General features: G+C 73.0%; 46 protein-coding genes, 1 pseudogene and 1 riboswitch (1 of these 48 only partly in view). Of the genes and pseudogenes, 21 read left to right on the top strand and 26 right to left on the bottom strand.

Features of this window, described 5'->3' with window-relative positions; all coding sequences use genetic code 11:
• Both ACFZDK_RS20010 and prcB read left to right on the top strand, forming a co-directional pair.
• On the top strand, positions 1-485 hold the 3' portion of the coding sequence (locus ACFZDK_RS20010) for a lysylphosphatidylglycerol synthase domain-containing protein (protein ID WP_390974092.1). It extends 463 nt beyond the left edge of the window; 485 of the gene's 948 nt are visible here — the last part of the coding sequence; the start codon falls outside the window, past its left edge; it ends in the stop codon at positions 483-485.
• Between the two features lie 88 nt (positions 486-573).
• Positions 574-1,434: a proteasome subunit beta gene (gene prcB, locus ACFZDK_RS20005; protein WP_390974091.1), complete on the top strand. Its 861-nt coding sequence runs from the start codon at positions 574-576 to the stop codon at positions 1,432-1,434.
• A 1-nt stretch (position 1,435) separates the two neighbouring features.
• Here the strand turns inward: prcB and ACFZDK_RS20000 are convergent, their stop codons facing one another.
• On the bottom strand, positions 1,436-2,119 hold the full coding sequence (locus tag ACFZDK_RS20000) for a phosphatase PAP2 family protein (RefSeq protein WP_390974089.1): 684 nt from the start codon (positions 2,117-2,119) through the stop codon (positions 1,436-1,438).
• 263 nt (positions 2,120-2,382) lie between these two features.
• Between ACFZDK_RS20000 and efeU the strand changes: the two genes are divergently transcribed.
• From efeU to ACFZDK_RS19980, 4 genes are all read left to right on the top strand, one after another.
• A complete protein-coding gene (gene efeU, locus ACFZDK_RS19995) occupies positions 2,383-4,719 on the top strand; it encodes an iron uptake transporter permease EfeU (RefSeq protein ID WP_390974088.1) in 2,337 nt (778 codons plus the stop codon).
• A gap of 47 nt (positions 4,720-4,766) precedes the next feature.
• Positions 4,767-6,038, top strand: coding sequence for an iron uptake transporter deferrochelatase/peroxidase subunit (gene efeB / locus ACFZDK_RS19990; protein WP_390974260.1), 1,272 nt, complete (start codon positions 4,767-4,769; stop codon positions 6,036-6,038).
• Between the two features lie 147 nt (positions 6,039-6,185).
• Positions 6,186-7,364 carry a HoxN/HupN/NixA family nickel/cobalt transporter gene (locus ACFZDK_RS19985; protein ID WP_390974086.1) on the top strand — a complete coding sequence of 393 codons (1,179 nt, stop codon included), beginning with the start codon at positions 6,186-6,188 and terminating at the stop codon, positions 7,362-7,364.
• Positions 7,365-7,436: 72 nt separating this feature from the next.
• Complete coding sequence (locus ACFZDK_RS19980; protein WP_390974085.1) at positions 7,437-7,820, top strand: VOC family protein; 384 nt, start codon at positions 7,437-7,439, stop codon at positions 7,818-7,820.
• A gap of 24 nt (positions 7,821-7,844) precedes the next feature.
• Here the strand turns inward: ACFZDK_RS19980 and ACFZDK_RS19975 are convergent, their stop codons facing one another.
• From ACFZDK_RS19975 to ACFZDK_RS19955, 5 genes are all read right to left on the bottom strand, one after another.
• Positions 7,845-8,804, bottom strand: a complete 960-nt coding sequence (locus tag ACFZDK_RS19975; RefSeq protein WP_390974084.1) for a hypothetical protein — start codon at positions 8,802-8,804, stop codon at positions 7,845-7,847.
• Positions 8,805-8,816: 12 nt separating this feature from the next.
• A complete protein-coding gene (locus tag ACFZDK_RS19970; RefSeq protein WP_390974083.1) occupies positions 8,817-10,289 on the bottom strand; it encodes an amino acid permease in 1,473 nt (490 codons plus the stop codon).
• 296 nt (positions 10,290-10,585) lie between these two features.
• Complete coding sequence (gene sthA, locus ACFZDK_RS19965; RefSeq protein WP_390974082.1) at positions 10,586-11,989, bottom strand: Si-specific NAD(P)(+) transhydrogenase; 1,404 nt, start codon at positions 11,987-11,989, stop codon at positions 10,586-10,588.
• A gap of 700 nt (positions 11,990-12,689) precedes the next feature.
• Complete coding sequence (locus ACFZDK_RS19960) at positions 12,690-13,715, bottom strand: NAD-dependent epimerase/dehydratase family protein (protein ID WP_390974080.1); 1,026 nt, start codon at positions 13,713-13,715, stop codon at positions 12,690-12,692.
• 156 nt (positions 13,716-13,871) lie between these two features.
• Positions 13,872-14,078 carry a hypothetical protein gene (locus tag ACFZDK_RS19955; protein WP_390974078.1) on the bottom strand — a complete coding sequence of 69 codons (207 nt, stop codon included), beginning with the start codon at positions 14,076-14,078 and terminating at the stop codon, positions 13,872-13,874.
• 172 nt (positions 14,079-14,250) lie between these two features.
• On the opposite strand from ACFZDK_RS19955, the gene ACFZDK_RS19950 reads away from it, so the two are divergent.
• Positions 14,251-16,086 carry a glycoside hydrolase family 15 protein gene (locus ACFZDK_RS19950; protein WP_390974076.1) on the top strand — a complete coding sequence of 612 codons (1,836 nt, stop codon included), beginning with the start codon at positions 14,251-14,253 and terminating at the stop codon, positions 16,084-16,086.
• Between the two features lie 3 nt (positions 16,087-16,089).
• On the opposite strand, the gene ACFZDK_RS19945 is transcribed toward ACFZDK_RS19950, so the two are convergent.
• The 5 genes from ACFZDK_RS19945 to ACFZDK_RS19925 all read right to left on the bottom strand — a co-directional run bounded on the left by ACFZDK_RS19945 (position 16,090) and on the right by ACFZDK_RS19925 (position 23,726).
• The gene (locus ACFZDK_RS19945) at positions 16,090-18,831 is read right to left on the bottom strand and encodes a SpoIIE family protein phosphatase (RefSeq protein ID WP_390974075.1); all 2,742 of its coding nucleotides are present in this window, start codon (positions 18,829-18,831) and stop codon (positions 16,090-16,092) included.
• Between the two features lie 43 nt (positions 18,832-18,874).
• Positions 18,875-21,400 carry a SpoIIE family protein phosphatase gene (locus ACFZDK_RS19940; RefSeq protein WP_390974074.1) on the bottom strand — a complete coding sequence of 842 codons (2,526 nt, stop codon included), beginning with the start codon at positions 21,398-21,400 and terminating at the stop codon, positions 18,875-18,877.
• Positions 21,401-21,521: 121 nt separating this feature from the next.
• Positions 21,522-22,208, bottom strand: a complete 687-nt coding sequence (locus tag ACFZDK_RS19935; protein WP_390974072.1) for a 2-phosphosulfolactate phosphatase — start codon at positions 22,206-22,208, stop codon at positions 21,522-21,524.
• Between the two features lie 23 nt (positions 22,209-22,231).
• Positions 22,232-22,519 (bottom strand): DUF1232 domain-containing protein, encoded by a 288-nt coding sequence (locus ACFZDK_RS19930; RefSeq protein ID WP_390974071.1) that lies wholly within the window; start codon positions 22,517-22,519, stop codon positions 22,232-22,234.
• A 40-nt stretch (positions 22,520-22,559) separates the two neighbouring features.
• Positions 22,560-23,726, bottom strand: coding sequence for a hypothetical protein (locus ACFZDK_RS19925; protein WP_390974069.1), 1,167 nt, complete (start codon positions 23,724-23,726; stop codon positions 22,560-22,562).
• Between the two features lie 334 nt (positions 23,727-24,060).
• Between ACFZDK_RS19925 and ACFZDK_RS19920 the strand changes: the two genes are divergently transcribed.
• Positions 24,061-24,438: a helix-turn-helix transcriptional regulator gene (locus ACFZDK_RS19920; RefSeq protein ID WP_390974259.1), complete on the top strand. Its 378-nt coding sequence runs from the start codon at positions 24,061-24,063 to the stop codon at positions 24,436-24,438.
• Complete coding sequence (locus tag ACFZDK_RS19915) at positions 24,435-25,442, top strand: hypothetical protein (RefSeq protein ID WP_390974067.1); 1,008 nt, start codon at positions 24,435-24,437, stop codon at positions 25,440-25,442. The genes ACFZDK_RS19920 and ACFZDK_RS19915 overlap by 4 nt, the downstream gene beginning before the upstream one ends.
• A 54-nt stretch (positions 25,443-25,496) precedes the next feature.
• Here the strand turns inward: ACFZDK_RS19915 and ACFZDK_RS19910 are convergent, their stop codons facing one another.
• The gene (locus tag ACFZDK_RS19910; RefSeq protein WP_390974065.1) at positions 25,497-26,861 is read right to left on the bottom strand and encodes an FAD-dependent oxidoreductase; all 1,365 of its coding nucleotides are present in this window, start codon (positions 26,859-26,861) and stop codon (positions 25,497-25,499) included.
• Positions 26,862-27,126: 265 nt separating this feature from the next.
• Here ACFZDK_RS19910 and ACFZDK_RS19905 point away from each other — a divergent pair, with 265 nt between their 5' ends.
• A complete protein-coding gene (locus tag ACFZDK_RS19905; protein WP_390974063.1) occupies positions 27,127-28,185 on the top strand; it encodes an NAD-dependent epimerase/dehydratase family protein in 1,059 nt (352 codons plus the stop codon).
• Positions 28,186-28,221: 36 nt separating this feature from the next.
• Here ACFZDK_RS19905 and ACFZDK_RS19900 read toward each other — a convergent pair whose 3' ends face one another.
• Positions 28,222-30,534, bottom strand: a complete 2,313-nt coding sequence (locus tag ACFZDK_RS19900; RefSeq protein ID WP_390974062.1) for an NlpC/P60 family protein — start codon at positions 30,532-30,534, stop codon at positions 28,222-28,224.
• An 8-nt stretch (positions 30,535-30,542) separates the two neighbouring features.
• Positions 30,543-30,717: riboswitch (cyclic di-AMP (ydaO/yuaA leader) on the bottom strand.
• Between the two features lie 167 nt (positions 30,718-30,884).
• Positions 30,885-32,114 (bottom strand): SpoIIE family protein phosphatase, encoded by a 1,230-nt coding sequence (locus ACFZDK_RS19895; RefSeq protein ID WP_390974060.1) that lies wholly within the window; start codon positions 32,112-32,114, stop codon positions 30,885-30,887.
• A gap of 311 nt (positions 32,115-32,425) precedes the next feature.
• Here ACFZDK_RS19895 and ACFZDK_RS19890 point away from each other — a divergent pair, with 311 nt between their 5' ends.
• Complete coding sequence (locus ACFZDK_RS19890) at positions 32,426-34,381, top strand: DUF1996 domain-containing protein (RefSeq protein WP_390974257.1); 1,956 nt, start codon at positions 32,426-32,428, stop codon at positions 34,379-34,381.
• A gap of 2 nt (positions 34,382-34,383) precedes the next feature.
• Here ACFZDK_RS19890 and ACFZDK_RS19885 read toward each other — a convergent pair whose 3' ends face one another.
• Positions 34,384-35,025, bottom strand: a complete 642-nt coding sequence (locus tag ACFZDK_RS19885; RefSeq protein ID WP_390974058.1) for a lipoprotein — start codon at positions 35,023-35,025, stop codon at positions 34,384-34,386.
• Positions 35,026-35,159: 134 nt separating this feature from the next.
• On the opposite strand from ACFZDK_RS19885, the pseudogene ACFZDK_RS19880 reads away from it, so the two are divergent.
• The 4 genes and pseudogenes from ACFZDK_RS19880 to ACFZDK_RS19865 all read left to right on the top strand — a co-directional run.
• A pseudogene (locus ACFZDK_RS19880) lies at positions 35,160-35,397 on the top strand (flavodoxin family protein); the annotation flags it as partial.
• A 453-nt stretch (positions 35,398-35,850) separates the two neighbouring features.
• Entirely contained in the window at positions 35,851-38,004 is a 2,154-nt protein-coding gene (locus ACFZDK_RS19875) for an acetoacetate decarboxylase family protein (RefSeq protein WP_390974057.1), read from the top strand.
• Between the two features lie 27 nt (positions 38,005-38,031).
• The gene (locus tag ACFZDK_RS19870) at positions 38,032-38,283 is read left to right on the top strand and encodes a hypothetical protein (RefSeq protein WP_390974055.1); all 252 of its coding nucleotides are present in this window, start codon (positions 38,032-38,034) and stop codon (positions 38,281-38,283) included.
• 347 nt (positions 38,284-38,630) lie between these two features.
• Positions 38,631-39,884 (top strand): beta-ketoacyl-ACP synthase II, encoded by a 1,254-nt coding sequence (locus ACFZDK_RS19865; protein WP_390974054.1) that lies wholly within the window; start codon positions 38,631-38,633, stop codon positions 39,882-39,884.
• A 30-nt stretch (positions 39,885-39,914) separates the two neighbouring features.
• Here the strand turns inward: ACFZDK_RS19865 and ACFZDK_RS19860 are convergent, their stop codons facing one another.
• Positions 39,915-40,646, bottom strand: coding sequence for a DUF6454 family protein (locus tag ACFZDK_RS19860; protein WP_390974053.1), 732 nt, complete (start codon positions 40,644-40,646; stop codon positions 39,915-39,917).
• A 233-nt stretch (positions 40,647-40,879) separates the two neighbouring features.
• A complete protein-coding gene (locus ACFZDK_RS19855) occupies positions 40,880-41,551 on the bottom strand; it encodes an ATP-binding protein (RefSeq protein ID WP_390974051.1) in 672 nt (223 codons plus the stop codon).
• 329 nt (positions 41,552-41,880) lie between these two features.
• Here ACFZDK_RS19855 and ACFZDK_RS19850 point away from each other — a divergent pair, with 329 nt between their 5' ends.
• From ACFZDK_RS19850 to ACFZDK_RS19840, 3 genes are all read left to right on the top strand, one after another.
• Positions 41,881-42,756, top strand: a complete 876-nt coding sequence (locus ACFZDK_RS19850) for a Scr1 family TA system antitoxin-like transcriptional regulator (protein ID WP_390974050.1) — start codon at positions 41,881-41,883, stop codon at positions 42,754-42,756.
• Between the two features lies 1 nt (position 42,757).
• Complete coding sequence (locus tag ACFZDK_RS19845; RefSeq protein WP_174856016.1) at positions 42,758-42,994, top strand: DUF397 domain-containing protein; 237 nt, start codon at positions 42,758-42,760, stop codon at positions 42,992-42,994.
• 121 nt (positions 42,995-43,115) lie between these two features.
• Complete coding sequence (locus ACFZDK_RS19840; RefSeq protein ID WP_390974049.1) at positions 43,116-43,931, top strand: SAM-dependent methyltransferase; 816 nt, start codon at positions 43,116-43,118, stop codon at positions 43,929-43,931.
• A 91-nt stretch (positions 43,932-44,022) separates the two neighbouring features.
• Here the strand turns inward: ACFZDK_RS19840 and ACFZDK_RS19835 are convergent, their stop codons facing one another.
• Positions 44,023-44,808, bottom strand: a complete 786-nt coding sequence (locus ACFZDK_RS19835) for an NPP1 family protein (protein ID WP_359216310.1) — start codon at positions 44,806-44,808, stop codon at positions 44,023-44,025.
• A 229-nt stretch (positions 44,809-45,037) separates the two neighbouring features.
• Here ACFZDK_RS19835 and ACFZDK_RS19830 point away from each other — a divergent pair, with 229 nt between their 5' ends.
• The gene (locus tag ACFZDK_RS19830) at positions 45,038-46,693 is read left to right on the top strand and encodes a carboxylesterase family protein (RefSeq protein ID WP_390974047.1); all 1,656 of its coding nucleotides are present in this window, start codon (positions 45,038-45,040) and stop codon (positions 46,691-46,693) included.
• Between the two features lie 13 nt (positions 46,694-46,706).
• Here the strand turns inward: ACFZDK_RS19830 and ACFZDK_RS19825 are convergent, their stop codons facing one another.
• Positions 46,707-47,870 carry a SpoIIE family protein phosphatase gene (locus ACFZDK_RS19825; protein ID WP_390974045.1) on the bottom strand — a complete coding sequence of 388 codons (1,164 nt, stop codon included), beginning with the start codon at positions 47,868-47,870 and terminating at the stop codon, positions 46,707-46,709.
• Positions 47,871-47,908: 38 nt separating this feature from the next.
• The gene (locus ACFZDK_RS19820) at positions 47,909-48,898 is read right to left on the bottom strand and encodes an aldo/keto reductase (protein ID WP_390974044.1); all 990 of its coding nucleotides are present in this window, start codon (positions 48,896-48,898) and stop codon (positions 47,909-47,911) included.
• Positions 48,899-49,087: 189 nt separating this feature from the next.
• Here ACFZDK_RS19820 and ACFZDK_RS19815 point away from each other — a divergent pair, with 189 nt between their 5' ends.
• Positions 49,088-50,020, top strand: coding sequence for a LysR substrate-binding domain-containing protein (locus tag ACFZDK_RS19815; protein ID WP_390974042.1), 933 nt, complete (start codon positions 49,088-49,090; stop codon positions 50,018-50,020).
• Between the two features lie 107 nt (positions 50,021-50,127).
• Positions 50,128-51,291, top strand: a complete 1,164-nt coding sequence (locus ACFZDK_RS19810; RefSeq protein ID WP_390974040.1) for an NAD-dependent formate dehydrogenase — start codon at positions 50,128-50,130, stop codon at positions 51,289-51,291.
• Here the strand turns inward: ACFZDK_RS19810 and ACFZDK_RS19805 are convergent.
• From ACFZDK_RS19805 to ACFZDK_RS19780, 6 genes are all read right to left on the bottom strand, one after another.
• Positions 51,288-52,514, bottom strand: a complete 1,227-nt coding sequence (locus ACFZDK_RS19805) for a cytochrome P450 (protein WP_390974038.1) — start codon at positions 52,512-52,514, stop codon at positions 51,288-51,290. The genes ACFZDK_RS19810 and ACFZDK_RS19805 overlap by 4 nt on opposite strands.
• A gap of 72 nt (positions 52,515-52,586) precedes the next feature.
• On the bottom strand, positions 52,587-53,795 hold the full coding sequence (locus tag ACFZDK_RS19800; protein ID WP_390974036.1) for a cytochrome P450: 1,209 nt from the start codon (positions 53,793-53,795) through the stop codon (positions 52,587-52,589).
• Positions 53,792-54,418, bottom strand: coding sequence for an ATP/GTP-binding protein (locus tag ACFZDK_RS19795; protein ID WP_390974034.1), 627 nt, complete (start codon positions 54,416-54,418; stop codon positions 53,792-53,794). The genes ACFZDK_RS19800 and ACFZDK_RS19795 overlap by 4 nt, the downstream gene beginning before the upstream one ends.
• Positions 54,399-54,746 carry a DUF742 domain-containing protein gene (locus ACFZDK_RS19790; protein WP_390974032.1) on the bottom strand — a complete coding sequence of 116 codons (348 nt, stop codon included), beginning with the start codon at positions 54,744-54,746 and terminating at the stop codon, positions 54,399-54,401. Before ACFZDK_RS19790 ends, ACFZDK_RS19795 begins: the two co-directional genes overlap by 20 nt.
• Positions 54,743-55,150: a roadblock/LC7 domain-containing protein gene (locus ACFZDK_RS19785; RefSeq protein ID WP_390974031.1), complete on the bottom strand. Its 408-nt coding sequence runs from the start codon at positions 55,148-55,150 to the stop codon at positions 54,743-54,745. Before ACFZDK_RS19785 ends, ACFZDK_RS19790 begins: the two co-directional genes overlap by 4 nt.
• A complete protein-coding gene (locus ACFZDK_RS19780) occupies positions 55,147-56,850 on the bottom strand; it encodes an ATP-binding protein (protein ID WP_390974029.1) in 1,704 nt (567 codons plus the stop codon). The genes ACFZDK_RS19785 and ACFZDK_RS19780 overlap by 4 nt, the downstream gene beginning before the upstream one ends.
• Positions 56,851-56,975 lie beyond the last annotated feature (125 nt).

Here is a 56,975-nt window from a genome sequence, read left to right as displayed (position 1 = left end):
TGCGGACCCCGCACGTGCCGATGGCCGCGGTACTGGCTCTGACGGTCGCGGCCGTCGTGGCCGTCGCCCTGCTCCGGGCCCGGGTGTGGCCCCGCTGCCGGGGCGCGGTGTCCGCCGTGGCGGCCGACATCCGGGCCCTGCACGCCCGTCCGGTCCGCGCGGCCGCGCTGTGGGGCGGCTCGCTCGCCTTCGCCGGGCTGCACGCGCTGGTCCTCTTCGCCGTGATCCGGGCGGTCGAACTGCCGCTGTCCCCGGCCCGGGTGGCGCTGCTCTACCTCGCGGCCAGCGGTGCCGCCGCGCTGCTGCCCACCCCGGGCGGCCTCGGCTCGCTCGACGCGGCCCTCGCCCTCGCCCTCACCGCCTCCGGGACCCCGGCCGCCACGGCCGCCTCCGCGGTGCTCGGCTACCGGCTGCTGACCGTGTGGCTGCCGCTGCTGCCGGGGCTCCTGGTCCTGGGGCTGCTGGTCCGGCGCCGGGCGCTGTGACCGGCGGGGCGTTTCCCGGCGGCCCGCATCAGGTAGGAGTCCGATGTCGTCGGGCGACGCACGGGGCCCGCGCGGGAGGGGGAGTGGCATGACAGCGCACGACCATGACACCGGTGGCTGTCTGGGGGAGGAGTTCTTCACGCCCGGGAGCTCGTCCTTCGCCGGGTTCCTCGCCGCCCACCGACCCGAACTGCTGCCCACCCGCAGTGCCTTGCCCGCCGGTACGGTCGCCCCGCCCGGCGCCTTCCCGCACGGCACCACGGTCCTGGCCCTCAGCTACCGCGACGGCGTGCTGATCGCAGGCGATCGCAGGGCCACCATGGGCAACCTCATCGCCCAGCGCGACCTGGAGAAGGTGCACCCCGCCGACGACCACACGGCGGTCGCCTTCGCCGGCACCGTCGGACTCGCCCTCGACATGGTCAAGCTCTACCAGGTCGAGCTGACCCACTTCGAGAAGGTCGAGGGCATCCCCCTGACCCTCGACGGCAAGGCCCGCAGGCTCGCCGCGATGATCCGCGAGAACCTCGGCCAGGCCATGCAGGGCCTCGCCGTCGTCCCACTGCTCGCCGGTTACGACGTCAAGGCGCCGGAGGGCGAACGCGGCCGCATCTTCAGCTTCGACGTCGCCGGCGGCCTCTACGAGAAGCGCGCCTTCCACGCCGAGGGCAGCGGCTCGCCGTACGCCGGGGGAGCCCTGAAGAAGCTGTACCGCCCCGGCCTGACCCGCCGCGAGGCCGCCCTGGCCGCGCTCCAGGCGCTGTACGACGCGGCCGACGACGACTCGGCGACCGGCGGCCCCGACCTCAACCGCCGTATCTTCCCGCTGGTCTCGGTCATCACGGAGGACGGCTTCGAACGGCTCCCGGAGCGCGAGACGGAGGAGCTCACCGGGGAGATGATCGACCAGCGCCGCACCCGCCCGGACGGCCCCGGCGCCACCTCCTGAATCACGGTGCGGGCACCGGTCTCTCCGGTACGTCGTCCGGTGTCCCCGCGTCCGGGACCCACCGGGCCGCCGCGCACCCGCAGACGCCCAGCCAGCCGACGGCGAACAGCCAGCCGCCGAGCGCGTCCGTGCCCCAGTGCACACCGAGGAAGACCCGGGTGCCCCCGACGGCGACCGCCCAGCAGGCGACGGCGACGCACCACGGCGTGCCGCCCCGCGGGGCGCGGGTCCGGACGGCGAGGATCACCAGACCGGCGGCCAGCGCGGCCGTCGTGCTGTGGCCGGACGGGAACGACCAGCCTGAGGCGTGCGTCTGCCAGTCCTGCTCCGGCGGTCTGGGCCGGGCGATCCACTCCATCACACCGCGTCGCGCCACCTGTCCCAGGGCGAGGCAGGCCACGCCGAGCAGCGCGCCGACCAGCCGCCGGCGCGCGGTGCGGCCCGCGTACAGCCCGGCCGCCACGACCAGGGCGTACGGGATCACCCCGGTGCCGGTCGCGGTCAGCCCCCGGGCCACGGCCACCGCCACGGCCGGGCGGTGGCCGAGGGACCAGGTCAGCAGCGCGCGGTCCATGCCGAGCGGGGCGCTGTGCCGGCCGGCCACGACCAGGGCGAGCACGGCGAAGGCCGCCCAGGCACCGAGCGCGACGCTCCCCGCGAACTCCGCGGTCCTCTTGCGGTTCATGACCTCGGCGGCGGCCTCTCGGTGCGGTGCGTGTTCGGTGACTACCGGACTGTAGACGGTCTACTGCAACGTAGACGACTGCCGCCCCGCCCGTGTTCCCGTGCGTGCGGGTCGGAGTCCGTTCACGGCTTTTGCCGCACCATTGCCTGTTCATGACCGACGGACTACATGGGTGTAGTCATCATGGTCGGCGGAGTAAGGCATGCCTTCACTAAGTTCGAGCCAAGGGGCGGGGACGGGCCTGCCGGGGAGGGCTGCGGCGGATGTGGGACGACGCGTTTCCGAGTTTCCTGATCGGGCTGAGGGAAGGGCTTGAGGCCGGGCTGATCGTCTCGATCCTCGTCGCCACCCTGGTGCGGGCCGGGGCCAGAAACCGGCTGCCGCAGGTGTGGACGGGCGTGCTGGCCGCCGTCGCGCTGGCGATGAGCTTCGGCGCGGTCCTCACCTTCACCGCCGCCTCGCTCTCCGCGACCGCGCAGGAGGCCTTCGGCGGCACCCTCAGCGTGATCGCGGTGGCCTTCGTCACCGCGATGGTCTTCTGGATGCGCCGCTCGGCCCGCAGCCTCTCCGGCGAGATCAAGGAGAAGGTGACCGGCGCGCTGGCGATGGGCTCGGGCGTGCTGATCCTCACGTCGTTCCTCGCGGTCGGCCGAGAAGGCCTGGAGACCGCGCTGTTCCTGTGGACCACCGCCCGGGCCGCCGGCGAGTCCGCCGGGCCCCTGACCGGCGCCGGGATCGGCCTGGTCCTGGCGGCGGGCCTGTGCTGGGGCTTGTACCGCCGCGTCCTGAAGATCAACCTGACCAGGTTCTTCACCTACACGGGCGCCGTCCTCATCGTGATCGCCGCCGGCGTCCTCGGCTACGGCCTGCGCGACCTCCAGGAGGGCGGTGTCCTCCCGGGCACCACCGCATACGCCTTCGACCTCAGCGGCAGCATCGACGCGGGCTCCTGGTACAGCACCCTCCTCCAGGGCGTCCTCAACATCACGCCGGCCATGACCTGGCTCCAGGTGGCCGGGTACCTCGGCTATCTCGCGGTCGTCATGACGCTGTTCGTACGCGGAGTCCGCACGACCGCGCCGAAGCCGGCCGCCGAGCGGGCCGAGCCGGGTGCGGCCGCCGCCGACTCGGCGCCGCGGCCCGGCGCCGAGCACCTCACGCCGATGTCCGCAGCCGACAACGCGGAGCCGCAGCCCCAGCCGGCCGACCCCGCTGCGGAGCAGCCGGAATCCGACGGTGGGACGGAGCCTTCCGCCGAGGTGTCCGGGCCGCGGGCGGAGTCGGACCTCGCTGCCGACCGGCCTGACCTCGGGTCCGAGGCCGCCGACGAGGCCGCGTCGCAGTCCGGGGCGGGGGCGCAGCCTTCCGGCGAGGAGGCGGAGCCGGTTCCCGCCGTCGGTCAGCCGGACCCCGGCTCGAAGCCCGCCCGGGGGCCGCGCCGCCGCCCCGCCTGGGTGGTGCCCGTCGCCGTGGTGGCCGTGCCCGCGGTCGTCGCCGGGCTCGTCGTCGCCCTGGCCCGGCCCAAGCCGACCGGGGGGCAGACCGTCGCGGTGTCGGAGACCGAGTGCGGGAAGGGGTTCAGCGCGCCCGAGCCGGGCCGGCAGACGTTCCAGATGCGGAACACCGGGAGCAAGACCTCCGAGGTGTATCTGATCGACCCGAGCAGCAACGCGGTCTACGGGGAGGTCGAGGGACTCGCCCCCGGCACCACGCGTGACCTGGTCGCGACCGTCTCCGGCGGGACGTACGCCTGGCGCTGCGTCCCGTCCGGCGGCAAGGCCGTCACCTCCAAGCCGGTCACCGTCAGCGGCAGCGGAAGCGGCGCCAAGGCGGTCGTACCGGTCTCCGAGAACGACCTCGCGGCGCCGCTGAAGCAGTACAAGGGGTACGTCGAGCAGGGGCTGGCCACCCTCGTCACCCAGACCCGCACGCTCGATGCCGACATCGAGGGCGGCGACCTCGCCAAGGCTCGCACCGACTGGCTGACCGCCCACCTCACCTACGCCTCCCTCGGCGCCGCCTACGGCACCTTCGAGGACTTCGACCAGAAGATCAACGGCCGGGCCGACGGCCTCGCGGGCGGGGTGGCCGACCCGGACTTCGCCGGGTTCCACCGGGTCGAGTACGGGCTGTGGAACGGACAGTCGGCGGATGAGCTGAAGGCCCCGGCGAAGGCGCTCGCCGACGCCGCCGCCGGGCTCCAGAAGGCGTTCCCCGCCCAGGACTTCGACCCGGGCGACCTGCCGTTGCGCGCCCACGAGATCCTGGAGAACACCCTCCAGTTCGAGCTGACCGCCGACACCGACGAGGGCAGCGGCACCAACCTCGCCACCGCGAACGCCAACCTGGCCGGCACCCGCGAGCTGCTCACCGTACTGACGCCGCTGCTGACCACCCGCGCGCCCGAGCTGCTGCCGACCGTCGACGCGGACATCGCCCGCCTGCAGAAGCTGCTGGACGCCGAGCACCAGGGGGCGAGCTGGACCCCGGTGGAGAAGCTCGGCGCGGCGGCGCGGCAACGGCTCAACGGCGTCACCGGCCGGCTGCTGGAGGACCTCTCCCCGGTGCCGGACCTCCTGGAGATCAGGAAGTCCGCCTGATGAACCACGCAGAAGACAAGCACCTGTACGACGAAGGGAACCCTCCGATGTCCGCTGCCGACACCCCGACCTGCCCGATGGGCGCGGGCCGCCGTTCCTTCGTGCGGACGGCGCTGGGCGCCGGGGCCGCGGGCGCGGTGCTGGCCGGCGGCGGGTTCGCGCTCGGCCGGTCCGGCGGCACCGCCGAGGCCCAGGCCGCCGACGCGACCGGCACCGCCGAGGTCCCCTTTCACGGCGTCCACCAGGCCGGCATCCTCACCCCGGCCCCGGCCGCCGCCACCTTCGTCACCCTCGACGTCATCGCCGACAGCCGGCAGGAACTCGCCGACCTGCTGAAGACGATCACCGCGCGGGCCCGCTTCCTCACCTCCGGCGGCACCCCCGAGGACCTGGGCGTGGGCGCGCCGCCCTCCGACAACGGCATCCTCGGCCCCACGGTCCCCTCCGACGCGCTGACGGTCACCGTCGGCGTCGGCGCCTCCCTCTTCGACGACCGCTACGGCCTGGCGAAGGCGAAGCCGGCCCGGCTGACGCCGATGCGGACCTTCCCGAACGACCACCTCGACGCGGCCGAGTGCCACGGCGACCTGTCGCTGCAGATCTGTGCCGCCAGCACGGACACGGTGCTGCACGCCCTGCGGGACATCGCGAAGCACACCCGCGGCGCCATGCAGATCAAGTGGCGGATCGACGGCTTCCAGAACGCCCCGCGGCCCACCGGCGCCCAGCGCAACCTGCTCGGCTTCAAGGACGGCATCGCCAACCCGGACGTGAACTCGGCCCGGGAGACGGACCGGTTGATCTGGGTCGGCGAAGGGCAGGGTGAGCCCGCGTGGACGACTGGCGGCAGCTACCAGGTGATCCGGATCATCCGGATGCTCGTCGAGTTCTGGGACCGGGTCTCGCTGAGCGAGCAGGAGCTGATGTTCGGCCGCCGCAAGGACACCGGCGCCCCGCTGGACGGCGCCAAGGAGACCGACATCCCCCAGTACGCCAAGGACCCGAAGGGCAACGCGATCCCGCTGGACGCCCACATCCGGCTCGCCAACCCGCGGACCGCCAAGACCGACAGCACCCGCATCCTGCGCCGCGGCTACAACTACGACCGGGGCGTCGACAGCGTCGGCAACCTCGACATGGGCCTGGTCTTCTGCTGCTACAACCAGGACGTCCAGCGCCAGTTCGAGGCCACCCAGACCCGGCTGATCGACGAACCCCTCGTCGACTACATCTCGCCGACCGGCGGCGGTTACTTCTTCGCGCTGCCGGGGGTGAGGAACGGCAAGGACTGGCTGGGCAGCGGGCTCCTGGCCGCCTGAGCACCCCGCGGGCCTTTACCTTCTCATGGAACTCTCTTGGGGAAGGCCTGCCACGGGCGTTGATGCGAACCATTTGCAAGTACGGGAGGATGGCACAAGGCTGCCGATCGCAGCTGCCTCCGCACGACCGAAGGATGCCACCTCCCGATGACGGCCGCCCCTGGTTCCGCTCCGTCCCTCCCCGCCCAGGCCGAGACCAAGCGCTCGGCCTGGCACCGTGTCCGGGGCTCCATGACCCGGCAGGAGTGGATCAGGGTCGGCGGGATGGCCGCCTTCGTGCTCGCCCTGCACGTCATCGGCTGGGGCACCCTGGTCGGGATCATCGCCCCCAAGCACTTCAGCGTCGGGGCTGACGCTGCCGGAAAACCGGCGGCCTTCGGCATCGGCATCGGCGTCACCGCGTACACCCTCGGCATGCGGCACGCCTTCGACGCCGACCACATCGCGGCGATCGACAACACCACCCGCAAGCTGATGGGGGAGGGGCAGCGCCCGCTGTCGGTCGGCTTCTGGTTCTCGCTCGGCCACTCCAGCATCGTCTTCGGCCTCGCCCTGCTGCTCTCGCTCGGCATGAAGACCCTGGCCGGCCCCGTCCAGGACGACGGCTCGCACCTCCACGAGGTCACCGGCCTGATCGGTACGACCGTCTCCGGCACCTTCCTCTACCTGATCGCCGGCATCAACCTCGTCATCCTGGCCGGCATCTGGAAGGTCTTCCGGCAGATGCGGTCCGGGGCCTACGACGAGGCGGCGCTGGAGACGCAGCTGAACAACCGCGGCTTCATGAACCGCTTCCTCGGCCGGGTCACCGGCTCGATCCGCAAGCCCTGGCAGATGTACCCGCTCGGCCTGCTCTTCGGCCTCGGCTTCGACACCGCCACCGAGATCGCCCTGCTGGTCCTGGCCGGCTCCGGCGCCGCCTCCGGACTGCCCTGGTACGCCATCCTCACCCTGCCGGTCCTGTTCGCGGCCGGTATGTCGCTGCTCGACACCATCGACGGCTCGTTCATGAACTTCGCCTACGAGTGGGCCTTCTCCAAGCCGGTCCGCAAGGTCTACTACAACCTCACCATCACCGGCCTGTCCGTGGCCGTCGCGCTCATCATCGGCACCGTGGAACTCCTCGGCCTGCTCGCCGACAGGATGGACCTGCACGGCGTCTTCTGGGACTGGGTCGCCGGACTCGACCTCAACACCGTCGGCTTCGTCATCGTCGGCCTCTTCTTCGCCACCTGGGCGCTCGCCCTGCTGATCTGGAAGGCCGGCCGTATCGAGGAGAAGTGGACGACGGGGCTCGCCCGGCCCGCCGAGCAGACCGAGGGCTAGGGGACCGTCTCCGGCGGCCCGCCGGACGAAACGCGATCGCGCCGCGCCCGGCGTCCCCCTACGCTGACGCGCATGGCATGCCGCATCAGTGAGCTGGTCCTCGACGCCGCCGACCCCGAGCGGCTCGCCGCGTTCTGGAGCGAGGTCCTCGGCTACGTCGAACTCGGCCGGGAGGACGACGGAAGCATCGAGATCGGACCGCCCGGCACCGGCTTCGGCGGACCGCAGCCCACCCTCGTCCTCAGCCCCAGCGGTGACGCGCGGCCCGGGAAGCTTCCGCTGCACATCGACGTCAACGCCACCGACCGCGACCAGGACGCCGAGCTGGAACGGCTGCTCGCGCTGGGCGCCCGACCCGCCGACGTCGGCCAGACCGGTACCGAGAGCTGGTACGTCCTGGCCGACCCGGAGGGCAACGAGTTCTGTCTGCTGCGCCGCCGGCTCCAGCCCCTCTGACCCGACGGGGCAGCGGCCGGCCCCTCAGCCGCGGATCTTCAGGTCCGCCCGCCACTTCACGAGCTGCTTCTCCGCGTCGCCGGTGTACGACCAGGGCGTACGGGTCGCCCGCCGCCCCTGGAGCCGGAGCAGGGCGGCGGCGATGTCCGTGACGCCCGCCTGACAGGCCGCGTGCGTCAGGTAGTTCAGGTCGCGCAGTTCACCCGGGGCGATCGGCGCGTCGCCGCGCTGGGCGATCCAGCGTTCCCAGGTGCGCCGTACGTCGCTGACCGCGCCGTCGTGTTTCCAGTGCTGGCTGAGCGCGACCGCGTTCTGCTGCCCCTGCGCCGAGTCCAGGGCGTAGCGGAACTCCTCGACGCGGGCGTACTGCACCAGGACCGGCAGCGGACAGCCGGGCGGGGCGACCCCGGCCGCGTCGCGGGCGAAGTCGTACATCAGGCCGTGCGTGCCGTGCCAGCGCGCGGAGTAGTAGTGCAGGACCTGGAGATGGCCCTCCACGTTGTACGGGTCGCGCCGGTGCAACTCGTCCCACCAGCGGGCGAGTTCCTGCCGGCGCACCCCGGTCGGGTACAGCCGGGCCACCGAGATCAGGGAGACCCAGGGCGTCGGGTCCTGCGGGTACGCCTCCGCGGCGGCCAGGCAGGCCAGCACGGCGGCGTCGATCCTGCCCCGGTCGATCGGGAATCCCCGGCCCGCCGAGATGGCCAGGGTGAACGCCCGGGCCGTCTCGGTCGCCGCCCGCAGTATCAGCGCGTCGGCGCTGTACGGCTCGGCGGCCAGCCAGGACTCCGCGGTGGAACTGCCCGCGCAGGCCTGCGCCAGGAGCCGTACCCGGTGCCCCCGGACCAGCCAGTCGGGCCCGGTGGCCCGGAGCAGCTCCCGCAGGCCCTGCCAGCGCCCGATGACGATGTCCTGGCGGGCCGAGGTGAGGGAGGAGTCCCCGCAGTCCGGGTCGAAGTCGGGGGCGAAGCGGTCTCGCGCCATCGGACTCGTACCTCAGAAATCGGTGGGGAGGCCTTCGTAAGCCTGGGCATGTGCGGTGACATAGTCGTCGGGGACGTAGTCGGCCTCGACCGTGCGGGTGGCGTCCAGCTTGGCAGGACGGTAGTAGTCGCTGCCCTGTCTCCAGTACCAGAGCATCGGGATCAGGCCGACGGCCAGACCGCCGATGCCGATCGCGATCGCGGCGCCGCTGAGCTCGCTCAGCGACTCGACGAAGATCCAGAACATGAACACCGCGCCGAACAGCGGCCACACCCCGCCGAGCAGGAAGTTGCCGGCCGACTTGAAGAGCATCTTGCGGTAGGCGACGACCACCGCGAGGCCGGCCAGGCCGTAGTAGACGGCGATCTGCAGGCCGATCGCCGAGATGGCGTCGGAGAGGATCTCGCCCACCGAACCGAGGGCGTTGGAGGCGATGAACATCACCAGGGCCACCGCGCCGACCACACCGATCGCCACGTGCGGGGTGTTCCAGGTGCGGTGCACCCGGCCCAGCGCGGTCGGCATCGTCCGGTCCCGGCCCATCGCGAACAGCGAGCGGGTGACCTGGATGAGGGTCGTCTCCAGGGTGGCGATGGTCGACAGCATCACGGCGACGATCAGCACCTTGCCGCCCCAGCCCGGCGCGATCTCGTCGCCCAGGACGGCCAGTACGTTGGCGTCGTTCGCGGCGACCTGGTCCGAGGACAGGATCACGTTCACCGCGATGGTGAACACCTCGAACAGCGCGAAGACGATACCGACGCCGATCAGGCCCGCGAGTCCGGTCGTACGGCGGGAGTTGCGGGTCTCCTCGCTGAGGTTGCTGGTGACGTCCCAGCCCCAGTAGTAGAACGCGGCGATCAACGCGCCCGAGGCGAAGCCGGAGACGCCGTCGAAGTGGCCGAAGCCCAGCCAGGACCAGTCGAACGCGCGGGCGTTGCCGGTGTGGAAGAGGGCCAGCACCGCGAAGAGCAGCAGGACGGCCAGTTCGATGCCGGACATCAGCAGCTGGGCGCGGACCGTGAGGCGGGCGCCGCCGAGCACCACCGCCAGCATGATCAGGAACCAGGCGGCGCCGACCACCGTGGACAGGGCCACGTTGTCGGCCAGGCCCTCGTCGAACAGGGACAGGGTCATCGACCCGGCGGGCAGGGAGCCGGCCACCATGAAGATGGTCGCGGACACCACCAGCGCCCAGCCGCTGACGAAGCCGAGGAAGGGGTGCAGGGTGCGGCCCACCCAGGAGTAGCTCGCGCCCGCGTTCACGTCGATCCGGCCCAGGTAGCTGAAGGCCAGCGCGATTCCCAGCATCGGTATCGCGCACCACAGCAGCGCGGCCGGACTGGCCAGGCCCACCGCCCCCACCAGGACCGCGGTGGTGGCGGCCAGCGAGTACGCCGGTGCGCTGCCCGCGACGGCCATCACCACGGTGTCGAACGTGCCGAGGGCATTGGCCTGCAGCCCTCTGCCCCTGTTGTTGCTCATAGGTTGTGCTGCTTTCCGGTCGTGCACGGCGCACAGGAGTGCAGGCCCGCGGCGGTACGGGTGGGGGGTGCGCGACCGTCCTCGGACCCGGTGAGGGTTGGCCTCGGGGCAGGGGCCGGCCAGGAGAAGAAAAGGGTGGTGAGGGCCGCATGCCGAGAGTCGGCGGACGGTCACACCGCGTGTGTGGGTGTGACTATAGCGGCACTCTTTGACCTTTCAAGCTGACCGACCGGTAATCACATATGCCACTTGGGGAGCCCAACTCTCACACCGGAAGCATCGGTTCCGGTGTGCCCTCAGTCCTCCAGCCGGTCGAGCTGCCGCAGCTTGTTGGTCGCGTCCAACGCCGCGACCTTGTACGACTCCGCGAGCGTCGGGTAGTTGAACACGGCATCCACCAGGTAGTCGACGGTGCCGCCGCAGCCCATCACCGACTGGCCGATATGGATCAGTTCTGTCGCTCCGGTACCGAAGCAGTGCACTCCGAGCAGCCGCCGGTCCTCGGGAGAGACCAGAAGCTTGAGCATGCCGTGCGAGTCGCCGATGATCTGGCCCCGGGCCAGCTCCCGGTAGCGGGCCACCCCGACCTCGAACGGCACGCAGTCCTCGGTGAGCTGGTCCTCGGTCCGGCCGACGAAGCTGATCTCCGGGATGGTGTAGATGCCGATGGGCTGGAGGTTGTCCATCTGGCCGACCGGTTCCCCGAAGGCGTGGTACGCGGCGACCCGGCCCTGTTCCATCGAGGTCGCGGCGAGCGCCGGGAAGCCGATGACGTCGCCGACGGCGTAGATGTGCGGCACCGCGGTGCGGAAGTGCTCGTCCACCGTGATCCGGCCCCGCCGGTCCGCCGCGAGGCCCGCCTTGTCCAGGTCCAGGCCGTCGGTCAGGCCCTGCCGGCCGGCCGAGTACATCACCGTGTCCGCCGGTATCTTCTTGCCGCTCTCCAGCACGGTCAGCGTGCCCCGCGGGTGCCGTTCGACGGCGGCGACGGTCTCGCCGAACCGGAAGGTGACGGCCAGGTCCCGCAGGTGGTACTTGAGCGACTCGACGACCTCGACGTCGCACATGTCGAGCATGGCCGGGCGTTTCTCCACGACGGTGACCTTGCTGCCGAGCGCCGCGAACATCGAGGCGTACTCCATGCCGATCACACCGGCACCCACGATCACCATGGAGCGCGGCACCCGCTCCAGCGACAGCACGTTGTCCGAGTCCATGATGGTGCGGCCGTCGAACTCGACGCTGTCCGGCCGGGCCGGCCGGGTGCCGGTGGCGATGACGATGTGATCGGCCGTCAACAGCCGTTCATTGCCGCTCGGTTCGCGCAATGCGACGGTGTGCGGGTCGACGAACCGGCCGGTGCCGGAGCAGAGCGTGACGTGGTTGCGGGAGAGCTGGTTGCGGATGACGTCCACCTCGCGGCTGACCACGTGCTGGGTGCGCGCGGTCAGGTCGGCGACGGTGATGTCCTCCTTCAACCGGTAGCTCTGGCCGTACAGATCGCGCTGGGTGAGACCGGTCAGGTAGAGGACCGCCTCGCGCAGGGTCTTGGAGGGGATGGTGCCGGTGTGGATGGACACACCGCCGACCATCTCGGGGCTGTCGACCACGGCTACCCGGCGGCCGAGCTTGGCCGCCGCGATGGCGGCCTTCTGGCCGCCGGGTCCGGATCCGATGACGAGCATGTCGAAGTCTGGCACCTTGCGGAGTCTGTCAGCCTGCGCCCCCGCTTCGAAAGGGTGGACGGGCAACCTTCGCGTGAAATCCGGTGCGGACCTGGGCTGTTGCGTCTCCCACGGGCCGCCGTCGGGCTAGGCCGCCCCGCCGGTGCGGCCCTCGCGCAGGTGCTGGGCGCGCCGGAACAGCGCCCCGAAGGGGTTGCCAGCTGGTCGTACGGGAGCGGACATAGGGGTGGGTTAACTCGATGGTGTGATGGTCGGCGTCCGGGCTTGCGGCGGTCTGGGCCGTTCGGGCTACGCTGATCGTGCGACCTGGGGCACCGGGTGCGGTGCCAGCGTGCGGGGCCCCTGCTCCACCGGAGTGATGGTTCAGGGCCTCCCCGTCGCCTCTGGCCGCGTCCATATGGCCAGGTCGTGAGGGAACTGGCCTCCCGGGATCGGACCACGGACAGGATCCGTGTCGCTGCCCCGGGGCTGAGTACGCCGGGGACCAGTGCGCCCAAGACCGTTCGGGGTGTGCGGCTGAGTGGGCTCAGTCCAAAGGAACGGTAGAGCTCGTTGCCGTACGCCTCCTGGACCGCGCGTCGCATGAACCGGGCGTGTTCCGCGCTGCCTTCGTCGGTGGGGCGGGCGGGGTCGGATCGCGGCGCGGGTGCGGCGGGCGCGGCGGACACCAGGCCCGCCGTGCCGAGCAGTCCGAGCAGGCGGCGCCTGTTCAACGTCATCGTCCCTCCTGCCCCGGGGCCGGTCGGGACCCGGCGTGGTCGGCGAGGTAGTCCCGGACGAGGGACAGCGGGCTCGGGTCGGGTTCCAGGCCGAGCGCGGCGGCGCGGGAGTGGTCGAAGACGGCGGGCCACGAGCCCACGACGGCCTCGATCGCCGGGTCGGGGGCGACGGTCACCAGGTCGGCGGCGCCGTCCCCGGCCACCTGCCGCAGGGTCGCGAGCAGCTCGGCGACCGAGAGCGTGAGTCCGGGAAGGAGGACCGGTGCGTGGCCGTCGAGGCGGCCCGGCCCGCTGCCGCGCCCGGCCTCCGCGACCCGCAGCAGCCCCCGGACGGTGCGCCGGGGCGAGGCCAGGGCCACCCGCAGCCCGGGGTCGACCGGGCAGACGGCCGGGAGCCCGGCGAGCGGCTCGCGGACGATCGAGGAGACAAAGCCCGAGGCGGCCGCGTTCGGGCGGCCCGGCCGGACCGCGACGGTCATCAGCCGGGCGACCCGTCCGTCCACGAAGCCGCGGCGGGTGCAGTCCGCGATCAGGTGCTCGCAGATCAGCTTCTGTGTTCCGTAGCTGGTCCGCGGGAAGGGCGGGGTCGCCTCGCTGACGACGGGCGGCAGCGGCAGCGCCGGGTCGGCCCCGTAGACGGCGAGGCTGCCGGCGAACACCAGCCGGGGGACCGGCCCGCCGTCCGAGGACTGCGCCCGGGCGGCTTCGAGCAGCGCACGGGTGGTGTCCACGTTGGCGCGCATGCCGAGGTCGAAGTCGGCCTCGCACTCGGCCGACACCGCCGCGGCGAGATGGAACACGACGTCGACGGGCTCCGCGAAGACCTCGTCGAGGCGGTCGGCGAGCTCGCCGCGCACGTACTCCACGAGCGGGTCGTCGGCCGCCGCGGACCGGGGCGCCGGGACCCGGTCGGCGAGCACCAGCCGGTCGACCGGGGCGCCGCACAGAGTCCGGGACGCCCGCAGGGCGGCGGCCAGCAGGCCGCCCAGGAAGCCGGACGCGCCTGTGATGACGACCCTCACGTCCACTCCTCGGGGCAGCCGGACCGTGGGTGGCGACGGCTTACCCACGCCGGCCCGCCGGGCAAACACCGAGGGCCGCCGACCGGCCGCTACCGGCCACCGGCGGGGCCCGCCCGGTGCCGCACCGGCGCCCGCACGGTCACCGCCCCGCCGCCGTCAGGGCAGGAGCCGCTCGATGCAGTTCGGCCCCTCGCGCTCCATCTTCTTCCTGGCCCATTCCAGCGTGGCCGGGGTGACGTCCCGGCCGGACGCCAGCACCAGGTCCTCGGGCGCCACTCCCGAGCCGGGGGCGCTGTGCAGCAGGGAGTCCGGGGTGGCGCGCTCGTCGGGCGACCGGGACGCTTCGGGTTCTGAGGTCGACATGGGTCCCTCCTTCGGCGGAGCGGAGTGCACACTCTCACGATTGCCCGCCCGGCCGCACCCCGCATCCCGAGCGGCTCGGCGCCGGAGTGCGGACCGCCACCCGGTGCGGAAAGGAAACCATCCCTTTTAAGCTGGAAGATACCTGTACATCCGTTCCGGGGAGGCCGTCGCGATGGCCGAACAGCCGTTCTATCAGAATGCGCCCGGTAGCCCCCGCTACCTGCCGATCTCCGAGCACGGGCTGATCGGGGACCTGCGCAGTGTGGCCCTGGTCGGCAGCAACGGCACCATCGACTGGTACTGCAGCCCGTCCTTCGACGCCCCCAGTGTCTTCGCCGCCGTCCTGGACGCCGAGCGCGGCGGTTACTTCGCGCTGGCCCCCGCCGTACCGGCCCGGACCAAGCAGTTCTACTTCCCCGACACCAACGTGCTGATCACCCGGTTCTTCACCGACGACGGCGTCGGCGAGGTCCAGGACTTCATGCCGGTCACCGGCGAGTCCGACGAATGCGAGCGGCACCGGCTGATCCGCCGGGTGCTGTGCGTCCGCGGCACCGTCCCCTTCCGGGTCCGGGTGGCGCCCCGCTTCAACTACGGCGCCGACCCGCACACCCTGACCATGCTCGACGACACCGTCCTGTTCGAGTCCGCGGCGCAGTCCCTCGCGCTCACCTCCACGGTGGCCCTGGAGAGCGACGGCCCCGACGCCTGCGCCGACTTCAAGATCGCCGAGGGTGAGGCGGCCGTCTTCGCCCTCGACCAGGCCGGCGAGCACATCGCCCCGCGCGGCTGCGCCCGCGTCGAGGCCGAGCGGCAGTTCGAGGCCACCGTCCGCTACTGGCGGCGCTGGCTGCACCAGTCCCGCTACCGGGGCCGCTGGCGCGAGATGGTGCACCGCTCCGCCCTCACCCTGAAGCTGCTCACCTACGCGCCCACCGGGGCCATCGTCGCCGCCCCCACCACCAGCCTCCCCGAGCAGTTCGGCGGCGAACGCAACTGGGACTACCGCTACGTCTGGATCCGCGACGCCGCCTTCGCGGTCTATGCCCTGCTGCGGCTCGGCTTCGCCGGCGAGGCCGAGGCCTTCATGAAGTTCGTGACCACCTACATCAGCCCCGGCGACGGCTTCGCCTCCGGCCCGCTGCAGATCATGTACGGCATCGACGGCCGCACCGAGCTGCCCGAACGCGAGCTCCCGCATCTGGAGGGCCACTGTGGCTCGGCCCCGGTCCGGGTCGGGAACGACGCCGCCGACCAGCTCCAGCTGGACATCTACGGCGCCCTCATCGACTCGATCTACCTCTACGACAAGTGGGCCCAACCCATCTCCAGCGCCCAGTGGGACGACGTCACCCGCCTCGTCGACTGGGTCTGCGCCCACTGGGACCAGCCCGACGAGGGGATCTGGGAGACCCGCGGCGGCCGCAAGAACTTCCTCTACTCCCGGCTGATGTGCTGGGTGGCCATCGAGCGGGCGATCCGCCTCGCCAACCGGCGCGGCCTGCCCGCCGACCTGCCCCGCTGGCGGCAGTGCCGCGACACGATCTACCGGTGGATCATGGACCGCGGCTGGTCGGAGCGGCGCGGCGCCTTCGTCCAGCACGAGGGCGGCGAGGTCCTCGACGCCTCGCTCCTCATGATGCCCCTGGCCAAGTTCATCGCCCCGACCGACCCCAAGTGGCTCTCCACCCTGGACGCCCTCACCGAGGACCTGGTCTCCGACTCCCTCGTCTACCGCTACGACCCGCAGGCCAGCCCCGACGGACTCCGCGGCGACGAGGGCACCTTCTCCATCTGCTCGTTCTGGTACGTCGAGGCCATGGTGCGCGCCGGACGCGTGGACGAGGCCCGGCTCGCCTTCGAGAAGATGCTCACCTACGCCAACCATCTCGGCCTGTACGCCGAGGAGATCGGCCGCACCGGTGAGCAACGGGGCAACTTCCCGCAGGCGTTCACCCATCTCGCCCTGATCAGTGCCGCCTTCAACCTGGACCGGGCGCTGGGCTGAGGGTCAGGGCAGCGGCTGCTCCGCCCAGATGACCTTGCCGGCCGGTGTGTAGCGGGTGCCCCAGCGCTCGGCCAGCTGCGCGACCAGGAACAGCCCCCGGCCGCCCTCGTCGGTGCTCGCCGCGTACCGCAGATGCGGGGAGGTGGTGCTGGCGTCGGAGACCTCGCAGATCAGCGTACGGTCGCGCAGCAGCCGTACCCCGATGGGCGCCCGGCCGTACCGGATGGCGTTGGTGACCAGCTCGCTGAGGATCAGCTCGGTGGCGAACGACAGCTCGTCCAGGTCCCACTCGGCCAGCTGCCGGGTCACCTTGGACCGCACCTCGGAGACGGCCGCGGGATCGGCCGGCACCTGCCACTCGGCGATCCGGTCCGCGCCCAGCGCCCGGGTCCGGGCCACGATCAGCGCCACGTCGTCGCTGGGGCGGGCCGGCAGCCGCTCCAGGACCGCCGCACAGGTCTCGTCGGGGGTGCCGTCGACCGCCGACTCCAGGGCGCCGGCGAGCAGTTCGAGTCCCTCGTCGATGTCCCGCTGCCGGTCCTCGACCAGCCCGTCGGTGTACAGGACCAGCCTGCTGCCCTCCGGCAGCTCCAACTCGGCCGTCTCGAAGGGCAGTCCGCCCACACCCAGCGGCGGACCCGCCGGCACGTCCGGGAACTCCACGCTGCCGTCGGGCCGGAGCAGCGCCGGCGGCGGATGCCCGGCCCGGGCGAGCGTGCAGCGCCGGGAGACCGGGTCGTAGATCGCGTACAGACAGGTCGCGCCGGTGATGGTGGCCGCGTTGTCCGCGGGGGTCTCGTCCTGGTCGATACGGCCCACCAACTCGTCCAGCAGCACCAGGAGTTCGTCGGGCTGCAGGTCGAGCGCCGTGAAGTTGTGCACGGCGGTGCGCAGCCGCCCCATGGTCGCCGCCGCGTGCAGCCCGTGCCCCACCACGTCCCCGACCACCAGGGCCACCCGGGCCCCGGACAGCGGCAGCACGTCGAACCAGTCGCCGCCGACCCCCGCCTGCGCCGGCAGATACCGGTAGGCGATGTCCAGCGCGGTCTGCTCGGGCAGGCGGCGCGGCAGCAGACTGCGCTGCAGGGTGACCGCCATGCCGTGCTCGCGCGTGTAGCGGCGGGCGTTGTCGATGGAGACGGCGGCCCGGGCCACCAGCTCCTCGGCGAGGGTCAGTTCCTCCGTGTCGAAGGGGTCCGGCTTCTCCGAGCGGCAGAAGTTGGCCAGGCCCAGCACCAGGTTCCCGGCCCGCAGCGGCACGGTGATCAGCGAGTGGATGCCGAACTCCAGGATCTGACCGGTGAGTTCCCTGTCCTGGGCGCGCCAGCCCGGTGCGTCCCGCAGCCGCGGCTCCACGACCGACTCACCGGTCTCCAGACCGCGGGCCTGCGGCGAGGACGGCACGAACCGGATCCGCTCGCCTACGGCGTACAGCGGGGCGTCCTTGCGGATGCCGGTGAACGCCACCCGGAGCAGCGGGTCCCCGGGCTTGGGCTCCTCGCCCTTGAGGACCGCGTCGTACAGGTCGATGGTGGCGTAGTCCGCGAACCGGGGCACGGCCAGCTCCGCCAGCTCCTCGGCGGTGCGGGTGACGTCCAGGCTGGTGCCGATGCCCACCCCGGCGTCGTACAGCATGTTCAGCCGCTCGCGGGCCACCTCGGCGCGGCCGGAGAGGGCGCGCAGTTCGGTGGAGTCGCGCAGGGTGGTGACGCTGCCCGGCGGGCCGCCGCGCACCTCGATGGGGCGCTGGTTGACGGCCAGCAGACGGTCCTTGACCAGATGCACCTCGTCGGTGGCGACCCGCCCCGAGGCGATCAGCTCCGCCGTGTCGCCGTCCAGGCCGAGTTCCAGGACCGGGCGGCGCTCGGCGTCCCGGGGCAGGTCCAGCAGGCGCTGCGCCTCGTCGTTGGCGAGCATCAGCCGGCCGTCGCCGCCGATGATCAGCACGCCCTCCCGCACGGAGTGCAGCACCGCGTCGTGGTGCTCGTACATGCGGGTCATCTCGTCCGGGCCGAGACCGTGCGTCTGGCGGAGCAGCCGCCGGCTGACCAGGGCCGTCCCGGCCAGCGCCAGCGCCAGCGCGGCGGCGGCCGCGGTCAGCAGCAGCGGCAGCTGCTGGTCGGCGGTGCCGCCCACGTGCGCGGTGGTGATGCCGGCCGACACCAGGCCCACCACCTTGCCGTCGGTGTCCCGCACCGGGACCACGGCCTGCACCAGCTCCCCGATGGTGCCGTGGACCTCCTCGGTGACGGTCCCGCCGGCGAGCGCGGGCCCGATGTCACCGACGAACTTCTTGCCGATGCGGTCCGGCTTCGGGTGCGTGTAGCGGATGCCGTCGGTGTTCATGACGACGATGAAGTCCACGCCCGTCGACTTGCGGGCCGCCTCCGCCCTCGGCTGGAGCACGGCCGTCGGGTCGGGCAGCCGCAGGGCCGCCGCCGTGCCGGGCGCGTTGGCGAACGTCTCGGCCACCGCCACGGACCGGTTGCGGGCCTCCGTGGTGCTGTCGTGGCGGACCTGGAGCACCTGCGCCACCACGGCCGACACGACCAGCAGCAGCACGATCACCACGTGCAGCACGAACACCTGTCCGGCCACGGAGCGTCCGCTCAGCGCCGACCACAGCGGTCCGGACCGGATACGGCTCCGCCCGCCCGTTCCCTGCTGCTCCCGCGCGGTGAGCGGCGCGCGCGGAGTCGCCGAACGGGGCGGCCGGATGTCGGACCGGCCGGACTGACGGACCATGAGCCCATGTCTACACTGCCCGGCCCTCCGAGGCGAGAGCGTCTCAGGAGGTAACCGGCGCGACACCCCGTGGTGCCACGTCACCGGCCGCGTGCGGGCGGCGGCTGGCGAGCAGCAGCGCCACGTCGTCGGGGCGGTCGGTGGCATGCCGCGCCATCGCGGTGAGCTGGTCGGCCACCCCGGACAGGGACCGGCCACCGCGCCCGCCCGGCGCGGCCCCGGCCCGAGCCAGCGCCTCCCCCAGCGCCGAGATGCCGTCGTCGATGTCGGCTCCCGGCCGTTCCACCAGCCCGTCCGTGTACAGGGCGAGGATCGCGTCCGGCTCCAATTCCAGTTCGGTCACCGGATACCGGGCCCGCGGGTCCACGCCCAGCACCACGCCTCCGGGGATCTCCAGGACGCGGGTGCGGCCGTCCGGGCCGCGCAGCAGGGGCGGTGGATGACCGGCCCGGGCGACCCGGGCGTGCCCGGTGGCGGGGTCCAGGCGCAGATAGCAGCAGCTCGCGAACTGACCCGGGTCGAGGCCGATGAGCAGTTGGTTGGTGCCGCTCATCACCTCGTCCGGCGGCCGGTCGCCGAGCGCGAACGCCCTGACCGCGCTGCGCAGTTGGCCCATGGTGGCCGCGGCCTGCACCCCGTGCCCCTGGACGTCGCCGATGACCAGGGCGAGGCCGTCACCGGCCTCGACGACGTCGTACCAGTCGCCGCCCACGTCCATGCCCTGGGTGCCCGGCAGATACCGCCCCGCGGTCTCCACCCGCGGATGCGTCGACAGCCGGCGGGGCAGCAGCGCCTGCTGCAGACCGCGGGCCAGGGCGGCCTCGCTGTCGTAGCGCTGGGCCTTCTCCATCGCGTGCGCGATCAGGCCCGCGAGCGCCGTGAGGACCGTGCGCTCCTCGCTGCTGAAGCCGCGCTCGACCTCGAAGCCGAGGATGCAGGTGCCCACCGGACGGCCGGAGGCGATCAGCGGCAGGAAGGCGCGGGCGCCCTCGTCGGCGTCCAGGGCGAGGCCCGGGTAGGTGTCCGCCAGCTGCCGCATCGACTCGAAGAACAGCGGTCGGCCGGTGGTGAGCGACTCGACACCGGGGATACGGGCGTCCAGGCCGACGCCGTCGAAGGGGGCGAGGAAGCCCGGCGGGAAGCCGCTCTCCCAGGCCAGATAGAGATGCCGGTCCTGGAGCAGGTAGATGGCCAGACGCCTGCCGCCGAACGCCGGGAGCAGCTCCTGCATCACCACCGCCGACACCTGCCGGGCGGTCACCGCGTCGGTCAGCGCGATGGCCAGCGCGATCGGCCGGTACAGCGGGGCCATCGAGGGGCCGCCAACCCGGCCGCGCCCGGCCGCCGCGTCCGGGCCGGGCAGGTGCACGGCCGGGTCGATCCCGGTGGCGGGGGTCACGGTGCAGGTGACGACGTCCGGGCCCGGGTGCAGGGACAGGGCGAGCCAGTCGCCGTCACCGCCGCCCTCCCGGCGGACCTGGAAGTGCTGGGGGTCGGGGGCGAGCAGCGCCCCGCGCCAGTGGTCGTCGTACGCCGGCGCGCTCAGCCAGGGCATGGCCTCCCGCAGGGGCCGGCCGAGGAGCTCGGAGCGCGGCAGGCCCGCCAGCCGGGCGGCGGCCGGGTTGGCGTAGCGGACGAGCCCCGTACGGTCCAGGCAGAACACGCCCTGGGGGAGCAGATCGGCGGCGCTGTCGGCGGCCCCGGCCGGGCCCGGCTCCACGACGATCCCGGAGACCGGGGACGGGCCGTCGGCGCCGGCCGGCGGCCACAGCTCCACCAGGCGCGCCGTGCCGTCCGCGGCCAGTACCTGCAGCGGGGAGACCGGCGGTTTGCCGGCCGCGGTCTCGCGCAGGGCGGCCAGCACACGGTCGGCGTCGGCGGGGGCCACGGCCGCCGCCAGTCCGGGACCGGTGGCCGGGAACTCCTCGGGCGCCAGGCCGAGCAGAGTGTGCAGCCGGTCGTCCGCACGCACCGCCGAGGTGGCCGGGTCCCAGGTGAAACGGCCGATCCGGGCCGTCCCGGGGGAGGTCGTGGGCGGCCGTACGCACACCGGCTCGCCCTCCCAGGCGACGGCCGCGTCGCCCGCCTCGGCCACCAGCTCGCGCAGCCCGGTCCCCAGGTCCTCGGCCAGCCGGCCCAGCCGGTCCAGGCCGGGCAGCTCGTCCTCGGTGTCGGAGGTCGCCGGGCACAGCACGGTGAGCACCCCGAAGGACGGCTCCGCGCCCGGCACCGGCGTGTACACCGACCCGAACTGGAACGGCAGACCGGCCGCGAACTGCGGGTAGCGGCGCACCATCTCCGTGGCGTTGGGCAGCACCACCCGCGTACCGAGCCGGTAGGCGTCGGCGACCGGGAAGGGCCGGTCCGCGTGCAGCCGCCACCAGGGCCGGAACAGCGGGCCGGGCAGCCCCACCAGGGTCGAGAGCCGCAGCAGCCCGGGGGTGCCGGAGCGCAGGTACACCCCGGCGACGTGGGCGTCCGCCGCGCCCAGGGCGGCGGTCGAGGCGTCGACCAGCAGCGCGGTCAGCCGTTCACGCGCCCGGCCCAGGTGCTCGCCGCTGCCAGTCATCCGGTCCTACCTCGTCCGTGCACCGCCGGGTGGGTGACACAGCAAGAATGCGTCAAGACGTCCTCGGAACGCACCCGGGCGGCACGGATCGGTTCCCGGCCCGTCCCCCCCGGGGCGCCCGTCAGCCCTCATCCACCGGGCGGAGCACCAGGTGACCGTCCTCGCGGGCCGCCGCCATGGCGAACGGGAAGGTGTCGGCCTCCAGGCACATCGGTACGTCCTCGGCGTGGACGCCCGTCCAGCCCAGCCGCACCCCCTCGGCGAGCCGCGCGGCCGCGCCGGAGTTCCGGGCCCGCTCCACGAACGGGCCCGGGGCCACGCCGTCGTCGGTGACGCGTCCGGCGATGTACTGGGCGCAGGCCAGGTCCTCGTCGGCCCGACCGCCGTCGCCGGTGACGACGAAGGTGACCGCCTGCGGCCGCTCCCGCCGCAGCACGGCGGCGGTGGCCCCGGCGACCACGAAACTCGCGCACAGCAGCAGCCGGGCGCCCGCGACGGCCATCGCCCCGACCGTCCCGGCGGTGGTCTTCTGGACGATCGTGCGGCCCGCGACGTCCAGCGAGCGCAGCTGGGCCGGCGAGTTGGCCAGGTCGAAGCCCGGCACCGCCGGACCGTCCTGGAAGGCCAGCCAGCCCGGGTGACGGGCCTTCAGCTCCAGTACCTCGTCGAGGGTGTCGGCCAGGACGATCCGCTCGGCACCCCGCCGGAAGGCCCAGGCGGCCACCGTGAAGGCACGCATCACGTCGATGACGACGGCGACCTCGGGCGTCGAGGACAGACCGGAGACCCCGGTGTAGGTGGCTCGCATCTCCCCATCATGCCCTGGGCGGCTCAGAGTTCGGGTTCCTCCACCGGCAGCACCCGGGCCGCGCGCATCGAGCGCAGGGCCAGCAGCAGGACGCCGATGTCGTCCAGATAGATCGGGTCGGGCAGCAGGTCGGTCGGGAGCACCAGATACAGGACGGCACCCCAGAACACCCAGCGCGGGCCGGTCGGCAGCCCGGCCCGGCGCAGGGTGCGCCGGGTGCGGACCAGCCGTACGAGTACGGCGACGGCCCCGGCCAGCAGGGCCGCGGCGACGATCGCGCAGATCAGAAGCACGGTCGTGGTGGTGTCCATGGTTGTCCTGTCGTCCGGCCCCGATCCGGCCCGGGGTCTCTCACTGGTCCGTCTTCCCGGTTTCGTCCCCGGGCATGGGCGCGGACGTCTCGTTCCTCGCCTTCGGGACCCGCAGGCCCTTGAAGGCGCGGGTCAACTGCTGGAGGGGCGAGGCCGGTTCGGCCGGCGACACGGCCGGCAGGTCCGGCAGGCGAGCGGGGGTGTCGCGGAGGGCCGCGAGCGCCTCGTGCGCCCGCTCGGCGGACTCCCGGTACAGGTCCCGGGACCTGGTCATGGCCTCCAGTGCCTCGGAGTACTGCGCGACGAGCTTGCGCTCGCGCGCGAGCTCCTCCTCCAGGGTCATCAGGGTCCAGTTGTCCCGCAGATCGGCCAGGGCCTCTTCGGCGCCCTCCGGGGCGGGTCTCGGCAGCGCGCCGAACCGGCTCACGGCGGCGATCAGCTCGGTCGGCTCCGAGCCGTCCAGGAAGACGCTGCGCACCGCGTACTCCTGCGCCTCGTAACCTGCCGGGGCCGGGTCCGGGGGCAGCAGGACGGCGCCGCCGCGCGGGACCTCGATGCCGAGGTCGCGCAGCGCCCAGTTCACGGCACGGAACTGCTGGGGCGAGGCCCGGTGCTCCACCACGCGGTGGGCGAGACCGGGCGGCAGCCGCCGCACCAGCGGGCGCCGGCCGAGCGCGTCGGGCGTCATCGCCTCGTGCACGACGAGGTTGACGCACCAGGCGTCCTTCGCCGCGTCGCGCAGGACCCGGCGCATCTCCTTGTCGTCGGAGGGCAGCGGGTTGAGGGTGCGCAGCCGCACGCCCGCGACGGCGGGGAGGTAGTCCCAGGCGGCCTCGCCGCCGTCCCCGGCCTCGTCGCCGTCGGGCCAGAACATCGTCGCCGGGGAGGGCCAGGCGTCGTCCCACGGCCGGTCGGCCTCGGCGACGAGCTGCCACTCCCGCCCGGCCTGCCGGCCCTCCTGCGATACGAGGGTCAGCCGGGTGCGTACGGTCACCGCGCCGTCGTCGACGCGCCAGCGGGCCTCGAAGACCCGCCGGGCGGGGTCCTCGGGCACGGCGGGTTCGACGAAGTCGTCGAGGGCGCCGGTCTCCTTGCGGCGGCGCAGGATCCGGCGGATCACCTCCTCGGAGTCCGGGCCCGTGTGGCGGCCGCGGGCGGGCCAGACGGTCTGCGGAAGGACGGCACGGTCGGCGGCGGAGTTCGACATAGGCCAATCTGCTGGTGGAAGCGGGGGTGCGTCCTCCAGTATCACCGCCCGGGAGCGTGTCCCACAGAGCGGGGCCGCCCGCGCACGGGAAGTGCGCCCCGCGCCCGGGGTGCGAACCGTGCGTGCCATACGACGCCGGTTCACCCGTGCCACCGGTCCGGCGCACCGCACACAATGATTCGGCGACCGGGGCCCGCCCGCCCATCCGCTTAGGGACGGGCCCCGGTCGCCGCTGTTCCGGCGAGGGCGCCGAGGGCAGCGCAGGCATCGCAGGGTTGTTCCTCTCGATATATATCGGCTGCCGATATATTCTGGCCGCATGGCATCGAGGGGCATGACCCAGGCGGCGTTCTTCGTCCTCACCGCGCTCGCCGACCAGCCGCGGCACGGCTACGGCATCCTGCGCGAGACAGCGGAACTCTCCGACGGCGAGATCCAGCTGCGCGTCGGCACGCTGTACGGCGTGCTCGACCGGCTCACCGCCGACGGGCTGATCGTGCTGGACCGGGAAGAGGTGCAGCAGGGCCGGCTCAGGCGCTACTACCGGCTCACCGACGACGGCGTGGCCGCCCTCGACGCCGAGGCGGAGCGGATGGCCGCCGGTGCCGGGGCCGCCAAGCGCCGGATCGCCGAGGGCCGCCGGACCGCGAAGCCGGCCGGCACCGTCTCCGAACCCCCCACCGCACCCGGACTCGCGGGAGGCCTCGCATGACCCCCTCGCTGCTCGAGACCCGCTACCGCACCGTCCTGCGGATGCTCCCGGCCTACTACCGGCGCGAGCGCGAGGAGGAGATGGTCGAGACGTACCTGTGCGACCTCGACCGGGAGGTCCAGGACCAGAGCCGGCCCACGGTGGGCGAGGTGGCCAGCGTCGCCGCCCTCGCCGTGCGCAGCCGGCTGGGCGCCGCCGGGTCGCCCCGGGGCTACGAGCTGCTCGGATCGGCCGTACGGCTCTTCGCGGTGTTCGCCGTGCTCGTCCAGGCGGCCGCCGCCGTCGTGGACGACACCCTCGACCTCACCTGGTCGACCACCCGGGGGCCGGCCCAACGGCAGTGGTTTCTCGACCGGTTCACCGACCAGGGGCTCGTGCACGGGGCGGCTGCGGCGGCCCAGTGGACGCTGCCGCTGCTGTGGGCGGTCGCTTATTTCGCGCTGCTGCACGACCGGCGGCGCCTCGCCCGGGCCGCCGCGCTGCTCGCCGCGCTGCCCACGCTGTGGCCCCTGGCCGAGCCGCTGGTGGACGGAACGGCGCACCCCGACCCCGCCTTCGCCGCCACCTCCGGGCTGCTGGCCTGGCTGACGGCCCTGGCCCTGTGCGCCGCGTACCACCGCGACGCACCGCCCGCCCGGCTGCCCGTCGGCTCGCCCGGACTGGTCTTCCTGGCCTGCTGTGTGGTGATGGGCGGCTGCAACGTGCTGGTGCCCACCGTCGCCGACCTCGTCTGGACCCCCGCGACCGGTTTCCTGGCGGGCGGCCTGGCCTGGCTCCTGCTGCGCACCCGGCAGCCCGGCTCCGGCACCCCCGGCGGCGCGCTGGCGCTGGCGGCGCTGGGCCTGCTGATCCTCGCGGTGCGGGCCGCCTCCCTGGCCCTGTGGATCGGCGTCCCCGTGCCCGCCGGGTACCTCGGCGGCAGCCTCGCCCAGACGGCCGCGCTGGCCCTGCTGACGGCGGCCCTGGCGGTGGTGGGCGGGCGCGAGCTGGCCGTCCGCCGATGAACGCGGGAGGGGGCCGACGGTGATCCGTCGGCCCCCTCCCGGTGTCTCAGCGTGTCACGCGCCGCTCTCGCGCAGCATGTCCTCGCGCTCGACGAGCTTCACGCGCTCACGGCCCTGCGGCTCGCCCAGCGCCTTCTCGGCGGCGTCCAGCTTGTACCAGCCCTCCCAGGTGGTGAAGCGGACGTTCCGCTCGGCCAGGAAGGCGTCCACGGCCTCCGGCGCGGGCGCCTCCGGGGTCTGCAGCCGGCCGTTCGTGTAGTCGTCCAGCAGGTTGGACACCGTCTCGTTGGCGTCGCCCTTGGTGTGGCCGATCAGGCCGACCGGGCCGCGGCGGATCCAGCCGGTGACATAGGTCGACCGGAGGTGGTTGCCGCTCTCCTCGACGACCCGGCCGCCCTCGTCCGGGACGGTGCCCGACTCGATGTCCCAGGGCAGCTTGGGCAGCTTGTCGGAGAGGTAGCCGACGGCGCGGTAAACCGCGGTGACGTCCCAGTCCTTGAACTCGCCGGTGCCCTTCACGTTGCCGGTGCCGTCCAGGGCGGTGCGCTCGGTGCGCAGGCCGGTGACCTGGCCGTCCTCGCCGAGGATCTCGGTCGGCGACTCGAAGAAGTGCAGGAAGAGCTTGTGCGGGCGGTCGCCGACATCGCGGATCGCCCAGTTCTCCAGGGTCTTGGCGACCATGTCGGCCTGCTTGTTGCCGCGCCGGGTCTCGATCGAGCCCTTGTCGTAGTCGATGTCCTCGGGGTCGACGATGACCTCGATGTTGGGGGAGTGGTCCAGCTCCCGCAGCTCCATCGGGGAGAACTTCGCCTGCGCCGGGCCGCGACGGCCGAAGACGTGCACTTCGAGGGCCTTGTTGGCCTTCAGGCCGTCGTAGACGTTCGGCGGGATCTCCGTCGGCAGCAGCTCGTCGGCCGTCTTGGCGAGGACGCGGGCCACGTCCAGGGCCACGTTGCCGACGCCGAGGACCGCGACCTTCTCGGCCTTCAGCGGCCAGGTGCGCGGCACGTCCGGGTGGCCGTCGTACCAGGAGACGAAGTCGGCGGCGCCGTAGGAGCCGTCCAGCTCGATGCCGGGTATGCGGAGCTCGCGGTCGGCGGTCGCGCCGGTCGAGAAGATCACCGCGTCGTAGAACGAGCGCAGGTCGTCGAGGCTGATGTCGGTCGGGTAGTCCACGTTGCCGAAGAGGCGGATCTGCGGCTTGTCGAGCACCTGGTGCAGGGCCGTGATGATGCCCTTGATGCGGGGGTGGTCGGGGGCGACGCCGTACCGGATCAGGCCGAACGGGGCGGGCATCCGCTCGAAGAGGTCGATGGACACGCCGGGCTCGGCGGCCACCTCGGACTTGAGCAGGGCGTCGGCGGCGTAGATCCCGGCCGGGCCGGCACCGACTATGGCTACCCGCAGGGGGCGCGGCATGATCAGGTTCCCTTCGAGTGGTGACAATCGACCGAGTGAAGACAATCGATCTCGAACGGGAAGCCTAAACTAAGGCAGTCCTAAGTTAGTACGCGGGTCCGGTCTATGACCTCATAAGCCGATCTTATGCCCCCCGTCGAGCCCGGCTTGTGCCCCGAGGACGTTACCGGTGCCCTCCAGGTTCTTGGCGGCCGCCCCGGGCATGCACCAACCTGTCCCCTGCGGATCACCGAGGCGCGGTGGCCGGAGGGCGAGGGGTGAGGGCGTGGACGCACGCGGGGAGACGGCCGTCGCGGTGACCGGCGGCAGCGGGTTCGTCGGCAGCCATCTGGTACGGCGGCTGCTGGAGCGGGGGTACCGGGTCCACGCCACCGTCCGCAGCGCCTCCGACGCGCCCAAGGTCCGGCCCCTGTGGGAGCTCCAGGAGGCCTTCCCCGGTCGACTCGCCCTGTTCGAGGCCGATCTGCTCGAGGAGGGTTCCTTCGACGAGGCGTTCCGCGGCTGCGCGACCGTGTTCCACGTGGCCTCGCCGTTCCTGATGCCGGAGCGGATCAAGGACGGCCAACGGGACCTGGTGGACCCGGCGTTGCTCGGCACCCGCAACGTGCTCGGCGCCGTGGAGCGGACCCCGGAGGTGGAGACCCTGGTCTTCACCTCCACCGTGGGCGCGATCTTCGGCGACTACGCCGACGTGCGCGAGATGACCGGGCAGCTGCTCACCGAGAAGTACTTCAACACCAGCAGCACGGTGGCGAACAACCCCTACCACTACGCCAAGACGGTCGCCGAACGCGCCGCCTGGGACGCGGAGGCCGCCCAGGACCGCTGGCGCATGGTCTCGATCAACCCCGGCCTGATACTGGGCCCTTCCCTCACGCCCGCCTCCGAGTCCGGCAGCCTGTTCCTGCTGGACGAGCTGTTCAAGGGCTACTTCTGCTACGGCGCCCCGGACTTCAGCTTCACCACCGCGGACGTCCGCGACGTGGCCGACGCGCACATCGCGGCGGCGGAGAACCCGGCGGCCGGGGGCCGGTACATCGTGGCCAACGAGACGATGACCTCGTTCCACGAGATGTCCCGGATCATCCGCACCCGCCACCCCTGGGACCCGCGCCTGCCCCGCACCGCGCTCCCGCACGGGCCGGTACGGGTCCTCGGCCCGCTCTTCGGCCTCACCCAGGACTACATCGCCAAGCACCTCGGCATCCGCTTCCGCGTCGACAACAGCCGGAGCGTGCGCGAACTGGGCCTGGTCTACCGGCCGGTCGAGGAGACCCTCCTGGACCACCACGAGAGCTGGCGCTCACGGCGGCGGAGGGTCTGACGTCGGCGGCCTGGGTCCGACCTCGGCGGCACGGGGTCAGGCCGGGCGGACCACCCGGTGGATCGCCGACTCCCCGGCGTTGTAGATCGACTCCTCGCGTATCGACGCCCCCGGGCTCGGCGCGTGGATCATCATGCCGCCACCCGCGTAGATCCCGACGTGGCTGTCGTTGTCGAAGAAGAAGACGAGGTCGCCCGGCTCGACGGCGGCCAGCGTCATCGGGGTGCCGGCGAACGCCTGGTCCGCCGCGCTCCGCGGCAGCGTCACCCCGGCGGCGCGCCAGGCCGCCTGGGTCAGGCTGGAGCAGTCGTACGACTCCGGGCCGGTCGCCCCCCAGACGCACGGCCGCCCGATCTGCGCCCGCGCGAACGCCAGCGCCTTCATGGCCTTGCCCGGCTCGGCCGGCGCGACGGCCTGCTGGGGGAAGCCGACGGCACCGGCGAAGGCGCCGGTGGCGGCAAGGGGTGTCGCGGCGGCGGGGGGTGCGGTCGGCAGCGGGGTGGTGGGGAGCGGAGCCGTGGCGACCGGGGCTGCGGTGGCCATCGGCATGACGGGCGCGGTCGGTGCCGTTACATACGCCATCGTCGCCCACGGCGGGTCCGGCACCGCCGTGGGCATCGGCGCGGCGGGTGCGGCCGGTGCCGGGGCGGCGGCGTAGGCGGCGGCCGGGGGCTGCATACCGACGGCGTAGCCGCCCAGGTCGGCGCCGGGTGCCGCGAAGTAGGCTCCGGTGCCGGGGTCGGCCTGCGTCATGGCGGCCATGGCAGCGGCGGGGGCCGCCGTGGGGTACGCGGCGGCCGGGTAGCCGGGGTCGGCGGCGACCGCGTAGCCGAGGTCAGCCGCGATCGGGGGCGCGCTCGCGTAGGCCGCGGTCGCGTTCGGCGCCATGGCCTGGAAGGCCCCGGCGTCCATCGGGGCCGACATGGGCGCGGCGGGGGCCGCGGCCGGGTAGGCGCCCGAGTCCGACGGACCCGCGGCCGGGAAGGCACCCGCGTCGGGCGACGTCGGCATCGGGAACGAGCCCGTGGCGCCCGGGGTCATGATGCGGAAGGAACCGGTGTCCCTCGGTGCCGGGGCGGGGACGCCGCCCATGTCCATGGGGCCGGCGGCCGGGAAGGCACCCGTGCCGCCCGGGGTCATGACCCACGAGCCGCTGGTGTCCATCGGGGGCATGGCCTGGGGCGCGCCCGCGCCCGGGCTCATGAGACGCGAGGCGCCCATGTCCACCGGAGGCATGACCTGGGTGGCGGCGGCACTGCCCGGGCTCATCACGCGGGAGGCGCCGAGGTCCATCGAGGGCATCGCCTGGGGTATGCCCGCGCTGCCCGGGCTCATGATGCGGGAGGCGCCGGTGTCCACGGGGGGCATGACCTGGGTGGCGTCGGCGCTGCCCGGGCTCATCACGCGGGAGGCGGGGGCGTCCATCGGGGGCATCGGCTGGGGTGCACCCGCATCGCCGGGGGCCATGCCGCGGGCGCCGGCGCCCGCCGGGTTCCTGCGCTGGGGGGTGCCGGCGCCGGGGGACATGATGCGGAAGGTGCCGGTGTCCGAGGGGGACACGACCGGGATGGTGCCGGTGTCCGACGGGGTCGACGCCGGGAGCCTGCCCGGACCGGCGGGCGCGCCGGACCCGAAGGAGCCTCTGTCGGTGCGCTGGGCCGGGATGCCGACGGCGGGGGCCGCCCACTGCTGCTGCGCCGGAGCCTGGGCCTCGGGGACGCCCCACGAGGTCTGCGTCTGTGCGGCGGGGGCCGCCTCGAGCGCCGCCACCGCGCGCTGACCGGTGCGCTGGGACAGTAGCTCACGGGCCTTGGCGATCTTGAGCTGGTTCTTGGTCTTGGAGGTACCCGGCGCGGCCCGCTGCGGCGCGGCGGCGGACACGGCCTTGGGCGGGCTCGACGGGCCGGCCGGCAGCGCGGCGGCGGGTCCGGCGGTCAGCTCCAGCTTCGGGCGGGCCGGCAGCTCGCGGACGACCTCGATGTCGGTCTGCCCCGACGGTCCCGCGGTCAGCTCCAGCCGGGACGGACCCGAGCCCTCCAGCTGGCCGAGCAGGTCGGCGGCCATGGAGCTGACGGGCCGGCGCGGGCCGGGCCGGTCGGGTATGCGGTCGGAGGGCAGCGCGGCGGGGACACTCGGCCCCAGCCTCGAACGCGCGCCCTCGAACCACTCCCGGGCGATGTTGTCCAGCCCCGGGTCGTCACGGCGGGGCCGCTTGAACAGCGGGACACCGCGTGAGCGCGAGCCTCCGCTCATCGCACGGGTGGCGTTGTAGTTCCCGGTGGCGTTCTCGGCCTGGTCGTAGAGGCTGTTGATCCGCTGTCGAACCTCGTCACGGCTCTCGGACGCCATGGGGGTCGTGCTCCTTCCGTACTCCGCCTACCGGGTTAGCTGTCGGGTTCGGGCGTCGAATCCGGAAGGTATGCCCTACGGCCCTTGCCCTGTGGGCAGTTGGCCGATTCACCCCAGTGATCGGTTGGGTCCCCGGCTCCGGATCGCCCCACGAGGGCACACCGGACTCGGCGGAGGCCGCACGGCCCGACGGGATTCGCCGGGGGGAGCCGAGCGGCTTAGCCGTCAACTTAGCCAACTTGTGTCACTCGTGTGAAGGTTGACGTGCGTAATGTCCGATACGTATTTGTGATGTTCGTCGTACTGTTCGGTATGGGGCTGTGCGGGACGGCATTTCGCGCGTGCGCTGATCACAGTCGTACGACGACCAGGGCGGTGTCGTCGGTCGCGCCATCCGGTGGCAGCAGCTCCCGCAGGACGGCGTCGGCGAGATCCTCCGGGTCCAACTCGCGGTGTGCGGCGAGGGATCGGGTGAGCCGGGCGAGCCCGGTGTCGATGTCCTCGCGGCGGCGCTCGATCAGTCCGTCGGTATAGAGGACGAGGGCGGCGCCGTCCTCGAACGCGGTGACGGCCTGCGGGCGCGGCAGCGGATCGGGGCGGGCGTCGAGCGGGGGATCGGTGGCCCGGTCGAGGAGTTCCACCCGTCCGTCGGTGTGCAGCAGGGCGGGCGGCGGGTGCCCGGCGCTGCTGTAGGTGACCGTGTGACGGGCGAAGTCCACGAACGCCGTCACGGCGGTGGCCGACTCGGCGCCGTCGATCACATGCGCGTACCGCCCCAGCACGCCGAGCGCCTGTGCCGGGCCTTCCGCCACCCGGGAGACCGCGCTGAGCGCACTGCGCAACTGCCCCATGACGCAGGCCGCTTCGAGCCCGTGCCCGACCACGTCGCCGACCGAGACGCCGATGCAGTCGCCGCCGACCAGGTCGACCAGGTCGTACCAGTCGCCGCACACGTTCAGCGCCCCGGTCGCGGGCCGGTAGCGCACGGCCGCCGGGTGGTGCTCCAGTTGCCGGGGGGCGGGCAGCATCGCCTCCTGCAGGGCGACCGCCACCTCGCGCTCCCGCGCGTGTGCCTGCCGCAGCCGCTCGTTGATCTCCTGCAGTTCGCCCGCGCGCCGGTACAGCTCGGCCTCCAGGACCTGGGTCCGTCCGTCGCCGGCGGCCCGGCGCGCCCGGATCAGCTCGGTGACCTCCTCGACCAGGTGCACCAGCAGGACGACCGTCCCGTCCGGGCCGAGGACCGGCACGTTCACCGGGCTCCAGTAGCGCTCCTCCCAGTGCCCGGGCCGGTCGGGGATCTCCACGTCGTACCGCTGCAGGGCCATGGTGTCCCGCTCGCCGGTGGCCAGCACCCGCAGCAGCGAGGTCTCCAGGTTGCGCATACCGGTCGCGGTGCTGTTGTTGGGGTTGTCCGGGAACACGTCGAACAGATACCGGCCGACCATGTCCTCGCGCTTGCGCCCGGCCATGCGCAGGAACTCCTCGTTGGCGTCCGCGTACACCAACTCGGGGGTCAGCAGCGCCACCATCCCGGGCAGTGTCTGGAACACCGCGGCGTAGTCGATCTCCGCCTCGCTCATGACAGGGTCACCTCCCCGCCGTTTTCGCACCAGTTTCCCATGAAACGTAAAAATTGCGCGGCACGATCCGGAGCCCCGTCGTGTGCGTTCCGTAGTCGACCGGTCACTCCACGGGTGTGCTGCCTGTGAGGTCACCGTGAATTCTTGAGACCGTTGAACACGGTGGTGTCGCGGTCCGTATGAAGCCGGGGATTTCCATGCCCGGCCGCCCACGACCACGCAGGGGTACGACCGTGAGTACGACCTTGAGACGTAACAGGCGCAGACGACCGACCGGAGCACGACGCGCGACGTTCGCAGCGGTCGCGCTGATGCTCGGCGGGGGAGGGCTGGTCGCGGTGAACGTCTACGCGTCGGCCACCGAGGGCGGCTCGGACCAGCAGCCCTGGCAGGGCCAGGTGCTCTCCGCGCCCACGGTCTACTGCCCCGACGTCGGCAGCGAGTTGACGGCGGTGCCCGACGGGGCCCGGTCCGACGTCGACCGTGAACTCGCCGAACTGGACCAGCAGATCGCGGCCGCCTACCAGCAACTCAAGGAATCCGCTGCCGCGATCGAGCAGAACCCCGGCCTGGCCGACCAGACGATCATGAATCCGCTGAAGGAGAAGCGGTCCGAGACGCTCGGGCGGATCGCCGACGCCATCGACCGCGAGGGCGACCGCCCCCAGGGCCTCGACGACCTCGCCGCCTGCACCCTGCGCTCCTCGAACCAGGGCGGCGAGCAGTCGGCGGCACCTCAGGACAGCGCCACGCCCAGCCAGGGCAGCAGCACCGGTACCGGGACCGGCACGGGCACCGGCGGACAGGGTGGCCAGGGCGGCAACGGCCCGGTCGCCGCCGACTACGCCGACATCACCACCGTCCAGCCCAATGTGCAGACCCCGGCCGAGCAGTCCGGCGGCTCCACCGGCACCTTCGCCTCCAGCTGCGGTGTCAACGCGAACGGCCTGTTCAACTCGGACAACGTGATCGTCGCGCCCGGTGTCTCCAACGGCGCCCACCACTTCCACGACTACATCGGCAACCAGTCCAACAACGCCTTCGCCAGCGACCAGGACCTCGCCGACGCCGACACCAGCTGTGTCGACCAGGGCGACAAGTCCACGTACTACTGGCCGGTCCTGCGGCTGCAGAACGGCAAGCAGGAGCGGGACGCCGACAAGCCGGGCGGTGGCACCGAGGGCAACGCCGGACAGATCGTCACGGCGAAGGAGGTCACGCTGACCTTCGAGGGCAACCCCACCTCCAAGGTCACCGGGATGCCCCGGCTGCTGCGCATCATCACCGGCGACGCCAAGGCCTTCGTCAACGGCCCCACCAACGCCAACGCCTCCTGGAGCTGCACCGGCTTCGAGGACCGCCAGCTCAAGGACAAGTACCCGCTCTGCCCCTCGGGCAGCGACGTGGTGCGCACGTTCAAGTTCCAGAGCTGCTGGGACGGCCGGAACATCGACAGCGCCAACCACCGCACCCATGTGGCGTTCGAGGCCCCCGACGGCAGCTGCCCTGCCGGTTTCGAGGCGATCCCGCAGCTGGTGCAGCGCATCGTCTACGACGTCGACGCGCCGAGCCTCCAGGACGGCGGCCGTACGGTCCCGCTGTTCGCGGTGGACTCGTTCCCCGAGCAGTTGCACAAGCCGGTCACCGACCACGGCGACTTCATCAACGTCTTCGACGAGAAGCTGATGCGGGAGATGGTCGACTGCATCAACTCCGGCCGGACCTGCGGGGCGGGCGCCGACCAGCAGGAGCCGCCGTCGCAGAGCGCCGAGCCCACCCCGAGCGAGACCGCCGGGTCCGGCGACACCCCGCCGGCCGAGACGGCGACCCCGGTCACCCCGCCGAGCGAGCCGGAGAGCCCGGCCGGGAACCCGAGCGAGAGTGCCCGGCCGTCCGAGCCGCCGGCGGACACGCCCGCCACGGAGACCGCGCCCGGCACCACCGAGCCGCCGAGGGTCTACGCGAGCGCGTCGCCCAAGAAGTCGTCCGGCAGCGGATCGGGCACCTCGGGCGACTCCGGCGGCGGTGACATCAGCCGGCCGACGCAGCGGCCCGACACCGAGACGCCGACCAGCAGTGCCGTAGCCGCCCCGGCGGGCCAGGAGACCTCCTCCACCGCACCCCAGACGGAACCCCAGACCCAGCCCCAGGCGGTCCAGGGCGGGCTCGCCGACACCGGCGCCCACCTCTGGCCGGCCGCCTTCGGCGGACTGCTGCTGGCCTGCGGGTTCGTGCTGCTGTGGCGCACCAAGCGGGGTGCGGCCTGACCTCACCGGGTCCGCAGCGTGTCCTGGGCGAGCTCGAACGCGGGGAGCATCTCGTCGTGCTCCGCACTGTCGAGCCCGCCCAGGTGCAGCACCACGGGGCCGTGGGACGTGACCACCGCCAGCGCCGACTCCTTCTTGCTCTCGCCGAGGAGCTCGCCGGTGTGGACGTAGTCGACCCGCACACCGGCGAGCGCGCCCGCCGTGAAGGTCCGGTACCGGACCCGGCCGGTGTCCTCCTCCGCGGCCACGAAGGCCTTGAGCACCGCGCGGGCGTCGCCGCTGCCCGGCTTCCCGGTCGACACCCGCAGGAAGCCGATGGCCCCGGCCGGCTTGGCGTCGATCTCGCAGACGAGGGTCACCGGACCCTGGCGCGGCAGGCTCTGCGCGAGGTCACCGTCCGGGCCGCCCGAAGCGGCGGCGGCCAGCCCGTCGACGGCCTCCGCCTTCCAGCCCACGGCGACGTCGAAGGTGACCGGCAGCGCACAGGCCGAACCGGCGGCGCCGACCGTCCCCGCGCTCTCGGCCGCCCCGCTCGACCCGTGCCCCGACACCGTGACGTCCGCCGCACGCGGCGACACGTCGCACCCCGTCAGCACCCCCGCCAGCAGCGCGAGCCACGCCACCGCTCTCCGTGCGGTCCCCATCCCGCGCCTCCCCCTTCGGCCCCACCGGCCGGTCACTGTAATCGAGGGCGCCCGCGACCAACGTACGCATGCGCGCCCGGGTGCGCCCCGCCGCCGTTTGCCGTCGGCGGGCACCGCACGGCAGGGTGCCCGGTGTGCCTACCTTGCTGATCGTCCATCACACCCCCTCGCCGCACTGCCAGGCCATGTTCGAGGCCGTGGTCTCCGGGGCGACGACCCCGCAGATCGAGGGGGTCCGGGTGGTGCGGCGGGCGGCCTTGTTCGCCACCGCCTCCGACGTGCTTGGTGCCGACGGATACCCCGCCGGCACCCTGGCCAACCTGGACTACCTATCCGGCGCCCTCAAGCACTTCGTTCGACCAGATCTACTACCGTTCCTGTGAACCGAGCGTTCAGTGAGCTCGCTCAACCGCACGCCCCGAACGGTCTTGGGCGCACTGGTCCCCGGCGTACTCGGCCCTGGGGCAGCGACACGGATCCTGTCCGTGGTCCGATCCCGGGAGGCCGGTTCCCTCACGACCTGACCATGTGGGCACGGCCAGAGGGCGACGGGGAGGCCCCGAACCATCACTCCGGTGGAGCGGGGGCCCCGCACGCTGGCGCCATGCCCGGCGTCCCAGATCGCACGATCACCGTAGCCCGAACGGCCCAGGCCACCGCAAGCCCAGACGCCGACCATCACACGATCGTGTTGAACCGCCCTCGTGCGCCCTCCCCGGCGACCGTACCGGCGGTCACGCTCCACCCGGACGGACGAAGGTGCGCGCGCCGGATCCAGGGCACACGATGGGACCAGGCCATGTCGTCGATCCGAGGGAGCGTCGGATGGCAGCGCGTCGCCGTGCCTCCGGGCCGCCCACGAAGGAGCTGCTGCGGGAATGCGCCCGTGAGGTGGTGGACGTCGCCGAGGGCATCCGCGAGGTCTCCGCACGGACCAGTTCCGTCCTGTTCGCCCCGGCACTGACGGGTTCCGCGCACCGCCGCCCCCGCACCGGCTACGCGGCCCGCTGGGCGCTGCTGCGGGCGCTCACCGACAAGCGGGGCCTCGGCGGCTCGGCGATCGTCGCACCGGACGGAGCGGGCCATCTGCTCGGCACCGCGGGGGAGATGCTGGGCCGGGAGAGCCTGGCCGCCACGGTGGCCGTCACCTCGCTGCGGCTGCGGATCGCCGCCGTGCTCCTCGACCACCCCGAGTTCGAGCACGACCCGGGCATGCGCCGACTGATCGGCGCCGTCGGCGCCGACAGCGACCGGGCGGCCGTCCGTGCGCTGCGGGCCCTGTTCAAGGACCGGGGCGCCCGCCGTGCCCTCTCCGGACTGACCCCGATCCTGGCCGAACTCCTCGCCGTCCGCAGCCTGTTGGACGAGCAACCGCTGGACGACGACACCGCCTGGGCGCTCGCCGCCGGCCGCGCGCCGGCCGCCGGGCCCCCGACGGGCATCGGTGCCTCGCATCTCCCCGCCCCGGACAAGGGCGGTGGCGGGGGCGCCGCGCACGCCGTCGAACTCTCCGCCCGGGAGCGCCAGGGCCTCGCCGCCGAGGGCTCCTTCCTCGGCTTCCTGCGCAACATCGACCTGCTCTCCACCGGCGGCCGTGTCCTCGTCCAGGAGGTGCGCGGCCCCGACGGCGTGCTCCGGTACGTCGTCCAGGCGCCCGGCACGACCCCCGGCCGCCCCCGTGACGACTCCGCACCGGACGTCGCCGACGCCTGGCGCAACCTGTTCCTGACGGACTCGCCGTACACCCGCTCCCTGCTGCTGGCGATCCGGGAACACGGCATCCCGCGCGGCGCCGACCTCGCGCTGGTCGGGCACGGCGAGGGCGGGATCGCGCTGATGAACCTCGCGCAGGACGACGAGTTCTGCCGCGCGTACCGGGTCACCCACCTGGTCGCCGTCGGCGCGCCGGTCGACGGCAGGAGGCCCGCCGACCCGCGCACCTGGGTCGCCGGCATCACCGACCGGCACGACATCGTCCCGGTCCTCGACGGCCGCGACCCGGGCGCCGCCTTCGGCCCGCACCCCAACCGGTACGAGGTCGCCTATGCCGGCCCCGTCCGCGAGTTCCCGCGCTGCCACCTGCTCCGCGGCTACATCGACCACCTGGAGACGGTCGTCCCGCACGCCACCCGGGACGTCGACCGGGCCCTCACCCCCTACCGCGGCCCGGTCGAACGCACCCGTGCCTACCGGCTCGGCGACCGCGCCCGGCCACCCGAGGGCCACCCCTTCCTGACCGTCCCCACCACCAGCCTCGCGACCTCCGCGGGCCCGGTGGACATGCCGGTCCGCTACTACGACTCCTCGGCGGCCCACCTGTGCTTCCCGGTCGACGCCGACGTGGCCCGCAGCCTGCTGCCCGACGTCACCTGGATGGCCCCCACCCGGCTCGGCCGCCGCGCCCTCGCCGTGCTCTCCCTCTACGAACACCGCTGCACCACCATCGGCCCCTACACCGAACTCGGCTTGTCCGTCCTCGTCGACGACCTGTGGCGGCCGCACCCGTACGACGCCGCCGCGGACCTGCTGCGCCGGGCCGACCTGCGCCGCACCGGGCGGTACGTCGTCGCGCTCGTGGTCGGCACCGAGGAGGCGCGGACGGTGGCCGACGAGGTCTGGGCCCAGCCGGCCGAACTCGGATCCGCCGAGATCGACCTGGAGCGGCGCCGACTCCGCGCCGAGGCCCCGGAACTGGGCCTCGGCGTCACGGGGGACCCGGGCCCCGGCGTGCGCTGTCCGGAGCCGGACTGGGTGCTGTACGGGCGGCGGGGCGACAGCGCCGTACGCACCCTCGTCCGTACCCACGGGAAACCCCGCGTTCATGCCCGCCCCCGGGTGCGGCTGCGGCTCGACGGCGCCCGCGGGCCGTTGGCCCGCCACCTCCAGATCCTCGAACTCGACACCGTGCGGCCCGGGTTCGTGCTGTCCAGCCCACGGTTCATGGCCCACCGAAGCGCGGGCGCGGTGCTGCCGCGCTGAGCCTCCCCCAAGTGCAGGTGAACCCCCATGGCGACCGAATCCCGTCCCGCCACCGCGGCGCCCGAACTCCTCGCCCACGTCGACGACCTGAGGGTCGACGCGGACCGCATGGAGGGTTACGCGGAGCGGCTCCGGGGGGCCGCCGCGACGCTGGCCGGCCGCGCCGAGGCACCGGAGTGGAGCGATGCCACCCTGGAACGGCAGGCCGCCGCCTGCACCGCCGCGGCCGCACAACTGCGCACCGCGGCGACCGCGTTGCTGGCCCACGCGACGGAGTGAGGGGGGTCGGCTGCCTGCCGGTGGAATCGTGTGCCTTCGCCTGGCGCGCCGGGCTGTCCGGTGGGCTCATGTGCGCGCTCGGGCGGCCGGGGTGCTCGGCGGGATCGGGTTCGTGTTCCGGTCGTAGCGCCGCGACGTGGGATCCTGCCCACGCCCGGACTCTTCGGGCTGCCACGGGATCCTCCCGGGGCGCGGGGCGGGAGACGCTCCGGGGAAGGACCGAGGGTGGTCGGCGCCGCACCGCGTCCGTGGCGTTCGCGCGTCCGGGTGGAAGCGGTCGGCCGGTCTGGGCCGAACGAGGTGTGGCGGTCGGGGGGTGCCGTCCGCTCCCCGGATAATCAGCGGCCATGCAGCTCGCGAAGACAGGCGCCGCCGGGCGGTGCGTCCCGGTGGCCGTCACCGGTCTGGGACTGGTGACACCGGCCGGGATCGGCAGGGGCGCGGCCTGGGAAGGGCTGTGCGCGGGCGACTCCACGGCCGCCGCCGACCCGGGGCTGGACGGGCTGCCGGTGGCCTTCTCCTGCCGGGTGCCCGACCTGGACGCGGCGGCTCTGCTGGGCCGTCGGCTGAGTCGCAGGCTGGACCGGTTCACCGTGTTCGCGCTGCTGGCCGCCCGGGAGGCGGTCGCCGCCGCCGGACTCGCGCCGGACGGCTGGGACGGGGCCCGGATCGGGGTCGTGATGGGCGTCGGCACCGGGTCCATGCAGGGCTGGCAGCCCGAGTTCGACCGGCTCGCGAACGGCACTCCCGAACGGGTCTCCCCGCTGGCCCTGCCGCGCAGCGTGCCCAACATGGCCGCCGCCGAGATCGCCCTGGACCTTGGTGCCACCGGCCCCAACATGGTCGTCAGCACCGCCTGCGCCTCCGGTACCAGCGCGATCGGCCTGGGCCGGGACTGGCTGCTCGCCGGCCGCTGCGACCTGGTGCTGGCCGGGGGCAGCGAGTCGGCGCGGCTGCCGATGACGGCCGCCTGCTTCGCCCAGCTGCGGGCGCTGTCCCGTCGTAGCGGCGCACCGCACAGCGCCTCCCGGCCGTTCGACCGGGACCGGGACGGGTTCGTCCTCGGCGAGGGAGCGGGTGTCCTGGTGCTGGAGCGGGTCGCGGACGCCCGGGCCCGGGGCGCCCGGCCCGAGGCGTATCTGGCCGGGTTCGGCGCCTCCTGCGACGCGCACCACGTCACCGCCCCGCACCCCGGCGGCGACGGGGCCGCCCGCGCCCTGCGCGCCGCCCTCGCCGACGCCGGGCTCGCCCCCGGGGACGTCGACCACGTCAACGCCCACGGCACCTCCACCCCGCAGGGGGACGCGGCCGAGCACAACGCGCTGCACCAGGTCTTCGCCCGGGTGCCCCCGGTCACCGCCGTGAAGGGCGCCATCGGGCACGCCATCGGCGGCGCGGGTGCCATCGAGGCCGCCTGCACCGTGCTCAGCCTTCGCCACCAACTGGTCCCGCCCACCGCCAACCTCGACGTGCTCGACCCGGCGATGGACCTCGACGTCGTCACCAAGGTGCCGCGCGCCCATCGGATGCGCGCCGCCGTCAGCAACTCCTTCGGGTTCGGCGGGCAGAACGCCGTACTCGCCTTCACCACCGCCGACTAGCGGCGCCCCCCGCCCTCCGGCCCGCGGGTGTCAGACCCGTGACGCGGCCTCCAGGACCAGCAGGCGTGTGCCGCCCGGCGCCGGGGAGCCGTCGGGCAGCGCGTACAGCCGCAGCCGGTCGGTGCCGGCGACCTCGAAGTCCGTGGCCCTGACGGTGACCGAGAGCCCGGCGGGGGAGCGGACGGTGACGGCCGGGCAGCTGCGGAGGCCGAGGTGGCGGCCCGGCGCGGGGGTCCGGCTGACGGGTTCGCCGTCCGTGGTCAGCACCACGGCGCGCCGGCCGCCCCAGGCGACGGTGTGCAGCAGACCGGTCTCGGGGTCGCGGGCGATGCCGCCGAGGTGGTCGGGGTACCGGAACATCTCCTCGGCCTCGCCGGTCACCGGGTCCAGGCGGTACACGACGGACCGCGAGTCGGGCCGGTCCTCGGCCACCGCGACCCAGACGAACTGACCGTCGTGGGTGAGTCCGCCGGCGTGGTGGACCGTGTCCTCGCCGAGCTCCCAGTGCCGCAGCAGGCGTCCCCGCGCGCTCATCTCGAAGAGGTGCCCGCGGCCCCGTCCCGGGGTGTACGACGGCCCGTGCGGGCCCGCACGGGCCCCGGCCGGTTCCAGGATCTCCGTGCTGCTCAGGAAGAAGGTGCCGTCGGCGTGGCCGAGGGCCTGGGGGTGGTGACAGGCGAAGTCCAGCGCAACGGTGTCCACGAGCACCCACGCGCCGGCCCGGATCACGCGGGCGATGGCCTCGTCGACCGTCGGAGTCATGGGGCTGCCGCCTTCCGCCGCAGACCGTTCCCTCCCCGATCATGGGGTGCGGTGCCGGGGCCCGCATCTCCTGCCGCCGCCGGTGGGTGCCGGCCCGTCCCGCGACCGGGCCCTCGGCAGGGGAGCCGAGGGCCGAAGGGAGCGGAGCCCGGGATCAGACGGCCGGAGCGCTGTGGGGTTGCTCCGGTCCCGGCTTCGGGCGGGTGCGGGTCCAGGACGGGTCGGCGGCGAGGTCAGGGGTGGGGGGACGGTCCATGGGGCGGCGGGCCTCCTGGGATGTGGGGGGTGGTGACAGGTGCGTCCGGTGCCGTCGACAGCTCGGCCCAGACGACGCGTGCGGAGGGTCCCTCCGGGGCGGCCGTGACGCCCCAGTCGAGGCTGAGCGCGTCGACCAGGAACAGCCCGCGCCCGTTCTGCTCGTCGGGTCTGGCCTGCCGGGGCGCCGGGAGCGTGAAGCCCCCGTTCTGGTCCTCGACCTCGATGCGGACCCGGTCGGCGGTGGCCCGCACCCGGCACACGATCCGTCGGCCGGCCGAGTGGACGATCGCGTTGGTGACCAGTTCGGAGGTCACCAGCACCGCGTTGTCGCAGGCCTCCTCGCACACGCCCCAGGAGCCCAGCAGCTCGCCCACGCTCCGGCGGGCGTTGCCCACCGCCCGGGGCGTCGGGGCCAGGTCGAACACGCGGCTGAGGGCAGGGGGCCGGGTCCCGGAGGCGAACCGGTCGAGGCCTTGCGGCCCAGGGAGTCGACCGAGGCGTTCGCCTCCGGGTGGTCTGGGAGTGTCCGTCACGTCCGACGGGTGGTGCGGGCCCTCGGCGGCGGCCATCAGGGCCGGTCGGGGCAGGCCGGGTATGTGGTCCTCGGGCAGTCGGTCGAGCGGCTGGGGGAGAGAGGGCGGGGCCATCGCCGTGCGCCTTTCGTCCGGCTTCGCAGCGTGGGGGGCTGAGCGGTCGCAGCGCCCCGGTCCGCTCGGGGGCAGACGACGACCCGAGCCTGGACGGCGCCGGACCGCAGCTCAGTTTCCCCCAACTGGACTGCTTCGCCCGCTCCTTGGTCGACCGGAGCAGTAAGCCCACTCTGACATCTGCCAACATCGTCTCGCAACCGGCAAGTTGAAAATTGCAAGAAGCGAAGTGCATGCTGCTCCCCGACAGGAAGTGATCGAATGAGTCCGTCAGCCGGTCGCGAGCGCGCGAGTCGGTGACCCTGAAACCTGGTGCGAGGGGGTAGGGCGTGACCTCGGAGACCGACTGGGGCGGTGCCCCTTCCGTCCTGCGCATGATCCTCGGCCGGCAGCTGGAGGAGATGCGCACCCGGGCCGGCCTGACCTATGAGCAGGCCGGCGTGGCGATCGGCGTCAGCCACTCCACGATCCGCCGCATGGAGGCCGCCAAGGTGGCCCGGCTGCGCCTCGCGGACGCCGAGAAGCTGCTGCAGACCTACGGGGTGACGGACCGCCAGGAGGTCGACACCTTTCTGCAGTCCGTCCGCGAGGCCAACAAGCGCGGCTGGTGGCACACCTACCGTGATGTGATGCCGGACTGGTTCGCCGCGTATCTGAGCCTGGAACAGGCGGCGTTGCAGATCCGCGCCTACGAGAACCAGTTCGTGCACGGCCTGTTGCAGACCCGGGAGTACGCCGGGGCGCTGCTCGGCGCCGGCAACCCGCACGCGCCGAGCGAGGCCACCGAGCGGATGGTGGCGCTGCGCATGCGCCGCCAGGAGCTGATCACCCGCCAGGCGCCGCCGCGGCTGTGGGTCGTGATGGACGAGACGGTGCTGCGCTGGCCGGTCGGCGGCTCCGGGGTGATGCGCGCCCAGATCGACCATCTGATCGAGGTCAACCGGCTGCCCAACGTCACCTTGCAGATCATGCCGTTCGCCAATGGCCCGCACCCCGCGATGCGCGCGGGTGCGTACCACCTCTTCCGGTTCAAGGCCCCGGAACTGCCCGACATCGTCTATCTCAACGGCCTGGTGGGCGCCGTCTACCTGGACAAGAGCGACGACGTCGTGGTCTATCGCGAGGCCCTGGACCGGTTGGGCGCCCAGGCTGCGCCCGCCAGAAAGACCGAGGCCCTCCTCGGTGCGATTCGCAAGGAGCTCTGACGTGCACCACCCGATACACAACGGCATCCCGTCCCGGCAACTCGGCGCGCGCGGCTGGTCCAAGCCGTGGAGCGACGACGCCGGCGGCGCCTGCGTGGAAGTGAAGAAGCTCGCCGACGGCCGGGTCGCGGTACGCCAGTCGACCGACCCCGACGGTCCGGCGCTGGTCTTCACACCCCGTGAGATGACGAGTTTCCTGTCCGGAGTGAAGGCGGGTGACGCCGACTTCCTGATGTGATCCCCTTTTCCGGAACTTCCTTGCTATAGCTGATCGTTCAACCAACCCCCCACACCTGACGCACCACCCGCAGCCCCCCGAACACCCCCGCATCCCCCTCACCTGAATGGGAGACACGGCGTTGCCCGAAAACGGATGGCCGGCCGACCGCATCGACACCGAGAACGCGCACTCCGCGCGGATCTACGACTACATCCTGGGCGGCAAGGACTACTACCCCGCCGACCAGGAGGCGGGTGACGCCATGTCCCGGGAGTGGCCCGCGCTCCCGATCCACATGCGCGCCAACCGCGACTGGATGAACCGCGCCGTGCGCTGGCTCGCCGAGGAGGCGGGGATGCGCCAGTTCCTGGACGTCGGCACCGGCATCCCCACCTCCCCCAACCTCCACGAGATAGCCCAGGCGGTCTCCCCGGACTCCCGGGTCGTCTACGTGGACAACGACCCCATCGTCCTCACCCTGTCCCAGGGCCTGCTCTCCAGCACGCCCGAGGGCCGGACGGCGTACATCGAGGCCGACTTCCGCGACCTTGCGGACCTCTTCGAGGCCCCCGAACTGCGCGAGACCCTCGACCTCGACCAGCCGGTGGCGCTCACGGTGATCGCCATCGTCCACTTCATGCTCGACGCGGACGACGCGGTGGGCGTCGTACGGCGCCTGCTCGAACCGCTGCCCTCGGGCAGCTACCTGGCGATGTCCATCGGCACCGCCGAGTTCGCGCCCGAGGAGGTGGGCCGGGTCGCCCGCGAGTACGCGGCCCGCAACATGCCGATGCGACTGCGCACCATCGACGAGGCCCACGAGTTCTTCGACGGCCTGGAGCTGGTCGAGCCGGGCATCGTCCAGGTCCACAAGTGGCACCCGGACGGCACCGGCGAACAGGGCATCCGCGACGAGGACATCGCGATGTACGGAGCGGTCGCCCGTAAGCCGTGACCCACCACTCCGTGCCGGGGCCCGGCTCACCTTCCCGGCCCCGGCACGGTCGTCCCACGGGCGCCGCTCGGCCACGACGCCCCTGTCCTGCTCAGGCGTTCGGGTCGAAGGAGATCCCGGACGGCATGGAGTACGACAGGTTGGCGTTGAACGAGCCGTCCTTGATCTTGATGGTGGCGTCGCCGAAGTCCGCGTTCATCAGCTTGTCGCGGTAGCCCGCCGGGTAGCCGTCCCAGCCCACCAGGCGCGGGAAGAACCAGCCGCCGGTCACGTTCTCCGGCGGGTCGTCGTTGGTGTTGGCGAACCGGAAGTCGTGGGTGGACAGGCCGTCCTTGTGGTACACGATCTTCGGGTGGGTGCCGTCGAACCGGATCGCCGAGGCGGCCGCCACCTGGTAGCTGCTGTGCTGGGACACCGAGACGTACTGCACCTGGTTGTTCTGGATCCACACGATGACGTGTTCCCAGTCGTGCCGGTGCCCGATGGCCAGCGGCCCGTACGTCGCCTGGTCCTTCTCGAAGTAGCTGGCGTACATCACCGCGCACCAGCCGTTGTTGCACTTCTCGCGCGAGTAGGTGTTGGCGTTGGCGAGCTGCGCGTAGTCGTGGCAGTGACCGTTGACGTCACCGCCCAGCGAGAGGCCGGGGTTGAGGGTGCCGTCGGCGCCGATCGCGGCGGTGGCGTAGCAGCCGTCGCCGTCGTAGTCGTAGGCCGGCGAGAACGTCTGCTCCAGTCCGTCGGCGTTCTGCGGCAGCAGCGTCAGGACGTCCGCGTGCGCGGTGGCGGGCACGGCGACGACCAGGGCGAGCGCGCCGAGGGCGGCGGCGAGGGCCTTGCGGAACGGGCGTCTGCGCGTGGGGGGTTGCAGGTCGGGCATGTCGACTCCCTGTCGGTGAAAGGCGATGCGGAGTCTGGCAGTCAGCTCCTGCCGGCGACCACCCTTACGACTTAACTTTGACCTAAAGGCAACTGAACAGCGTGCCCAACTTCCTTGCTGTCACATGCTGTTGACCTGCTGTGAGTCCCCCGGATGCGCTTGCCGTCCGGTCCGTCCGAGGTCAGGCTACTCGTCGGTTCGGTCCCCCCACCGCCCGAAAGGGAAGCCCGTGAGCGACACAGACCTGCCCTCCGCCGCGCTGAACCGGCGCGGCTTCCTCGGCGCCGCCGCCGCGGCCGGACTGCTCGGCACGCTGTCCACCCCGGCCCAGGCGGCCCGGAGCACGGCGGCCACCGACCCGGTCACCATCGAGTCCGGCCAGGTCACCGGGGTCCAGGGCGGCCTGAAGGGCGTCACCGTCTACAAGGGCGTCCCGTACGCCGCCTCCACCGCCGGAGCCAACCGCTGGCGCCCGCCGCAGCCCGCCCCCTCCTGGGACGGGGTCCGCGCCGCCGACTCCTTCGGCCCGGCCTGCCCCCAGCCGGTCACGGGCATCCCGAGCGACCAGGTGCCGGAGCTGAGCGAGGACTGCCTGAACCTCGACATCTGGACGGCGGCGAGCGGTTCGGCGGACAGCCGCCCGGTCCTCGTCTGGCTGTACGGCGGCGCGCAGGCCCTGTGGTCGGGGCAGGAGATCTACAACGGGTCCCTGCTCGCCGCCAAGGGCGTGGTCGTGGTGACCCTCAACCACCGCGTCGGCCCGCTGGGCGGCCTCGCGCACCCCGACCTGACCGCCGAGTCCGCGTACGGCGGCTCCGGCAACTGGGGGATCCTGGACGTCGTGGCCGCCCTGGAGTGGGTCCGGCGGAACATCGGCGCGTTCGGCGGCGACCCGGACCGGGTCACCCTGGCCGGCTGGGCGCAGGGCGCCTCCTTCGTCAACATCCTCCTCGCGTCCCGGCGTGCCCGGGGCCTCTACCATCGCGCCCTGCTCTCCTCCGGCGTCCAGTACACCAAGGACCCGGCGCTGGCCCGGAGCCCCGGCCACTACCGGACCCTCGCCGACGCGGAGGCCGACGGCACCGCCCTCGCCGTTCGGCTGGGGGCGGACGGCCTGGCCGGGCTGCGCGCGCTGGACGCCGACGACCTCGTCACCCGGGCCACCACCGACACCTCCGCCGACTTCGGCCACGTCCTCGACGGATACGTCCTGCCCGACACCTACACCGCCGTCCTCGCGGCCCGCGCCGAGACCGATGTACCCGTCGTCACCGGCGTCTGCAAGGACGCGCGCGGCGCCCTGCCCGACCTGAAGCCGACGCTCGCCGCGTTCACGGCGTACGCGGACTCCGAGTTCGGCCCGCTGGGGCTGACCGACACCTTCCTGGAGCTGTACCCGGCGGACAGCGACACCACGGCCGCCCAGCAGTTCAGCGCCTACGCCCGGGACGAGGAACGCGTCTCCGCCTTCCTGTGGGCCGGCCAGTTCAAGGACACGGCCGGCAACTCCGGCCCCGTGCACACCTACTTCTGGACCCGCGTCCCGCCCGGCCACGACGACACCAACCCGGCCATCGGCACCGCCGCGACCGGCGCCTTCCAGGGGTCCGACGTCTACTACCTGCTCGGCTTCCTCTACAACACCGACCGCCCCTGGACCTCCCAGGACTACGACATCGCCGACACCACCGCCTCCTACGTGGCCCGCTTCGCCGCCACCGGCGACCCGAACGGCACCTCCCTGACCACCTGGCCCGCCCTCGCCACCGACACCCCCCGGACCATGGAACTCGGCGCCGGCTTCGGAACCCTCCCGGTCGCCGACAGCGACGCCAAGCTGGCCTTCCTGACGACGTACCTGGAGTCCCAGACCGAGGCGTTCTGAGGCGCTGGGTCTGTCAGGCCCGCGCCGAGCCGTGGCCGAGGATGCCGTGGTGGTGGTCGCGGCGGTGCACGGTGGGGGTGCGGTGGAGGGCGATCAGGGCGGCGTCGTCGCCGAGGTGGCCGCCCCCGTGGGCCAGCAGATCGCGCCGGATGTGGTGCATCAGGGCCTCGGGAGCGGCGTCGGTCCACTGCGCGACCCGTTCGACGAGCGGGTAGAACCGGCCCTGCGCGTCCCGTGCCTCGACGACCCCGTCGGTGTACAGCAGCAGGGTGTCGCCGGGCTCGAAGGAGAACACGTCCAGGGTGCGCTCGGTGCCGACGGCGTCGGGCACGCCCAGCGGCGGCGACGGATGCAGGCTCGGCACGGTGACCGCGTGCCCCGGGCTCAGCAGCAGGGGCGGCGGGTGGCCGCTGCTGGTCATCCGGGTCACCGGGTCCTCGTCGGGGATCTCGATCAACAGCGCGGTGGCGAACCGCTCGCCCGCCTCCTCCGGGGGCTCCAGGTCAGCCGCGTAGCGCTGCACGCTCTGGTCCAGGGCGGCGGCGAGATCCGGCAGCGTGACATGCCGGTGGGCGGACTCCCGGAAGGCGCCGAGCAGCAGCGCCGCCTCGCCGATCGCGGACAGCCCCTTGCCCCGGACGTCGCCGATCAGGACCCGGACCTCGTCGTCGCAGCGGGTGGCCGCGTACAGGTCACCGCCGATCTGCGCCTCGTCCTCCGCCGCCAGGTACAGCGAGGCGATCCGCAGCGGGCCGATCTGCTCGGGCAGCGGCCACATCAGCACGTGCTGCGCGGCCTCGGCGACCGTGCGGATCTGGGCGAGCTGGGCGTGGCGCCGCTCGCGGACCGCGCTGTAGACCACCACCATCACCGAGAGCACCGCCAGGGTGACGATCTGCACGATGTGGTTGGCGGTGGTCAGTCCGCCGTGGAACACCGCGATCAGCACCTGGGCGGCCACCGCCAGCGCCCCGACCAGGGCGGTCGCCCGGGGGCCGGCGAAGGACGGCGTGAGGGCCGGGGCGATGACCAGGGCGGGGCCCAGATGGACGTCCTCGGGTGTCCGGAGGTCCGCCACGGTGATCACCACGATGAGCAGGATCGGGAGCAGCAGCAGTGCGTGGGAGGACTGCCACGACTTCCGCAGGCCCGCCGCACACCGCTCCCAGGTCCCCATGGCAATAAGCGTGCGCCACCCCCGGCCGCCCGGCCACCCTAGAGGTTCACGCTGCGCATCCCGGACGCGTCGTAGCGCTCACCGGCCGCCCTCGGCACCTCGGCGTCGATCCGGGCCAGGTCGTCCTTGGTCAGCTCGACGTCGACGGCGCCCGCGTTCTGCTCCAGGTAGCTGCGCCGCTTGGTGCCCGGGATCGGGACGATGCCGTCGCCCTGGGCCAGCACCCAGGCGAGGGCCAGCTGCGCCGGGGTCACGCCCTTCTCGGCGGCGATCTCCTTCACCTTCGCGGCGAGCCGCAGGTTGGCGTCCAGGTTGTCGCCGGTGAACCGGGGGCCGGTGCGGCGCCAGTCGTTCGCGTCGAGGTCGTCGGGGGAGGAGAACCGGCCGGCCAGGAAGCCGCGGCCCAGCGGCGAGTACGGGACGAAGCCGATGCCCAGCTCCCGGCAGGTCGGGAGCACCCCGTCCTCCGGGTCGCGCGACCACAGCGAGTACTCGGTCTGCACGGCGGTGATCGGGTGGACCGCGTGGGCCCGCCGGATCGTCTCGGGGCTCGCCTCGCTCAGCCCGATGTGCCGCACCTTGCCCTCGGCGACCAGCTCGGCCATGGCGCCGACGGTCTCCTCGATCGGCACGTTCGGGTCGACGCGGTGCTGGTAGTAGAGGTCGATGTAGTCGGTGCCGAGCCGCTCCAGCGAACCGTGGATCGAGCTGCGGACGTGCTCGGCCGAACCGTCCTGCCGGCCGATGCTGCTCATGTCGCCGGGGACGGCGTCGTCCATCCGGTAGTTGAACTTCGTGGCGATCACGTACTCGTCCCGGTGCCCCCGGACCGCCTCGCCGAGCAGGGTCTCGTTGGTCAGCGGACCGTAGAGCTGCGCGGTGTCGAGGAAGGTGATACCGAGCTCCAGGGCCCGGTGGATGGTCTGCACGCCCTCGTCCTGGTCGGTGGTGCCGTAGAAGGCGGACATCCCCATGCAGCCGAGGCCGATGGCCGAGACCGACAGATCTCCCAGAGTGCGCTGTTGCATGTGAATCCAGCCTTTCCCACTGAGTTGTGCCATGCTCCGGACGGGTACGGCCCCTGATCCATTCAGCCGCTGTTCGCGGCCCCTGGCATCTCGGGGCGGTGTCCGGCGCTACGGACGCTACGACTTGAAGAGCACTCGAAGTCAAACGGGCGCCGCCCGTCCGGCGGCCGATCCGGTAGACCTGGACGCATGCTCCTGCGTCAGCTCGAATACCTCGTCGCGCTCGCCCGGGAGCGGCACTTCGCCCGCGCGGCGGCCGCCTGCCATGTCTCGCAGCCCTCGCTGTCCGCCGCGATACGGCGGCTCGAACACGAACTGGCGGTTCCGATCGTGCGCCGGGGCCGCCGCTACGAGGGGCTGACCCCCGAGGGCGAGGTGGTGCTGGCGTGGGCGCACCGCATCCTCGCCGAGGAGGACGCCCTGCGCCAGGAGCTGTCGGCGCTCCACGGCGGCCTCACCGGCACCCTGCGCCTCGGCATCGTCCCCACCGCCGTCCCGGTCGCCTCCCTCCTCACCGGCCCCTTCTGCGACCGGCATCCGCACGCCCGGGTGGCCCTGGAGTCCCTGTCGTCGGCCGACATCCGGCGCGGCCTCGCCGAGTTCGAGCTGGACGCGGCCATGACCTACCTGGACGACGACGAGCTGCGCCAGGTCCGCCGCTTCCCGCTCTACGAGGAGCGCTACGTCCTGCTCACCCCGGTCGGCGGCCCCCTCGGCGAGGCCGCCACCGCCACCTGGTCCCAGGCCGCCGCCCTGCCGCTGTGCCTGCTGGGACGGCGGATGCGCAACCGGCGGATCATCGACGACTGCTTCTCCGCCGACGGCGCCGCCCCCGTCCCGGCCGTCGAGTCCGGCAGCGTGGCCGGGCTCTACGCCCACCTCCCCGGCGGCCGCTGGTCCAGCGTGATCTCCCACGCCTGGCTGCACATGTTCGGCGTACCGGAGGGCATGCGCGTGGTCCCCCTGGAGGGCCCGGCCCACGGCCCCCGGGTCGGACTCGTCGTCGCCCGCAGCGAACCCCCGTCCGTGCTCGCCCGGGCGCTGGTGCAGGTCGCCAGGGAAGCGGGCCTGAGGGACGCCCTCAACAGCCGCCTGGACGCGGTCCTCGACGGCCACGGCTGATAGAAGCGGGCTATCACGGCATAGCAACGTTCGCTTTGACCTGCGCAGTTGGCCACGAGGATCGTGAAAGGCACCCTTTTGCAACGGAGTTGAGGAGAGCCGTCACCATGGCCAAGGTGCTCTGCGTCCTGTACGACGACCCGACCGACGGATACCCGAAGAGCTACGCCCGCGACGGCATCCCGGTCATCGACCACTACCCCGGCGGCCAGACCGCTCCCGCCCCCGAGGCGATCGACTTCACCCCCGGCCACCTCCTCGGCAGCGTCTCCGGCGAACTCGGCCTGCGCTCCTTCCTGGAGAAGGCCGGCCACACCCTCGTCGTCACCAGCGACAAGGACGGGGCGGGCTCGGTCTTCGACCGTGAACTCGTCGACGCGGATGTCGTCATCTCGCAGCCGTTCTGGCCGGCCTACCTCACCCCGGAGCGCATCGCCGCCGCGCAGAACCTCAAGCTGGCCGTCACCGCCGGCATCGGCTCCGACCACGTCGACCTCGACGCCGCGATCGCGCACGGGGTCACCGTCGCCGAGGTGACGTACTGCAACAGCATCAGCGTCGCCGAGCACGTGGTGATGATGATCCTCGGGCTGGTCCGCAACTACCTGCCCTCGCACCGGGTGGTGCTCGACGGCGGCTGGAACATCGCCGACTGCGTGAGCCGGTCCTACGACCTGGAGGGCATGCACGTCGGAACCGTCGCCGCCGGCCGCATCGGCCTCGCGGTGCTGCGCCGGCTCGCGCCTTTCGACGTCACGCTCCACTACACCGACCGCACCCGGCTGCCCGAGTCCGTCGAGCGCGAGCTGAACCTGACCTTCCACGAGAGCCCGGCCGCCATGGTCCCGCACTGCGACGTCGTCACCGTCAACGCGCCCCTGCACCCGCAGACCGAGGGCCTGTTCGGCGACGAGCTGATCGGCACGATGAAGCGCGGCGCGTACCTCATCAACACCGCGCGGGCCCGGATCGCCGACCGGGACGCCGTCGACCGGGCGCTGCGCAGCGGTCAGCTGGCCGGGTACGCGGGCGACGTGTGGTTCCCGCAGCCCGCGCCCGCGGACCACCCGTGGCGCACCATGCCGCACCACGGGATGACCCCGCACATCTCCGGCTCCACCCTCTCCGCGCAGGCCCGTTACGCGGCCGGCACCCGGGAGATCCTGGAGTCCTGGCTCGCGGGCCGGCCGCTGCGCGACGAGTACCTGATCGTCGACGGCGGCAGGCTGGCCGGCACCGGAGCCAAGTCGTACTCCGTGAACACCCGTTAGGGGTTCAGCCGGACGGGCAGCTCGAAGAGGTCGTTCTGGGTGACCACCGGCTTGTTGCGCAGCTCGGACGCCGGTACCGCCAGGTCCAGGCCGGGGAAGCGGTCGTAGAGCGCGGGCAGCGCGACGCCCGCCTCCAGCCGGGACAGCGCCGCGCCCGGGCAGACGTGCGGGCCGTGCCCGAAGGAGATGTGCCGGTTCTGCGTCTGACGGGTGACGTCGAACTCCCCGGCGCTCGGCCCGTGCGCGTGCTCGTCACGGCCTATCGCGGCGTACGACACGATGAGCGCGTCCCCGGCGGGCAGCACCTTGTCGCCGACCTGGACGTCCTCGGTGGCGAACCGGATCAGGACGTGCGAGGTCGGCGTGGACCAGCGCAGGGTCTCCTCGACCACCGCCGACCAGTCGACCTCACCGGACAGCACCTTGGCCCGCTGGTCGGGGTGGGTGGAGAGGTTGACCACGGCGTTGACGATCAGCGAGATCGTCGTCTCGTGACCGGCCGCCACCATCAGCTGCAGGGTGGAGACGATCTCCTCGTCGGTGAGGTGGTCGCCGTCCTCGGAGGCCAGGATCAGCGCGCTGGTGAGGTCGTCGCCGGGCTCGGCCCGCTTGGCGGCGACCGTCTTCGCCATGATCCCGGCCAGCTCGGTGAGGGTGGCGATGACCTCGGCGGGCGGCGTCTGGGTGGAGAAGAACTTCTCGAACAGCACCTTCAGCCGGGGCAGTTCGGCCTCGTCGATGCCCATCAGGTCGGCGACCACGTACATCGGCAGCGGGTAGGCGAAGGCCGCCTTGAGGTCGACGCTCTCCGCGTCCTCGGGGAGCCCGTCCAGCAGGTCCTGGGTGAGCTTCTCGATCCGCTCCCGCATCTCCTCCACCCGGCGCGGGGTGAGGGCCTGCGCGACCAGGGTGCGCATCCGGCGGTGGTCGGCGCCGTCCACGGTGAGCATCGAACGGCCGGGGTTGGCGAGGCCGATCAGCGGCCAGTCCGGGGCGATCTCGCCGCGCTGCCAGGCACCCCACACATTGATGTCCTTGACCAGGCGCGGGTCGGTGAGGAGCGCCTTGGCCTCGGCGTGCCGGGTGACCGCCCACACCGGCACCCCGCCGGGCAGCTCCACGGCGGCGAGCGGACCGGCGGCGCGCAGCCGTGCGCTCTCGCCCTCCAGGTCGGTGACGAACGGGTCGAGGGCGATCCGGGCTTGTTCGGTACCGGTCGTCATCGTGACGTGCCTCCCAGGGCAGGGTCGGGTAACTGCGCCATGCGGTGTGCTGTGCCGGTCTGTCGGAAGGGATCAGAGGGCGGGTACGGGCGTGAACCGGACGGGCAGCGCGGTCAGTCCCCGCAGCCACGGCGAGGGCCGGCGGGTGAGCGCGTCGGCCGGCACCGCCAGATCGATGTCCGGCAGCCGGTCGAGGACGACCTCGATACCGGTCCGGGCCACCACCTCGGCGACCTCCTGCGCGGGGAACGGACAGCGGTGCTCGCCGTGCCCGAAGGAGAAGTGCGCGTTGTTGCCGCCGGTCAGCGCGGAGGCGTCGGTGCGCACCTGCGGATCGGAGTTGGCGCCCTGCAGCCCGAGCAGCAGCAGGTCACCGGCGCGGATCCGGCGCCCGCCCAGCTGGGTGTCCCGGGACGCCCAGCGGCCCGCGATGTTCTGGCTCGGCGTGTCCTCCCACAGCACCTCGTTCATCGCCTCGGCGACACTGTTGCGGCCGCCGAACAGGGAGGCCGCGAACCGGTCGTCGGTGAGCATCAGGCGCAGCGAGTTGCCGATCCAGTCGGCGGTCGGCTGGTGCCCGGCCGCCATCATGACCATCAGGTCCTGCATGATCTCTTCGTCGGTGAACCCGCTCTTGTCCTGGAGCATCCGCGACACCACGTCGTCGGCCGGGTCCGCCTTCCGGTCGGCCAGCAACTGGGCCATGGACGTGGCCAGATGGGTCTGCCCGGCGAGCGCCCGCTCCCGGCCGTCGATCATGTCGTTGAGGGCGGTGACCAGACCGGGTCCGTCCTCGTCGGCGAAGCCGTACAGCCGCGCCAGCACCCGCACCGGCAGCAGCATCGCGTACTGGCCGATCAGGTCCGCCTCGCCGCCGGTGCACAGCCCGTCGATCAGCTCGTCCGCGAACCGCTCGGCCAGACCGCGCAGTTCGAACGGGTCGACGGCCTCCAGCGCGTCGCTGATCATCCCGGCCCGCTCGCGGTGCCGCTCGCCGACGGTGTACAGGATCGACGGCTGCTTGCGGCCGATCATCGGCAGCAGCGGCCAGTCGTCGGGGATCAGGTCCCACTGGTTCCACAGCTCCGAGTCCCGGCTGAACAGCACCGGATCCCCGGTCACCTGGTGCAGCTCGCGGTAGCCGAGCACCAGCCAGGCCGGCACGTCCCCGTCGAGCACGACGGGGGTCACGGCGCCGTGGTCGCGCCGCATCTCCCGGTACAGGCGCGCCGGATCGGTCTGGAACCGGGGGCCGCCGAGCGGCACGGCTTCGGGGGTCACACGTACTCCTGTCGGTGCGGGTCCGCCGGTGCGGACGGGCCGGCGTACCGGTTCTTGACGTGCTGGACCAGCGTGATCAGCACCTGCTTGCCGGACTCCCGGGAGCGGGCGTCGCAGTTCACCAGCGGGACGTGCGGGTCCAGGTCGAGCGCGTCGCGGACGTCCTCGGGCGTGTGCACCGGGCCGCCGAAGTCGTTGCAGGCCACGATGAACGGGGTGCCGTGCTTCTCCAGCCGGTCGATGGCGTACCAGGAGTCGCCGATCCGCCGGGTGTCGACCAGCACGACCGCGCCGAGCGTGCCGGAGAACAGCCGGTCCCACAGGAACCAGAACCGCTCCTGCCCCGGCGCCCCGAACAGGTAGAGCACATTGCGGGCGTCCAGGGTGATCCGGCCGAAGTCGAAGGCCACGGTGGTCGCGGACTTGCCGCGCACCTCGCGGATGTCGTCGACCTCCTCGCCGGCCTGGGTCATCGTCTCCTCGGTGTTGAGGGGACGGATCTCGCTGACGGAACGGACCAGGGTGGTCTTGCCGACGCCGAAGCCGCCCACGACCACGATCTTGAAACCGTTGTCGGCGGAGGCACCCAACGGGGTGCGCGCGTCAGAGGTTGCGGAGTCCAACGAGCACCTGCTCCAGGATGTCGGGGTCGGTGATGGCCGGCCGGTACGGATGGCGGGCGCTGACCCGGCCGGCCGCCTGCAGGTCGCCCAGCAGGACCTTGGTGATGCTCACCGGCAGTCTCAGCTCGGCGGCGATCTCCACCACCGAGGTCGGGAACTCGGCCAGCCGCAGGATCGCCACGTGCTCCGACTGCATGCCGGGAGCCGGCTCCGACTCGGCGACGACCAGTGTGACCAGGTCGAAGGGGTTGTCGGGGCCGACGGCGCTGCGGCCGCCGGTGATCGTGTACAGGCGGTCGGGCGAGTCGTCCCGTCCGGGTCGGCTCATGAGGTGCGGGGCTGCGCGGTCAGGTGCTCGCCGAGCTGCTCCACCAGTTCGCTCATGTTGTGCCCGACCAGCCCCGGGTCCGCCTCCTCGCTGGTCACCACGGCCAGATGGGCGCCCTCACCGGCCTCCACGATGAACAGGACGCCCCCGTAGAACTCGGTCATGGCCGACCGCACGCCGCCGCTGCCGTCGCCGAACTCCACGGACGCCCCGTGGGACAGCGACTGGATACCGGCGGCGATCGCCGCGAGCTGGTCGGCCTGGTCGACGGAGAGCTCCGGGGTACGGCAGAGCTTCAGCCCGTCGCGGGAGAGCACCAGGGCGTGCCGCGCGCCGGGGGTGCGCTCCAGGAGGCCCTCGATGAGCCAGGTGAGCTTGTCGTCGACGGTGGTCCTGCCGGTCATGAAGTGGTGTCGCCTTCCGGGTGCGCGTGCGGGTGGGAGGTGAGCTCGGGGCCGGACTCCGGATGGGGCGCGGGGACCGGGTCGTGCGCGGGCGTGGGGGCGTACGGGGCTGTCCTGACGTCCTCGGTGCCGGGGGCCTCGGCGGAATCGGGCGCGGTGGGGGTGTGCGTGGTGCCCGGGACCCCGGCCGGACCGGCCGCGGCCTCGGCGTCCGGCGCCCCGGAGACATCGGCGGAGTCGGACGCGGTCGGGCGGACGGCCTGCCGGAAGCTGTTGAAGCGGGCGGCGCGGACCTTGGCGTCCTCGGCGGCGGGCGCGGGGCGCGGGTCCGCCGGGTGCGGCGCCGACCGGCGTTCGGCCTCGGCGAGGGTCCGGCCACGGCGCCGCTTGGGCAGCCCGGTGGGCCCCTCCGCCTCCTCGGCGGGGCCGGGGGAGCCGGCGGGGTCGGCGGACTCGACGGATCCGTCCGGTTCGGCGGCGGACTCGTGCACGGGCAGGGGGTCCGCCGGGGACGGCACCGGCACGGCCGGATCCATCTCCTTCGTGGGCGCGGGTTCTTCGGCGACCGGGCGGGCCAGCAGGTCCTGCGGGACCAGCATCAGCACCCCGGTGCCGCCACGCGCCGACGGCCGGAACGACACCTTCAGACCGTGCTTGCCGGCGAGCCGGCCGACCACCGCGAGCCCGAGCCGGGTGCCGGAGAGACCGCCCAGCTCGCTGGTGTCACCGGAGACGGCCCGCTCGGCGCGGCGCAGCTGCACCTCGCCCATCACCAGACCGCTGTCCTCCACGGACACGATGACCCCGGCCGGGACCTCCTCCACGTACACATGGACCTCGGCCGTCGGGGGCGAGAAGTTGGCCGCGTTGTCGAGGAGTTCGGCGAGCGCGTGCATGACACCCTCGGCCGCGTGCCCGGCCACGGCCGTCTCGCTCACCGAGTGCACCCGCACCCGGCGGTAGCCGCTGATCCGTCCCATCGCACCGCGCAGGATCGACTCCATGCTGATCGGACGCGCCCAGCGGCGGCCGGAACGCGCCCCGGTCAGGACGGCGATGGAGTCGGCGAGCCGGCCCGCCTGGGCCGTGCGGTGGTCGAGTTGGAGCAGGTCGGCGAGGACCTCCTCGTCGGTGTGCCGCTCCTCCATGCTCCGCAGGTCGGCGAGGGTGGCGGTGGCCAGGGCCTGCATCCGGCCGGCCGCGTTGCCCGCCGCGGCGATCGCGGCGGCCCGCTCCCGGGAGGCCTGCTCCAGCTCCCGGGCGAGCCGGGCGTGCTCCCGCCGGTACCAGTCCAGCTCCTGGGCGCCGTCCTCGTGGATCCGTGCCCGCTCCTGCTCGAAGGAGTCCGCGAACTCGCTGCGCTGCTGCGCCAGTTCGTCGATCAGCCGCTGCTGCTCCTGGCGCGCCTCCTCGGTGGTCCGGGCCTGCTGCTGGAGCAGCCGCCCGATGTCCTGACTCACCGTCTCCAGGCGGCGCCGGGCACCGCGCGCGGTCCGGGCCGCGTGGACGGCCCAGGTCACCGCCGCACAGAGCAGCAGCGCTGCCGCACTGGCCCCCAGGGCGAGCGGGATGCGGACCGAGGCCGGCGCGGCGGTCACCGCGGCGAAGACCGCGAGGGCCGAGACCACCGCGGTCAGCGCGAGGGTCGGCGCGAACGTACGGAAGGAAGGGCGGTCGCCGGGAGGCGTGGGCGCGGTCATCGGTCCGGTCTGGTCCTCGGAGCGGTGGGCAGGGATGTGGTTCCGGTGAAGGAGATGTGACGCTGGGTACAGAACTGCGCGTCACTATACGAGAGTTCGTGATCGAAACAGAACGGTTCCGGTCT

The organism is Streptomyces sp. NPDC007901 (assembly GCF_042959465.1).
In the GTDB taxonomy this organism is placed as follows: Bacteria; Actinomycetota; Actinomycetes; order Streptomycetales; family Streptomycetaceae; genus Streptomyces.
Note: the sequence above shows the minus strand (reverse complement) of the source record. Positions and strands in the feature narration are given on the sequence as shown.

Bases quoted from the DNA above. Each gene is read 5' to 3' on its own strand.
- prcB (WP_390974091.1), top strand. From the start codon at position 574: ATGACAGCGCACGACCATGACACCGGTGGCTGTCTGGGGGAGGAGTTC.
- ACFZDK_RS20000 (WP_390974089.1), bottom strand. From the start codon at position 2,119: ATGAACCGCAAGAGGACCGCGGAGTTCGCGGGGAGCGTCGCGCTCGGT.
- efeU (WP_390974088.1), top strand. From the start codon at position 2,383: ATGTGGGACGACGCGTTTCCGAGTTTCCTGATCGGGCTGAGGGAAGGG.
- efeB (WP_390974260.1), top strand. From the start codon at position 4,767: ATGTCCGCTGCCGACACCCCGACCTGCCCGATGGGCGCGGGCCGCCGT.
- ACFZDK_RS19985 (WP_390974086.1), top strand. From the start codon at position 6,186: ATGACGGCCGCCCCTGGTTCCGCTCCGTCCCTCCCCGCCCAGGCCGAG.
- ACFZDK_RS19980 (WP_390974085.1), top strand. From the start codon at position 7,437: ATGGCATGCCGCATCAGTGAGCTGGTCCTCGACGCCGCCGACCCCGAG.
- ACFZDK_RS19975 (WP_390974084.1), bottom strand. From the start codon at position 8,804: ATGGCGCGAGACCGCTTCGCCCCCGACTTCGACCCGGACTGCGGGGAC.
- ACFZDK_RS19970 (WP_390974083.1), bottom strand. From the start codon at position 10,289: ATGAGCAACAACAGGGGCAGAGGGCTGCAGGCCAATGCCCTCGGCACG.
- ACFZDK_RS19955 (WP_390974078.1), bottom strand. From the start codon at position 14,078: ATGTCGACCTCAGAACCCGAAGCGTCCCGGTCGCCCGACGAGCGCGCC.
- ACFZDK_RS19950 (WP_390974076.1), top strand. From the start codon at position 14,251: ATGGCCGAACAGCCGTTCTATCAGAATGCGCCCGGTAGCCCCCGCTAC.
- ACFZDK_RS19945 (WP_390974075.1), bottom strand. From the start codon at position 18,831: ATGGTCCGTCAGTCCGGCCGGTCCGACATCCGGCCGCCCCGTTCGGCG.
- ACFZDK_RS19940 (WP_390974074.1), bottom strand. From the start codon at position 21,400: ATGACTGGCAGCGGCGAGCACCTGGGCCGGGCGCGTGAACGGCTGACC.
- ACFZDK_RS19935 (WP_390974072.1), bottom strand. From the start codon at position 22,208: ATGCGAGCCACCTACACCGGGGTCTCCGGTCTGTCCTCGACGCCCGAG.
- ACFZDK_RS19930 (WP_390974071.1), bottom strand. From the start codon at position 22,519: ATGGACACCACCACGACCGTGCTTCTGATCTGCGCGATCGTCGCCGCG.
- ACFZDK_RS19925 (WP_390974069.1), bottom strand. From the start codon at position 23,726: ATGTCGAACTCCGCCGCCGACCGTGCCGTCCTTCCGCAGACCGTCTGG.
- ACFZDK_RS19920 (WP_390974259.1), top strand. From the start codon at position 24,061: ATGACCCAGGCGGCGTTCTTCGTCCTCACCGCGCTCGCCGACCAGCCG.
- ACFZDK_RS19915 (WP_390974067.1), top strand. From the start codon at position 24,435: ATGACCCCCTCGCTGCTCGAGACCCGCTACCGCACCGTCCTGCGGATG.
- ACFZDK_RS19910 (WP_390974065.1), bottom strand. From the start codon at position 26,861: ATGCCGCGCCCCCTGCGGGTAGCCATAGTCGGTGCCGGCCCGGCCGGG.
- ACFZDK_RS19900 (WP_390974062.1), bottom strand. From the start codon at position 30,534: ATGGCGTCCGAGAGCCGTGACGAGGTTCGACAGCGGATCAACAGCCTC.
- ACFZDK_RS19895 (WP_390974060.1), bottom strand. From the start codon at position 32,114: ATGAGCGAGGCGGAGATCGACTACGCCGCGGTGTTCCAGACACTGCCC.
- ACFZDK_RS19890 (WP_390974257.1), top strand. From the start codon at position 32,426: ATGCTCGGCGGGGGAGGGCTGGTCGCGGTGAACGTCTACGCGTCGGCC.
- ACFZDK_RS19885 (WP_390974058.1), bottom strand. From the start codon at position 35,025: ATGGGGACCGCACGGAGAGCGGTGGCGTGGCTCGCGCTGCTGGCGGGG.
- ACFZDK_RS19875 (WP_390974057.1), top strand. From the start codon at position 35,851: ATGGCAGCGCGTCGCCGTGCCTCCGGGCCGCCCACGAAGGAGCTGCTG.
- ACFZDK_RS19870 (WP_390974055.1), top strand. From the start codon at position 38,032: ATGGCGACCGAATCCCGTCCCGCCACCGCGGCGCCCGAACTCCTCGCC.
- ACFZDK_RS19865 (WP_390974054.1), top strand. From the start codon at position 38,631: ATGCAGCTCGCGAAGACAGGCGCCGCCGGGCGGTGCGTCCCGGTGGCC.
- ACFZDK_RS19860 (WP_390974053.1), bottom strand. From the start codon at position 40,646: ATGACTCCGACGGTCGACGAGGCCATCGCCCGCGTGATCCGGGCCGGC.
- ACFZDK_RS19855 (WP_390974051.1), bottom strand. From the start codon at position 41,551: ATGGCCCCGCCCTCTCTCCCCCAGCCGCTCGACCGACTGCCCGAGGAC.
- ACFZDK_RS19835 (WP_359216310.1), bottom strand. From the start codon at position 44,808: ATGCCCGACCTGCAACCCCCCACGCGCAGACGCCCGTTCCGCAAGGCC.
- ACFZDK_RS19825 (WP_390974045.1), bottom strand. From the start codon at position 47,870: ATGGGGACCTGGGAGCGGTGTGCGGCGGGCCTGCGGAAGTCGTGGCAG.
- ACFZDK_RS19820 (WP_390974044.1), bottom strand. From the start codon at position 48,898: ATGCAACAGCGCACTCTGGGAGATCTGTCGGTCTCGGCCATCGGCCTC.
- ACFZDK_RS19815 (WP_390974042.1), top strand. From the start codon at position 49,088: ATGCTCCTGCGTCAGCTCGAATACCTCGTCGCGCTCGCCCGGGAGCGG.
- ACFZDK_RS19810 (WP_390974040.1), top strand. From the start codon at position 50,128: ATGGCCAAGGTGCTCTGCGTCCTGTACGACGACCCGACCGACGGATAC.
- ACFZDK_RS19805 (WP_390974038.1), bottom strand. From the start codon at position 52,514: ATGACGACCGGTACCGAACAAGCCCGGATCGCCCTCGACCCGTTCGTC.
- ACFZDK_RS19790 (WP_390974032.1), bottom strand. From the start codon at position 54,746: ATGAGCCGACCCGGACGGGACGACTCGCCCGACCGCCTGTACACGATC.
- ACFZDK_RS19785 (WP_390974031.1), bottom strand. From the start codon at position 55,150: ATGACCGGCAGGACCACCGTCGACGACAAGCTCACCTGGCTCATCGAG.
- ACFZDK_RS19780 (WP_390974029.1), bottom strand. From the start codon at position 56,850: ATGACCGCGCCCACGCCTCCCGGCGACCGCCCTTCCTTCCGTACGTTC.